Genomic DNA, 57173 nt, shown 5'->3' with positions numbered 1-57173 from the left:
TGCTTCTCCTCTTATACCGATCGACTACTCTCCGTAGCTATCGGGAGGTGATCTGCCCTATGCCTTCTTTCAACAAACTCCCACGATTTAGCTCTTGACCTGCAAAAATGCCTAACCTGGGGTAAGAGGTGCCGAAGATCACTCCCCTTGACGCACCGGTGTGCTCGGCCGGGGAATGTCCGGCAACTTTCATGACCTCCGGACGACCCGGATCGCTCAGGGCAGGGTCAAGATCACCGGACCGTCGTCGGTGACCGCCACCGTGTGCTCCACGTGCACGCTCCTGCTGCCGTCCGCGGAGCACACCGACCATCCGTCCTCGGCCATGACATAGTCGTCGCCGCCCCCCGCCATCAGGCTCGGCTCGATCGCGATCACCAGGCCGGGTCGCAGGCGCAGGCCGCGGCCCCGGCGGGCCTCGTTGGGGACGAACGGCGACTCGTGCATGGCCCGCCCGATGCCGTGGCCGGCGAAGTCGTTCTGGATGCCATAGCCGGCGCCGCGGCCGACCATGGACATGGCGTGGCCGATGTCGCCCATCCTGCCGCCCGGCACGGCCGCCTCGATCCCGGCCGCGAGCGTCTCCTCGGCCACCCTGATCAGTTTCAGGTCCTCCGCCCGCGGCTCGCCGACCGTGAAGCTCACCGTGCCGTCGGCGTGCCAGCCCTCGATGTACGCGGCACAGTCCACGCTGAGCAGGTCGCCGTCCCGCAGCCGGTACGGCGTCGGGAGGCCGTGCAGCATGACCCCGTTCACGGAGGTGCAGATCACGCCCGGGTACGGCGTGGCGCCGAACGACGGGTGGTAGCCCAGGAACGACGCCCCCGCCCGCGCCTCCGCGATGACGGTCCGCGCCACCTCGTCGAGCTGCTTGAGCGACACCCCGACGGCGGCCCGCTCCCGCACCGCGGCGTGGACGGCGGCGACCACCCTGCCCGCCTCCCGCATCGCGTCGATCTCCCCGGTGGTCTTCAGCTCGATCATGGCCCCTCCTCGCCCGGCTGCCGATAACTATACCGGTATTATTATCACGGATCATGGCGATCCGAGGAGGGGTGGCAGCGGTCAGCCCGGCGGCTCATGACCTGGCAGCCGCGGCGGGCCACGGCAGCGGAACGTCACGTCCGGACGGCGCGGTCCAGGAAGTCCCGGATGAGCGGGACGATCTCACCGAGGCTGGTCTCCAGCGCCCAGTGGCCGGCGTCGAGCAGGTGCAGCTCGGCGTCCGGCAGGTCGCGGAGGTAGGCCCGGGCGGATGCCGCGGGCATGTAGCCGTCGTGCGGCCCCCAGACGATCAACGTGGGCGGCCGGTGCTCGCGCAGGTACGCCTGCTCCTTCGGGAACCATTCGAGCGTCGTCGCCTGATCCTCGAACAGCCCTGCGACGTTCTCACGGTGCTGCGGGGTGTTCATCAAGGCCCAGTGCAGCTTCCACAGGTCCGGGCTCACCCGGGCGGCCAGATGGGCGGGCAGGTCACCGGCGAACTCGTCGCGGAAGCCCTCCTCGGTGACGTTCGCGGCGAGCTTCGCCCGGCCCTCGTCCGTCGGGTCCGCCCAGAACTCCTTGAGCCAGGCGTATTTGGGGCCGAGTTCGTCCTCGTAGATGTCACCGTTCTGGATGACGAGCGCGGTGACCCGTTCGGGGGCGCGCATGGCCAGCCGCAGGCCGAACTGGGAGCCGTAGTCGTGCAGGTAGACGGCGTACCGCGACAGCCCCAGCGTGTGTGTGAAACGTTCCAGGAAGCCGGCGTAGCCGTCGAAGGTGTAGGAGAAGGCGGTGCGGTCGGGCGTGCCGCTGTAGCCGAAGCCGGGCAGGTCGGGCGCGATCAGCCGCCATCGGTCGCCGAGGGCGGGCATGAGGTTGCGGAATTCGTACGAGGAGCAGGGGTAGCCGTGCGGCAGGAGGAAGACCGGCGCGTCCGCAGGCCCTGCTTCACGGTAGAAAGTCCGGATTCCGTCGACGTCGATCGTGCGGTGCGCCACAGGAGCGAGCGCTGTGGTTTCAGTCATGTGGAACGTACCTGCCCGCCGCGATGGAGTCACATGCGGCGGGCGCTGACTATCTAGCTCCAGATCCCCGGGACCTCGTCCGGCACGTACTTCTCGACCTGCTCCTTGTCGCTGACGTCCCCCTCCATGGGCGGGAGAACGGCGACCTGGCGGCCCCAGTCGGTGTAGCGGGTGTCCGACTCGACCTGGACCGAGCCCTTGCCGGAGGGCAGGGCGCCCTTGGCGGACAGCCGCTCGACCAGGCCGTCCGGACCGATCCAGAGCGTGTAGGAGATCTTGCCGGCGCGGCCCTTCTTGGCGCCGGAGCCGTAGCGCTCGGCGTACGAGGAGGACACCGCGGCGAGCTTGATGGTCTTGATCGTCCCCTTCACCACCCCGTCGCGCACGGAGGTGCGGTGGGCGAGGAGCGTCTCGAGCGTGGCGGGCTCCAGGACGTCGAGCAGCAGATTGCCGGACGGCACGTCCGTCCCACGGTAACGGACCCAGGTAGCGGCTCCGGGCGCCCCGAGGACCAGGGGCTGGGCCTCGGCGACCACCGGGCCGGAGACGTAGGAGACGTCCCCGGACGAGACCATCCTGATGGACGACCGCTGCAGGATCTCGGTCTCCGCAGGATCCGCCTGCATCATCCGGCTGAGCAGGTCCTTGCTGTAGCGCAGGTTGTGGGCCACGTCGGAGGCGGCCGCGCCACGGGCGTCGAACTCGATCGTCCCATCGAGGCTGGAGGTGGCGTACATGCCGCTTGAGTACGTCACCTTGGCCGTGGCCTGGACGTTGACGCCCTTGCCACGCTCCAGGCCGGCCGTGAGTGCCTTGACCGGGTCGATCTTGAATGTCGTGCGCGCGGGATTGGCGGCCTGCATCGAACTGGCGAGGATGAGGCTTCGTTCCACTAACTCGGCCCCGACCGCCTTGTCAGGGTCGTTGGGCGTCGCCTGCGCGGGGGAGGCGGCGAGCTGCGCCAGACCCGCGACCACGGCGAAGCCGACGATGGTTCGCTTCATAGGGTTCCTTGGGACGTTCCAGAGAGATGCGATCAATCTTGTGCATCTAAGATCGTCAGTCAAGGGATTCCGAGATGAACCGTCAGGAGATTCCAGGATCAATAGGTCCTTCCCATGCGACACTCCAGTCCCACTGGTGCTGCGGGCCCCCATCGCGGAACGAGGCCCGGAAGGTGCGGCTCGTCCCGGTCCGGATCTGACTCGACCCGTTGTGCGCGGCGGCGAGCGCCCCTCGATGGGAGGGGCGCTCGGAGAGCTCAGGACCCGCGCTTGGGGAGGACCCGCTTGACGGCCAGGCCCGCGGAGACGACAGTGAAGATCGCCAGCCCGATCCAGACCGCGTTGAAGCCGGCGAACGGAGCGGACACGAGACCGCCGAAGCCGGCCGCCACGCCCCCGATCGGCAAATTGTTGTACATAGTCACCATTTCCTTTCTCTGTGCCAGGCCGCCTCCCAGAAGGCCTTCGCCTGGACGATCTGCAGGAACACGTCGAAGACCATCTCCACGAGCAGCAGCCCGGCGAGGAGCATCTGCCGCGGACCGCGGGCGCGTACGGTCACGACGCGTTCGACCATGAAGATCGCGGTGATGGCGGCCCAGACGGGCTGGATCCGCATGTCTCCGATCACCGCGACGGACCAGACGAGGGTCCCCAGGTAGAGGAAGATGACGACGATGCCGACGAGCGAGAGCAGCTGCCGCCCCCAGTAGGCGCGGGTCACTTTCGTGAAGCCGTAGTCGGTCAGGTTCTCCAGCGCGCCGCGCTTCCAGCGCAGCCGCTGACGGAAGAGCTCGCGCCAGGTGGGCATGACCTCGGTGGTCAGCGTGCACTCCCGGGGCGCCAGGATGCGCAGGCCCAGGTGCAGGATGGCGAGGGTCAGCTCGTTGTCCTCGGTGAGGACGCGCACGTCGTACACGTGGCCGGCGCCTGGCAGGCGGCCGGCCCGGCGCGCGGTGACGACCTGCTGCAGCGTGAGCGCGCGGAAGAGGGTGGCGGTTCCGGTCAGCACCAGCGCCTTGCCGTTGAGCCGGCGGACGTCGCGGGCGTAGCGGACGTACTCGTTGCGCTGCAACATGCCGACGAACCCGCCGCCGTCCTTGCCGGTGAAGGTGCCGCCGACGGCGGCGTAGCGGCCGCTGCACAGGTATTCGACCGCGGCCTGGACGAAGCCCCGGTCCAGGGCCGAGTCGGCGTCCATGACGAGGATCGCGTCGTCGGCGCCGAGGAAGTACAGCAGCCGGTCGAGGACCTGGTTGAGCGCGCCAGCCTTCTTGTGCACGTTCCCCGCGGTCTCGTACACCTCGACGCCGAGGCCGCGGGCGATGCGGGCGGTGGCGTCGGAGCAGTTGTCGGCGATCACGATGACGCGATCCGGACGCCGGGTCTGGAAGCGCAGGGAGTCGATGCTCTCGGCGATCTGTCCGGCCTCGTTGTGGGCGGGGATCAGTGCGGTGACGCGCATCCGGTCGATCGGCGTCCAGGGCAAGCTTGTCTTGCCGTCGTAACGGTGCGACGTCGGTCGCGGTCGCGCGACGGCCCGCTGAGGGGAGGTCACGTGTTCGCTTTCAGGCGGCTTGTGGTGAAAAGGGAGCTATCGCCTGATGGAACAAACGCCCAGGTCAGCTAGCAATGAGAGCCTATCTCACTCTTTGCTCTATTTTTACCCCTCAAGCTATCCTATTTCACACAGACTCCCCTTTATTGATCTAGGTGCCCTTTTGTCCCAATTTGGCGTTCGCCGCGGCTTCGTACTCCCCGCACTCGCCGCCGCGCTCGGCGCCGCCGCACTGATCGCGATGTCGTGGCCCCGGCCCGCCGCACCCACCGTCCCCGCTCCCACCGGCCCCGCTCCCACCGGCGCCGCCCCCGTTCCGGCGGTCATGACTCCGCGGGTCCCGGCCTCGCCGCCGGTCCGGGTGGACATCCCGGAGATCGGCGTACGCGCGAAGGTCATGAGGCTGGGCCTCAACCCCGACGGCACGTTGGAGGTCCCGCCCCTGTCGAAGGCGGATCAGACGGGCTGGTACGAGCGGGGCGCGGCCCCCGGAACCGCCGGCCCCACCGTGATCGTCGGCCATGTGGACACCGCCGCCGGCCCGGCGGTGTTCTCCCGGCTGGGCGAGCTGCGCCCGGGCGACCGCGTACGGGTGACGCGCGCCGACGGCAAGATCGCCACCTACCGGCTCGACGCGCTCGAGTCGGTACGCAAGGACGCCTTCCCCACGCTGCGGGTCTACGGCGACGTCTCGTACCCGGCCATCCGCCTGATCACCTGCGGCGGCGACTTCGACCGATCGAGCGGCCACTACCTCGACAACACCATCGCCTACGGCCACCTCGTCTCGATCACCTGAGACCCGCCGCGGCGCGGCGCCAGGCGGCGTCGCGGAGCAGGCGCAGGCCGTTGAGCCCGACGATGACGGTGGAGCCCTCGTGCCCGGCCACGCCGAGCGGCAGCGGCAGCTCGCCGAACAGGTCCCAGGCCACCAGCACGGCGATGAAGGACCCGGCGATGACGAGGTTGGCCACGACCAGGCGGCGGGCGCGCCGGGCCAGGGAGATCACAGCCGGCACGGCGGCCGGCTCGTCCCGGGTGATGACCGCGTCGGCCGTGTCCAGGGCCAGATCGGAGCCGGCACGGCCCATCGCGATGCCCGTGTGGGCCGCCGCCAGCGCCGGGGCGTCGTTGATCCCGTCGCCGACCAGCGCCACCCGCGCGCCCCGCGCCTGCAGCTCGCGTACCGCCGCCACCTTGTGCTCAGGCAGCAGCCCGGCACGCACGTCGGCGATGCCGACCTCGGCGGCGACCCGGCCGGCCGCTCGCGGGTTGTCGCCGGTCAGCAGCACCGGCTGGGTCCCGGTCACGGCCTTCAGGCGGGCGACGGCGCCGGCGGTGCCCGGCCGGGTGCGATCGGCCAGGGCCAGCACGGCGACGGGCACGCCGTCCACTCGCATCACCACCGCGGTGTGCCCGCCACGCTCCAGCTCGGCCACCTTGTCGTCGTGCGTCGGGTACGCGGCGGGGCTGCCGATCTCGACCAGCCGCCCCCCGACCCGCGCCCGCACGCCGGCCCCGGGCACCGCCTCGAACCACTCCGCCCCGGACCAGGCCAGCCCCCGCTCGCGGGCGGCCCGGACGACGGCGCGGCCCAGCGGATGCTCCGACCCTTCCTCGGCCGCGGCGGCCAACCCCAGGAATCGGTCCACGCCCTCCTCCGAACCCGGGAGCCGGTCCGCGCCGTCCTCCCCTGCCGGCAGGACGTGGACCCCGGCCACGTTCGGCCGTCCCTCGGTCAGCGTGCCGGTCTTGTCGAAGGCGACCTGATCGACGGCGGCGAGCCGCTCCATCACCACGGCGGACTTGACCAGCACGCCGTTCCGCCCGGCGGTGGCGATGGCGGCCAGCAGCGGCGGCATGGTGGCCAGCACGATGGCGCACGGCGACGCCACGATCATGAACGTCATCGCCCGCAGCAGGCTGTCCTGCGCCGGCACACCCCACAACAGCGGCAGCGCGAACAGGGCGAGCGTCGCGGTCACCATGGCGACGGAGTAGCGCTGCTCGACCTTCTCGATGAACAGCTGGGTGCCCGCCTTCGTGGCGGCCGCCTGCTCCACCATGGCCACGATCCGCGCGATCACCGTCCCGGCCGCCGGACGGGTGACCCGCACGCGCAGGACGCCGACGCCATTGCCGGTGCCGGCGAACACCTCGTCACCCGGGCCCTTGTCCACGGGCAGGCTCTCGCCGGTGATGGTGGCCTGGTCGACGTCGCTGGTCCCGGCCACGACCTCGCCGTCGGCGCCGATCCGCTCCCCCGGCCGGACCAGGATGATCTCGCCGACCTCCAGGCCGGCGGTGTGGACGATCTCCTCATCGCCTGTCTCGGTCAGGCGGGTGGCCTGCTCGGGGGCCAGGTCCAGCAGGCCGCGTACGGAGTCCTCGGTGCGCTTGGTCGCGACGGCCTCCAGCGCGCCCGAGGTGGCGAAGATCACGATGAGCAGCGCGCCGTCGAAGACCTGCCCGATCGCGGCGGCCCCGATCGCCGCGACCACCATCAGCAGATCGACGTCCAGCGTCCTGTCCCGCAACGCCCGCAATCCGGCCAGCCCGGGCTCCCATCCGCCGGCGGCGTAGCAGGCCAGATAGAGGCCCCACCAGGACCATGACGGCGCCCCGGCCAGCTGCGCGACGCCACCGGCGGCGAACAGCGCGGTGGCGGCGGCGGCCCAGCGGACCTCGGGCAACGACCCGGCCCCGGTCCGCCACCACGCCGCGGTCCTGGACGGCGGCACGACGACGGCGCGCGGTTCTCTCAGCTCTGTAGTCACCGTAGCATCGTATATGCGCATAAATGCAGGCACGCAAGTAGCGAGGCTGGGCGCTATGCTGGCGGCATGCACACGTCGCTGCCCGACTTCGACATGCCGAACGAGGAACAGGTGCACCTGGCGGCAGAGTCGTTCCGGCTGCTGTCCGACCCCACGCGCATCAAGATCCTGTGGGCTCTGCTTCAGGGCGAGTCGTCCGTCGCGTGCCTCGCCGAGCTCGCCGACGCCGCCCCCACCGCCGTCAGCCAGCACCTGGCCAAACTGCGGCTGGCGGGGCTGGTCAAGGGTCGCCGCGAGGGCACGTTCGTGTACTACAGCGCGGCGGACGAGCACGTACGCCGCCTCCTGACCGAGGGCCTCTTCCACGCCGACCACATCGACCGCGACGACCAGCCCTCGCCCGCCGGCCGGCACGTCTCCTGACGCGCGGGCGAGGGCGGCGATCATCGACATCCGCACCCGCCTCGCACACGCACGACCGGGCGGCTGAACCCGCCGGGAAAGACAAGACTGCAATCTCCGGACGGCACGCCCTAGATTCCTCGCGACGATTGCGAGGGAGATGTCATGTCGGAATTCTGGGAAATGTCGGCCACGGAGCTGGCCCGGCGGGTCCGGGCTCGCGAAGTGTCGAGCCGCGAGGTGGTCGAGGCCTGCCTGCGGCGCATCGACGAGGTCAACCCACAGGTGAACGCGGTCACCGTCGTCCTGGCGGAGGAGGCGGTCCGCGCCGCCGACGCCGCGGACCGGGCCCTGCGGTCAGGAGCGGAGACAGGACCGCTCTGCGGTGTCCCCATGACCGTGAAGGAGAACGTCGACGTCGCCGGCTCGGCCACGACGTTCGGAATCGTCCCGCTCCGCGACGCGATCGCCGCCGGGGACGCGCCGCACATCGCCCAGTTACGCGCGGCCGGCGCCATTCCGATCGGCCGGACGAACATGCCGGAGTTCGGCATGCGCTGGCACACGGACAACGACCTGCGCGGCGCCACCCGCAATCCGTGGTCGGCCGCCCACACCCCCGGCGCCTCCAGCGGAGGAGACGCCGTGGCCGTGGCGACCGGCATGGCGCCGCTGGGCATCGGCAACGACGGGGGCGGCTCGCTGCGCTGGCCGGCCCAGTGCTGCGGCGTCACCGCGCTGAGGCCGTCCCTGGGCCGCGTGCCGCAGGTCGGCCGGGACAGGGCACGGCAGCCGACGCCGTTCGCGTTCCAGCTGATGGCCGTGCACGGGCCGATCGCGCGGAAGGTGGAGGATCTACGGCTCGCCCTCGCGTCCATGTGCGGGGACGCCGGCGGGGACCCGTGGTACGCGCCTGCGCCCCTCGAAGGCCCGCCGGTGGGTCATCCCGTCCGGGTCTGCCTCGCGACCGACCCGGACGGGCCGGACCTGCACCCCGGACTCGCGGAGGCGTTGCGCCAGGCGGCGGACCGGCTCACCGACGCCAGCTACGTCGTCGAAGAACGCCCCGCGCCTGCCCTGACCCGGGCCGGGGAGATTTACCACCAGATCATGTCCGCCTATGGCCGGGTTCACGATGAACAGCCCCCGGTCGAGCTGGTGGCCTCTGCCGGGTTCGTACGCTTCTGGGCGGAGTTCGAGCCGCACTGGACGCGGGCGGCGGGCAGATCCACGTTCGATCCCATGATGGAGCGCGCGGAGATAGCGCGAGCGTGGATCTTGTGGATGAGCGAGACACCGCTCGTTCTCGCGCCGATCTGCACCGGCCCGGCGTTCCCGGTCGGATCCGACCTCGACGCCGGCTGGCTGGCGAGCTGGCCGGCGGCCATCCGGATGGCCGTGGCCGTCAACCTGCTAGGGCTGCCCGCGGTGGCGGTGCCGATCGGCGAGGCGGACGGGCTGCCCCAGGGCGTACAGATCATCGGGCCGCGTTTCCGTGAGGACCTGTGCCTCGACGCGGCCGCCGCCATCGAGGCGAGGGTCACGCCGCTCACCCCGCTCGACCCGCGCTAGGAGGAGGCGGCGAGCGCGCACGCGTGGGAGCGCCGCCGGCGCTCCCACCCGTGCGAACCCCGGTGAGCCTAGGCCTTGAGCCAGCTCATCATCGGACGCAGCTTGGCGCCCGTCTTCTCGATCGCGTCCTCGGCCAGCTCCTCGCGGTATTGACCGAACTTCTTCTGGCCGCTGTCGAACTCCTTGACCAGCTCCCGCGCGAACGCCCCGTCCTGGATCTCGCCCAGGATGCGGCGCATCTCCTGACGGGTCTCCTCCGTGATGACGCGCGGGCCACGGGTGTAGCCGCCGTACTCGGCCGTGTCGGAGACCGACCAGTACATCTTGGAGATGCCGCCCTCGTACATCAGGTCGACGATGAGCTTCATCTCGTGCAGGCACTCGAAGTACGCGACCTCCGGCTGGTAGCCGGCCTCGATCAGCGTGTCGAAGCCGGCCTTGATGAGCTCGGACACGCCGCCGCACAGCACGGCCTGCTCACCGAACAGGTCGGTCTCCGTCTCCTCCTTGAACGTGGTGCGCAGCGCGCCGGCGCGGGTGCCGCCGATGCCCTTGGCGTACGACAGCGCCAGGTCCAGCGCCTTGCCGGAGGCGTCCTTCTCGACGGCCACGAGGCACGGCACGCCGCGCCCGGCCTCGAACTGGCGGCGGACGAGGTGGCCCGGGCCCTTGGGGGCCACCATGCACACGTCGACGCCCTCGGGCGCCTCGATGAGGCCGTAGCGGATGTTCAGGCCGTGGCCGAAGAACAGGGCGTCGCCCTCGACGAGGTTGGGGGCGACATGGTCGGCGTACAGGTGGCGCTGGATGTGGTCCGGCGCGAGGATCATCGTGAGGTTGGCCTCCTCGACGGCCTCCGACGGCGTGACGACCCGCAGCCCGTCGTTCTCCGCCTTCTCCCGGCTCTTGGAGCCCTCCGGCAGGCCGACGCGCACGTCCACGCCGGAGTCACGCAGAGAGAGCGCGTGGGCGTGGCCCTGGCTGCCGTACCCCAGCACGGCCACGTGGCGTCCCTGAATGATCGACAGGTCAGCCTGGTCGTCGTAGTAGATCTCGGTCACTTGCTTCAAACCTTTCAGGCGGTACGGTCCAGTGCCCTGAGGGACCGGTCAGTAATGGAACGGGCGCCGCGGCCGATGGCCACCATGCCCGATTGGACGAGTTCTTTGATACCGAACGGCTCGAGGACCTTGATGAACGCCTCGAGCTTGTCAGGAGTGCCGGTGACCTCGATGGTCACGGCGTCGGCCGCCACGTCGACGCAGCGGGCGCGGAAGAGCTGGACGAGCTCCAGCACGTGCGACCGGTTCTCGGCGTCGGCCTTGACCTTGATCAACATCAGCTCGCGCTGCACGGACTGCGACGGGTCGAGCTCGACGATCTTCAGGACGTTCACCAGCTTGTTGAGCTGCTTGGTGACCTGTTCGAGGGGCAGCTCCTCGACGTTCACCACGATCGTGATGCGGGAGATGTCGTCGTGTTCGGTCGGCCCGACGGCCAGCGAGTCGATGTTGAATCCCCGCCGGCTGAACAACGCGGACACGCGCGCCAGCACGCCCGGCTTGTTCTCGACAAGCACGGACAGCGTGTGCCTACTCATCTTCGTTCTCCCACTTCGGCGCCATGTCCCGGGCGATCTTGATGTCGTCGTTGCTGGTGCCCGCCGCGACCATGGGCCAGACCATCGCGTCCTGGTGGACGACGAAGTCGACCACGACGGGCACGTCGTTGATCTCCATGGCCTTCTTGATGACGGCGTCCACGTCCTCGGGACGCTCGCACCGCAGACCCACACAACCATAGGCCTCGGCCAGCTTCACGAAGTCGGGGATCCGGCGCGTCGTCTGCAGGTCCGTGTTGGAGTAGCGCTGGTCGTAGAAGAGCGTCTGCCATTGGCGGACCATGCCGAGGTTGCCGTTGTTGATGACGGCGATCTTGATCGGCACACCCTCCAGCGCGCAGGTGGCCAGCTCCTGGTTGGTCATCTGGAAGCAGCCGTCGCCGTCGATGGCCCACACCGTCGCGTCGGGGGCGCCCATCTTGGCGCCCATCGCGGCCGGGACGGCGAAGCCCATCGTGCCGAGGCCGCCGGAGTTGATGAACGTGCCGGGGTTCTCGTAGTCGATGAACTGCGAGGCCCACATCTGGTGCTGCCCGACGCCGGCCACGTAGTAGGTGTCCGGACCGGCGATCGCGCTCAGCCGCTCCATCACGTACTGCGGGGCCAGCGAGCCGTCCTCGAACTCCTCGTAACCCAGCGGGTACGTCTTCTTGTATCCGTTGAGCACCGTCCACCAGTCGGCGTAGTCGCCCTTCTGCCCGGACGCCTGGATCGCGGCGATGAGGTCCGTGATGACCTCCTTGCAGTCGCCGACGATGGGCACGTCGGCGTGGCGGTTCTTGGAGATCTCGGCCGGGTCGATGTCGGCGTGCACGATCTTCGCGAACGGCGCGAACGACTTCAGGTCGCCGGTCACCCGGTCGTCGAAGCGCACGCCCAGGCCGATGAGCAGGTCGGACTGCTGCAGCGCGCCGACGGCCGACACGCTGCCGTGCATGCCGGGCATGCCCATGTGCTGCGGATGGCTGTCGGGGAACGTGCCCCTCGCCATCAGGGTCGTGACGACCGGGATGTTGGTCAGCTCGGCAAGCTGCAGCAGCTCGGAAGAGGCGCGGGCCTTGTGCACGCCGCCGCCGACGTACAGGACCGGCCGCCGGGACTCGGCGATCAGCTTGGCCGCTTCCCGGATCTGCTTGGAGTGCGGCCGCGTCACCGGGCGGTAGCCCGGCAGCTGCATCGTCGGCGGCCACGAGAACGTGGTCTCGGCCTGCAACGCATCCTTGGAGATGTCCACCAGCACCGGACCGGGCCGCCCCGTGGAGGCGATGTGGAAGGCCTCCATGATCGTACGAGGGATGTCCGACGGATCCGTGACCAGGAAGTTGTGCTTCGTGATCGGCATGGTGATGCCCGAGATGTCCGCCTCCTGGAAGGCGTCCGTGCCTATCGCCTTGCTGGCCACCTGTCCCGTGATCGCCACGATCGGAACGGAGTCCATGTAGGCGTCGGCGATCGGCGTCACCAGGTTGGTGGCGCCGGGGCCGCTGGTCGCCATGCACACGCCCACCTTGCCCGTGGCCTGCGCGTAGCCCTCGGCCGCGTGACCGGCGCCCTGCTCGTGCCGTACGAGCACGTGCCTGACCTTGGTCGAGTCGTAGAGAGGATCGTAGGCGGGGAGAATCGCGCCGCCCGGGATCCCGAACACGGTGTCGACTCCCACATGCTCCAGCGCCCTCACCAGGGCCTGTGCACCTGTCATGCGTTCGGTCATCGGCTCGTTCCTTGCGTGGCTACTCGCTTAGGACATAAAAAATGCCCCTGCCCACCAGGCGGCGGGACTGGGGCGGCGCGCAGGTCGTCGTGCTTCGCTATCGGCCTGCGCGCCGGCGAAGTACTACGAGAATCTCACTGCGAAGCATGGCGTCCACGATAGCCGCTCCGAACGCCCTGGTGTCAACTTGGTGGACACAAGTCTCAAACAGTGAGACTTGTCCGCATCAGTGAGTCTACGCCACGCGCCGCCATGGGCCGTGCGACCAGGAAGCCCTGACCTCTGGTGCAGCCCATTTTCCGCAGCAGCTCCAGCTGCTCGGGACGCTCGATGCCCTCGGCCACCACGGTCAGCCCGAGGTCGTGCCCGAGCCGCACGATCGTCCGCGTGAGCAGGGTCAGCGTGTCGTCCCTGCCCAGCCCCGCCACGAACGACGGATCGATCTTGATCATGTCGACGGGCAGTTGTCTCAGGAACGCCAGCGACGCGTAGCCGGTGCCGAAGTCGTCGATGGCCAGGCGCACCCCGAGGGCCCGCAGCTCCGACAGCCGCCTGATCGTCTCCTCGGCGTCCTCGACGAGCATCTCCTCGATCACCTCGAGGGTGAGCGCGGAGGCGGGCAACCCGCTCTCGGCCAGCGCCTCCTCGACCGTCTCCACGAAGCGGGGCGCGGTGATCTGGCGAGCCGACAGGTTGAGCGACAGCCCGATCTCCCAGGAGGAGGCCCGCCAGGCGGCGACCTCGCGGCACGCCTCGCGCAGGATCCACTCGCTCAGCGGCACGATCAGGCCGGTGTCCTCGGCCGGGCCCAGGAACTGCTCGGGCGGCACGAACACCGACCCGCGCCACCACCGTACGAGCGCCTCCACCGCGGTCACCCGCGATGTGGCCAGGTCGACCACGGGTTGGTACTCGATCGCGAACTGCTGCTCGATCAGCGCCCGCTGCAGGTCCGCGGCCAGCTCCAGGCGGCGTACGACATCGGCGTGCATGTGCGCGGCGAACACCTCCACCCGCCGCCCGCCCAGCTCTTTGGAGCGCGCCATCGCCACATCCGCGTTACGGATGAGATCGCCCGCCGGCATGTCGTCCTCGGTGAACGCCACGCCCACGCTCGCGGTCAGCGCCACGTCACGGTCGGCCACCCGGAACGGCTCCTGCGAGACCGCCCGGACCAGCCGCTCGGCCAGGTCGACCGCGACCTGCGCCTCGCCGCCCGTCTCCACCAGCACCGCGAACTCGTCGCCGCCCCACCGGGCCAGCGTGTCGTCGGCGCGCACGGCGCCGCGCAGCCGCCGGGCCGCCTGCCCGAGCAGGTAGTCGCCGCTGGCGTGCCCGACCGAGTCGTTCACCGAGGTGAACCCGTCGAGGTCGAGGAAGATCACCGCGACGTTGCCGGACGTGCGCCCGGACAGCACCTCGCGGGTGCGCTCCTCGAAGTAGGCGCGGTTGGGCAGGCCGGTGACGCCGTCGTGGAAGGTCAGGTGGGCGACCTGGTTGCGCAGCGCCTCCTCGTCGCTGATGTCCCTGGTCGTGACCAGTATCAGCTCGTCGCCGCCGGCGTGGCGGGTGGCGACCGACTCGGTGGGCCGCCAGGTGCCGTCGGCCGCCCGCACCCGGCAGGCGATCAGGCAGGCGCCCGGGGAGGCGGTGTCCTCGTCGAGGTGCATGGCACGCAGCGCGACCTGGATGCCGGGCACGTCCTCGGGATGGAGGTAGTCGAAGATCGACCCGCCCACGAGGTCGCCGGGGCGGTAGCCGTACGTGACCTCGACCCCCGGGCCGATCTCGCGTACGACACCCTCGTAGTCGCACAGGAACACCACGTCGCCCGTGCTCTCGGCCAGCTCCCTGAGCTGGCGCTCGCCCAGCCGTACCAGGCCCCGCAGGCGCACGTTGGTCGCCGACGCCGCGAACAGGCGGACGAGCAGGAGCAGCACCACCGACACCGCGACCGCCACGACACCGGTCACGGGCGGCTCGGCCCTCCCGCCGGCCAGGTGGGCCAGCAGCGTGCAGGCCGCCACGGCGACCAGCGCCAGCGGGATCGTCGCCACGACGTTCCTCGTGGCGGGCAGGCTCGACTTCCCCGCGCGCAGTCCCCATGGGAGGGCGGCGAGCAGCAGGAGCGCCACCGGCGCCAGCAGGACGGTCCAGGTCGGCGGCACGCCGCCGTCCAGGCGCGCCGCGGCGGCCGCCAGTCCTGCGACGGTCATGGTGAGCAGCACCCCGACGCCCGCCAGGCCCAGCAGCCACGACGAGGACCTGCTGGTCAGCACGGACGGGATCACGGCGCACGTCATCAGCAGCGCGACCAGCGGCGGCAGCATGACCAGCGTGAAACCGGGCGGGTCGGCCGCGGCGTCGTAGACGTGGCGCAGCTGCACCACCCACCCGATCAGGAACAGCGACGCGGCACACAGGTAGGCGTCGGTGATATGCCGCAAAACCGCCCTGGCCGGGAGCCTGCGGTCGGCGGCGATCAGTGCCCCTCCCGCGGTGACCACGGTGCCGAGCAGCACGAACATGTCGGCGAAGCTCGCCACGAAGCTCTCGGCGAAGGGGCGCAGCGCCACTCCGGCGCCCCAGAGGACGACGCCACCCGCCATCCAGCGCGCCCCCAGCGCCGTCGGGCGGTGCCCGCCCGCCCTCATCGATGCGACCAGCAAGGAGGCGGCGGCGGCCAGCGCCGTGAGGCCTCCGGCGATCGCCCCGGCGATCAGGACCTGTCCGTCCTTGAGGAACGCGGCGGCGAACGCCACAACGCCCGCCGCGACCGCGGCGGTCAGCGGCGCACGTGGATCACGCCAGCGGATCACAGTCGTTGCCCATCCCGTCTCGTGCTCTACACCTGTGACCGCCGAAGTCCGGCGACCACGTCGCCAGTGTGAGCGGTCACGCGTGCCCGGGTGGTGACAACGCCGATGTCGTCACCGATCTGATAACCAGCCAGACCAATTTCCGCCAAGAGATCCTTGACAGTGAGTCAGGAACTCTCTGCAAAGGCCACCGTACGCACCGAAGGTCACGGCCCAGCCACGTTCCGGGATCCTCTCAGTATGAGTCAGTGATGACGTTGATCAACTGCTCGCCCGCGAGGTAACGCGAGAGCTGGGCCCGGATCAGTCGCAGCATCCTCCGCCCCGACGCGGGGGTGCTGCCCGCCACGTGCGGGGTGATCAGCACGCCCGGCACGCTCCACAGGGGGTGGCCCTCGGGCAGCGGCTCGGGCGCGGTCACATCCAGCGCGGCGCGTAGCCTACCGGTTTTCAGCTCCGCGATCAGCGCATCGGTGTCGACGATGCCGCCCCTGGCGGCGTTCACGAGCACGGCGCCGTCCTTCATCCGGGCCAGGAACGCCGCGTCGGCCATGCCCGCGGTGTCGGCCGTGGCGGGCACGAGCAGCACCACGACGTCCGCCTGCGGCAGCAGCCCGGCCAGCTCGTCCATGCCCCGCACGCCCTCGCGGGCGCTCCTCGCCACCCGTACGACCTCGACCTCGAAACCCTCCAGCCGCCGTTCGAGCGCGGCGCCGATGGAGCCGTACCCGACGATCAGCACGGTCGAGTCGGCCAGCACGTCCGTGTGGTGGTAAGTCCACTCACCCCTGCGCTGCGCGTCCACGAACCCGGGGAACTCCCTCAGCACCGCGATCATCGCACCGACCGCCCACTCGGCCGTCCCCGCGTCGTGCACACCGCGGGCGTTGCACAGCACCGCGCCCTGGGGCAGATGCGGACGGTACGGCTCCACCCCGGCCGTGACGGTCTGCACCAGCCGCAACGAGCTCATCCTGGCCAGCGTGCCGGGCACGTCGGGCACCGTGACGAGCGGCGGGATCCAGACCTCCACCTCCTCGACCCCCTCCGGCATAGGGGACGTGCCGTCATAGACAGCGCATTCAACCCCAGGCAGGTCGGACAGAACTTCAGCCACCGAATCGGACGGAACCCAGGTCTTCATGCGGAGAACTTTATGTGTCGGCGGTAAGTATGGAACATATGAGGAAGCTCTGGACGATCGTGCTCTTGGCCGCGCTCACCGCCTGTTCCAGCGGCGGCGGAGGAGGAGAGGTGCTCCCGACGGCCGCCGTCGGAGACGCCGCCGCCCCCGGACAGCCCAAGGACGTGGCGACCGGGCTGGCCGTGCCGTGGGCCATCGAGTTCCTGCCCGGCGGGGATGCTCTGGTGACCGAGCGTGACTCGGCCCGGCTCCTTCGGGTGAGCCAGTCCGGCCAGGTGACGGAACTCGGGACCATCGACGGGGTACGCCCGGACGGCGAGGGCGGTCTCATGGGCGTGGCCGTCAAGGATCAGCAAATATTCCTGTACTTCACCGCGGAAGAGGACAACCGGATCGTCCGCTACGCGTTCGACGGCAACCGCCTCGGCGAGCAGGAGGTGCTCGTCCAGGGGATCCCCAAGGGCGGCATCCACAACGGTGGGAGGCTCGAGTTCGGCCCCGACGGCTACCTGTACGCCACCACGGGCGAGGTCGGCGACGGCGAGCTGTCCCAGCAGCGCGACTCGCTCGGCGGCAAGATCCTGCGCATGACCGCGGACGGCAAGCCCGCTCCCGGCAACCCGTTCGGCACGCTCGTCTACAGCTACGGCCACCGCAACGTCCAGGGCCTGGCCTGGGACGAGCAGGGCCGTCTGTACGCCTCCGAGTTCGGCGCCAACACCTGGGACGAGGTCAACCTGGTCAAGCCGGGATCCAACTACGGGTGGCCCGAGGTCGAAGGGCGCGGCGACGACTCCCGGTTCGTGAACCCGATCGTCACCTGGTCCACGGACGAGGCCTCCCCGTCCGGCATGGCGTACGCGAACGGCTCCCTGTGGGTGGCCGCGCTGCGCGGAACCCGTCTCTGGCAGGTCCCCTTGGACGAGGACGGCTCGGCCGGCAAGCCGGTCGCCCACTTCACCGACCGGTACGGCAGGATCCGAGCGGTCACCGCCGCCCCCGGCGGCGCCCTGTGGGTCGGCACCAGCAACCAGGACGGCCGGGGTTCACCCCGCGACGGCGACGACCGCATCCTGTCGGTGAGCGCCTCCTCGTAACGCCCCGTCACGGCCTCAACCCATACCCGCCACCACAACCACCGCTCACAACCCGGCGACACTCCACCAGGAGCCCCTCAGCCCCGTCCAGGCGGGGCTGAGGGCCATCCGGCCGCGGGGAGCGGCCGGGGCCCATCGCCGACCAGCCCTCATCCGAAGGACCCCGGCCGCCGGGGGCCGGCCGGCTCCAGCCCAAAGGACCGGCCGTCAGAAGTCAGCCGGCTCCACCCCAAGAGACACCGGCTGTCAGGAGTCAGCCGGCTCCACCCCAAAGGACGCCGGCGTCGTCCGTGTCACCGCCGCGCATCCCACCCCAAAGGAACCTCCACCCGTCCGACCCGCAGAGGCGGTCGGACGGGCGCTGTCACGAACCGGTGCCGGCGCAGGTGATCTGGGCCTGGGGCCGGTACTTCGTGGTCAGCTTCTTGTCCTTCTTGACCACTTTCCCGTCCTTGTGGAACACCCGGGCCACATCGATGATGAACCCCTGCTCCCCGACCGTCGGCAGACAGTCAGGCTCAGAGCTGACCTCCCGCCGGAACGGCGTGAAGTTACGACGCTCCGACTCGACCGCTTCGACCTTGTCGTACCGCTTGGTGCTCCACAACGTGACCGACACCGACGTCTCCGTGGAGGACGTCTCGACGAACACGCCGAAGTCGGAGTCGTTGCGCCACTTCAGGTCCGTGTCCGGATAGAGCAGCGCCACGTCCCGCCCGGCGGGATAGCGCGTCGCGTAGTAGTCCATCGGCTGGTGCTCGACGTCATCGAACCCGCCGAAGAAGGCCGCGTTGTACATGGTCGTGGCGAACTGGGACACCCCGCCGCCCACGATGTTGACCATCCGCCCGCCGACGATCTGCCCCGCCTCGACATAACCGTCCTCGACGGTACGCTCGCCGATGACGTCGTTGATCGAGAACGTCTCCCCCGGCTTCACCAGATAACCGTCGAGCTGCTGCGCCATGCGCTGGATGTTCTTCACCCGCGGCTGGCAGCAGTCGAACGTCGTGGTGAACGAGCCCACGATCTCCTTGATCCCGAGGCCGCTCACCTGCTGGGTGGTGACGGTCGGCTCGACGGCGCCCAGCCGCACGGGGATGGTGCGCCCGCCGCCCGCGTCGAACACCTTCTCGGCGTCCCTGGCCAGCAGCTTGTCGTTCACGCCCCGCCCGGTGCGCGACGGCACCAGGACCGGCTTGTCGTCCACGATCTCGTATGTGGCGTCGCGCGGCTGCTGGGCGGCGTCGACCAGTTCGCTCTCCACGCCGGCCAGTGCCGCCTTGGCGTCGAACTCCGGCACCAGCGTGCCGTCGCCGTCCGGGATGAACCTCAGGTTCGCGGCGATCACCGCCGGGGGCAGCTGCGCCTGCTTGTCGCCGACGGTCAGCGTGATGGGCGCGGCGACGGCCCTGCGCGCCTTGGTCAGTGCGGCCCGCACGGACTCGGTCGTCGTGACGGGCTTGGCCGGGCGGAGCGTGAGCGCCACGGTGCCACCGCCGCGCAGGAAGGCGTCGCCGATCCTGCGTACGGCGTCGGCCCGGTCGAGCAACACGCCCTCGACGGGTTCCCGGGCCTTCGGCCGCAGCCCCGTGAACGTCACGCGGGCCTCGACCGCGGGCTTGTCGACGCTCTCCGCCAGCCCTTCGACGGTCCTGGCGAGTTGCGAGGAGTCGAGGCTGACCTTCGGCTGGAGCTCGGTGACGCCGGTCAGGCCCTGCCAGACCTCCTGCGGGCTGGGGAACCCGCTCGGCGCCTGACCGATCGTGCCCACCACGTCCAGTTCGAGTCCGGCCTCGTCGGCCTGCACGGTGTCCTGCCTGCCGGCGACGTCGACCGCGACCGGTTTGCTCAGCCTGGCGCCCAGCTCGGCACGGAGCTTGTCGGCCGCCTGCGTCACGGTCAGGCCTCCGATGTCCACGCCGGCCACGTGGGTGCCGCGCAGTACGGCGCCCGACATCAGGACGGCGGGCACCACGTACGCCAGCGCCGCGAGCACCACGACGAACAGCACCAGCCCCGGCAGGAGCCGGCGCCGCCGGTGCGGCTCGGAGTCGTCGTCGAAGGACGGCCTTGCCGACGGCCCGGCGACCCCGAACACGGGGGCGGGCGGCGCGGACGGCTCCTTGTCCTTCATCGGCCATGGCTGCGCAGGCGGCGCCACCGGCGGCAGCGCGCTTCCCGATGGACCGCCCTGCGCGCTCGGCCCCTGCGCCGGCCGGGGCTCCCGCCTGTCCGGCGGGCCGAAGATGTCCCGGGAGACGCCCGGGGGTAATCCTTCGATCCGCGGCTTCTTGGAGACGCCCGACGTGGGCAGTGGCACCGAGGCGAACGGGTCGGTCGGTGATTCGATCGGTCCGGCGTTTCGCACGCCTCAATCTCCTCCCGAGTCCGCAGCCAAGTCTCAGGCAACAGTAAGGCACGAGGATCCGCATATGTCACGGGAAATGGCTACGGAAATGTGTCAACCTAGCCACCGGTAGCGATGTTCCGGTCGCCCGGCCGTTCCGTAGCGCGGACGCAATTCGGCCTGCCCCGCCGCGCACAGGTATTCCAGATAGCGGCGGGCACTCACCCGCGACAGGCCCGTGAGCTCGGCGGCTTCGGTCGCCGACAGGTCGCGGCCCGCCTCTCGCAGAGTATCGGCCACCAGTGCGCAGGTGGCCGAGGACAACCCCTTCGGCATGGGAGCGGTCGATGTGGGCGTGCCGAAAAGGCGGTCCACGTCGTCCTGGCGCGCCTCGGGGCCGATGGCGGTCAGGCGCTTGCGGGTGTCGGCGTACTGCTGGAGGCGTTCGGTCAGGGCGGCGGCGGTGAATGGCTTGATCAGATAGTTGACCGCGCCGCCGCGCATGGCCTCCCTGACCGTGGGCACGTCGCGGGCGGCACTGATCATGAGGACGTCCACGCCGTGGAGCGCCTTGAGCACGTCCAGGCCGGACATGTCAGGCAGGTAGATGTCGAGGAGCACGAGGTCGGGCTGGAGCTCGGCCGCCGCCGCGAGCGCGTCGGCGCCGGTGTGCACCATGGAGAGGACCCGGAAACCGGGCACCCGGGACACGTAGCCGCTGTGGATGCGCGCGACCATGAAGTCGTCGTCCACGACGAGCACACGGATCATGGCCTCACCCCCTTCGGCGGCTCGGTCGCCTTGTGCCGCCGCCTGCTCATGAGCCCGCCTCTGCCGGAAGCAGGGCCGTGAAAACCGCTCCGTCCGAGTTCGCCACTCGTACCCATCCTCCTCGTCGCAGGCACGCCTGCCTGGTCAGGGCCAGTCCGAGGCCGCGCGGTCCCGAGTGGGCCGCCTTGGTGGTGAAGCCTTCTCTGAAGACCTCGTCCACCAGGTCCGGGGCGATGCCGGGTCCGGAATCACCGACCCGCACGCGCAACCCGCCCGCGTCGGCCTGCACCGAGACCTCGATCGTGCCGGCCGCGCCGTCGAGCGCGTCGATGGCGTTGGCGACCAGGTTGCCGACCACCAGGACCGCGTCCTGCGGGTCGCCGAGCATGCCCTCGGGCACGTTGGAGTCCTCCGACAGCACGAGTTTGGCGCCGCGCTCGGCCGCCTCGGCGGACTTGGCCAGCAGGAGGGCGGCCAGAGTGGGGTCCTGGACGCGTTCGCGCAGGTTGGTGACGTACGTGCCGCGGGTGGTCCGGGTGATGAAGCCGACCGCGGCTTCGTGCTCGCCCAGCTCCAGCAGGCCGACGACGGTGTGCATGCGGTTGGCGAACTCGTGCGCCTGCGCCCGCAGCGCCTCGGTGGCGCTGCTGGTGTCGTCGAGCTCGCGGGCCAGGCGGACCAGCTCGGTGCGGTCCCTGAGGGTGACCACCCAGCCGAGGTGCCGGCCGCGTACCCACACGGGGGTGCGGTTGAGCACCAGCACGCGCTCGCCGTGCAGCACGACACGGTCCTCGCCCGGGTCGTCGCCGCCGAGCACGTCCCGCATGCGGTCGGAGATCGGCATGTCGCTCAGATCCTCGCCGACCTCGCCGAGCAGCTCGCGGGCGGCGTCGTTGACCAGCGTCACACGGCCTTCGAGGTCGAGCGCGAGCACGCCCTCCTTGACGCCGTGCAGCACGCCCTCACGCTGCTCCAGCAGCGCGGCGATCTCGCGCGGCTCCAGGCCGAACGTCTGCCTGCGCACCCGCGCGGTGATCAGCGCGGCCAGCGCCAGGCCGGCCATCATGACCGCCAGCGCCGTCCAGACCAGCGGCGGCAGCGCGCCTGCGAGCTGACCCGTGACCGTGGTCTCCAGTACGCCCACGGAAACGAGACCGATCACGTTGCCGTACTCGTCGCGGATCGGGTATTTGCCCCTGACCGTGGTGCCGATCGTGCCGGTCTGGGTGCCCACCCAGCCCTTGCCGGTCGTGAGCACCTCCGTGCCGTCGGTGGACAGCTTCTTGCCGATCAACGCGGCGTTGGGGTGGGCATAGCGGGTCTGCTCGGCGTTGGCGATCACGACGTAGTCGGCGCCGGTCTCCTGCTGGACGCTCATGGCCAGCGGCTGCAGCACCGTCTGCGGGTCCTGCAGCTTGAATGCCTCGCGGACCTGCGGGAGCCCGGCCACCGACTGGGCGATCGCGAGCGTCCGCTGCTGGTGGAGCGCGTCGAGCTGGTTGCGGGTGTGCCCGGCCCACACGCCGGCCGTGCCCCCGACGGCGAGCAACACGATCACCATCTGGAGCACGAACAGCTGGGTCCCCAGGGAGGCGTAACGCACCCTGCGATGGATCCGCAGCGAAGCGAGGAGATCCATCACAGGCCGCCGAGCGGAGCCCGGCCATAGAGCACGCACGAGGCACATGGAAACAAACGCAGGTCACGGCCAGGTCGCGACCAATACGACCACTATGACGGCAAGGATGCAAAGCCTCGACTCAGGAGGGAACGGGACTCACTATCCCAGTTTTATATCCGTGAAAACCTCCCCTTGGAGCGATCATGCGCCTGCGCATATTCGCCGCACTCGCGGCGCTCTCCCTCGGCGCTCTGACCGGCTGCGGCGGGCAGAGCGGCACCACTGCCTCCGGCACGCTGCGCATCATGGCGCCGGCGTCGCCCGGCGGCGGCTGGGACCAGACCTCCCGTACGGCGGAGCAGGCGTTCAAGACCGCCACTCCCGACCGCAAGGTGGAGGTGTTCAACGTGCCCGGCGCGGGCGGCACCATCGGCCTCGCACAGCTGGCGGGTGAGAAGGGCAACGGCAACCTGCTGATGACCATGGGCCTGGTCATGGTGGGCGCCATCGAGCAGAACAAGTCGAAGGTCACGCTGGCGGAGACCACGCCCATCGCCAAGCTCACCGAGGAGTACGAGATCGTCGTGGTCCCGGCCGACTCCCCGTTCAAGACGCTGGCCGACATGGTGACGGCCTGGAAGGCCGACCCCAGCAAGGTGTCGATCTCGGGCGGATCCGCGGGCGGCACCGACCACATCGTGGCCGGGCTGATGGCCAAGGCCGCGGGCGTCGACCCCAAGCAGGTCAACTACATCGCCCACTCGGGCGGCGGTGAGGCGCTCAACGAGCTGCTCGGCAACAAGGTCAGCGCGGGCATCTCGGGCGTCGGCGAGTTCGCCGAGCACGTGAAGTCCGGCAAGCTGCGCGCGCTCGGCGTGACGTCGGGCGAGCGGATCTCCGGCCTCGACGCGCCGACGCTGAAGGAGGGCGGCCTGGACGTGGTGCTGGCCAACTGGCGCGGCTTCGTCGCTCCCGGCGGGCTCTCCGACGCCGACAAGACGGCGCTGACCGACCTGGTCACCAAGATGCACGATTCGCAGACGTGGAAGGACGCGGTGGCCAAGAACGGCTGGATCGACTCCTTCCAGACCGGCCAGCAGTTCACCGACTACCTGAACGCCGAGCAGACGCGGGTCAAGGCCGTCATCGCCGAGATGGGGCTCGTCTCCTGATGACTCGATGGTGGCGGCCCGAGCTCGGGCTCGCGGTCGTGGTGCTCGCGCTGGGGGTCCTCGTGATCGCCGGGACGCTGGACGTCTCGGCGGCGGCCTCCCAGCTCGGCATCGGGCCGCGCTTCTTTCCGATGCTGGTCGGCGGGGCCATGGTGGTCGTCGGCGTGTTCTACGTGATCGACGTGCTGCGCGGCGGGCACGGTGACCCCGAGGAGAGCGAGGACGTGGACCTGGACGCGCCCGCGGACTGGCGCAGCGTCGGGCTGGTCAGCGGGATCTTCCTGGCGTTCGCGGTGCTGCTCAACGTGCTCGGCTGGATCATCGGGGCGAGCCTGCTGTTCTTCGGGCTGTCGGTGGCGCTCGGCGCCGAGCACAAACTGCGCGCGGCCGTGGTCGCGGTTGTCATGGGCGTCGCCACGTACCTGCTGTTCGTCAAGGGCCTCGGCGTCACGCTGCCGGGCGGCCCGCTGCAGGGGGTGATCTAGGTGGAGTCGCTGCAGCTCCTGCTCGACGGCTTCGCCGCCGCGCTCACCGTGGAGAACCTGCTGTACGCGCTCGTCGGCGTCACGCTCGGCACCCTGGTCGGCGTGCTGCCCGGCATCGGTCCCGCGATGACCGTGGCGCTGCTGCTGCCGATCACGTTCACGGTGCCGCCGGCCAGCGCGTTCATCATGTTCGCCGGCATCTACTACGGCGGCATGTACGGCGGCTCGACCACGTCCATCCTGCTCAACACGCCCGGCGAGTCGTCCTCGATGATCACGGCGCTGGAGGGCAACAAGATGGCCAGGCGCGGGCGGGCCGCCCAGGCGCTGGCCACGGCGGCCATCGGCTCGTTCGTGGCGGGGACCATCGCGACGGCGCTGCTGGTGGTGGCGGCGCCCGCCGTGGTGGCGTTCGCGATCTCGTTCGGACCGGAGGACTACTTCGCGCTGGCGATCCTGGCCTTCACCGCCGTGTCGTCGGTGCTGTCCCGCTCGCTCGTGCGCGGCCTGGCCTCCCTGGGGCTCGGCCTGATGATCGGGCTGGTCGGCATCGATCAGCAGACCGGGCAGGCGCGGCTGACGATGGGCATCCCGCAGTTGCTCGACGGCATCGACGTGGTGATCGTCGCGGTCGGCCTGTTCGCGCTCGGCGAGGCTCTGTACGTGGCCTCGCGGCTGCGCCACGCGCCGCCCGAGATCGTGCCCGTGGGCCGGGCGTGGATGGGCCGCGCGGACTGGCGGCGCTCCTGGCGGCCCTGGCTGCGCGGCACCGCGCTGGGCTTCCCGTTCGGCGCGCTGCCCGGCGGCGGTGCGGAGATCCCGACGTTCCTGTCGTACGCGGCCGAGAAGCGCCTGGCGAAGGGCGTGGCCAAGGAGGAGTACGGCAAGGGCGCCATCGAGGGTGTGGCCGGCCCGGAGGCGGCCAACAACGCCTCGGCGGCCGGCACCCTGGTCCCGCTGCTCACGCTGGGCCTGCCCACGTCCGCGACGGCCGCGATCATGCTGGCCGCCTTCCAGCAGTACGGCCTGCAGCCCGGGCCGCAGCTCTTCGACCACAACCCGGCGCTGGTGTGGGGCATGATCGCCTCGCTGTTCATCGGCAACACGATGCTGCTGGTGCTGAACCTGCCGCTGGCGCCGCTGTGGGCCAAGGTGCTGCGGATCCAGCGGCCGTACCTGTACGCCGGGATCGTGCTCTTCGCCGCCCTTGGGGCCTACGCCCTGAACGGCACCGTGGTGGACCTGTTCGTGCTGTTCGTGATCGGCCTGCTCGGGTACGCCATGCGCCGCTTCGGCCTGCCGGTCGCCCCGGCAGTGATCGGCATGATCCTGGGCCCGATGGCGGAGATCCAGCTGCGTCGCGCCCTGGCCATCGGCGCCGGCGACGTGACCGTCCTGGTCCGCAGCCCGGTGTCGGTGGTGCTGCTGGCGCTGGCGCTTCTGGCCCTGCTCACGCCGCTGTTCAGGAAGCTCATGACCCGGCGGCGTTCCGTCACACCGCTCGGCTGAGCGGCTCTCGTCCCGCCGGCGCGTCGGCGCCGGCGGGACCGCTCGCGTCCACGGGCGCCCTGCCCTTGATGTCCACGGGCGTCCTGCCCTTGATGGCGCGGGGCGCGATGGCCAGCCCGGCCAGCGCCATGACCAGCGTGGCGGCGAACACCGCCCAGTAGCCCGACCCGGCGGCCGTGAACAGCGCGGCGGTGACGGCCACCGACACCACCGAGAACACCGACTCGCCCACCTGCAGCGCGGAGCTGTTCTCCCCCTGCTCGCCGGGCGCCGACAGCTCCAGCGTCAGCACGGACAGCGTCGGGTACACCAGCCCCATCCCGAACCCGGTGATGATCCACGACGGGTAGGCCACCGCGACCGGCACGGCGGTGAACGTCACCGCGCCCATGAGCAGGATGCCGAGCGCGATCATGGCCGAGCCGAGCCGCAGGTTCGTCATCTGGCCGAAGATCTCGCGGCCCTGCAGCCACGACGCGAACGACCAGGTCAGCGCGCCTCCGGTGAGCGCGAACCCGGCGGCCAGCGCCGACATGTCGCGCTCGTTGATCAGCATGAGCGGCACCATCATCTCGGCCGCGAAGAACGCCCCGGCGGCAAGGCCGCGCAGCCCCACCACGGCGGGCAGTCCCCTGACGGCCCTGAGCGTCCCGGCGGGGAGCAGCCTGGGCAGCGCCACGGCCAGCACCACCAGCCCGGCGATCAGCAGCGGGAGCTGCCCACTGCTGCCGTACTGCATGAGCCCGGCGCCCACGGCCGTCAGCGCCGCCCAGGCGATCTTCCCGAGCAGGCCGGGTGTGGGCTCGCTCTGCCCGCCGGTCACCGGCTGCCCGGCCAGCCCGCGCAGCAGCACCAGGCCGCCGGCCACGGTCAGGATCGGCACCAGCAGGAACACCCAGCGCCACCCGAGCGTGTCGGTGACCACGCCCACGATCGCCGGCCCCACCATCGAGGGCACCACCCACGCGGTCGCGAACAACGAGAAGATCTTGGGATGCAGGCTCTCGGGATAGACCCGGGCCACCACCACGTACAGCGCCACGCTCACCAGCGCCCCGCCGAACCCCTGCAGGAACCGGCCGGCGATCAGCACCTCCATGGTCGGCGCCAGGCCCGCGACCATCAGACCGGCGATGAAGCCTGCCACACCCGTCCAGAGCGGCGCCTTGGGGCCGCGCACGTCCGCCCATCGGCCGCCGAGCACGGTGCCGACCACGCCCGCGGCCATCGCCCCGCTGAACGCCAGCCCGTACAACTTCAGCCCGCCGAGCTCCTCGGCCACGATCGGCATGGCGATCGCGACCGCCATGTACTCGAAGGCCACCAGTGACACCATCGCCACCAGGCCTGCCGTCAGCGCTTTTCCAGTCATGTGGAGAACCTATGCCGACCTGCTCCGCCACACCTCCAGCGGGAGCCTTGCGACCTCTCGGCCATTGGACCTAGGACCGCGGCACCACACCGACGCGCCCTGCCGCGTGTCCCGGGGCCCGCCGCCCATCGGCCCTGCGGCGTGTCCCGCGGGCCTGTCGCCGCCCATCGGCGGGCGTCCTCCAGGGCCGGCGCCCGAACAACCCCTCCCTTCAGCCGAAAGGGCCCCGCCGCCGAAGCGGCGAGGCCCTCACGCAACCGGCGAATCTACTCCGAGACGCCCAGCTTCTCCAGGATCAGCTGACGGGCCCGGGCCGCGTCGGCCTTGCCCTTGCTGGCCCGCATCACGCCGCCGACCAGCGCCCCGGCCGCGGCGATCTTCCCGGCACGCACCTTGTCGGCCGCGTCGGCGTTGTCGGCCAGCACCTGGTCGATGATCGCCAGCAGCTCGCCCTCGTCGCTGACGATCTGCAACCCGCGCCGCTCGACCACCTCGTCCGGCGTGCCCTCACCGGCCATCACGCCCTCGAGCACCTCACGCGCCAGCTTGTCGTTGAGCGCCCCCGAGGCGACCAGCTCGGTCACGCGGGCGATCTGCGCCGGCGTGATCGGCAGGTCGGCCAGCGGGACGCCGCTCTCGTTGGCACGCCGCGCCAGCTCGCCCATCCACCACTTGCGCGCGTCCGCCGCCGCCGCGCCCGCCGCGACCGTGGCCTCGACCAGGTCGAACGCGTCGGCGTTGTGCATGGCCTGCATGTCGAGGTCGGACAGCCCCCACTCGGCCTGCAGCCGCTTGCGCCTGACCGACGGCAGCTCGGGCAGCGCCGCCTTCAGCCCGGCCACCCACGCCCGGTCCGGCGCGATCGGCACCAGGTCGGGCTCGGGGAAGTAGCGGTAGTCCTGCGCCTCCTCCTTGGACCGGCCGGACGTGGTGGTGCCGGTGTCCTCGTGGAAGTGCCGGGTCTCCTGAGTGATCTTCCCGCCGTCGGCGAGGACACCCGCCTGCCGCTCGATCTCGCTCCGCACGGCCCGCTCGACGCTGCGCAGCGAGTTGACGTTCTTGGTCTCCGTACGGGTGCCCCACTCGGACGAGCCGCGCGGCATGAGCGAGACGTTGACGTCGCAGCGCAGCGAGCCCTCCTCCATGCGCACGTCGGACACGCCGAGCGAGCGCATGATCTCGCGCAGCTCGGTGACGTACGCCTTGGCGACCTCGGGCGCGAGCCGGTCGGTGCCCGGGATGGGCTTGGTGACGATCTCGACCAGCGGGATGCCGGCCCGGTTGTAGTCGACGATCGAGTAGTCGGCCCCATGGATGCGCCCGGTCGCGCCGCCCACGTGGGTGGACTTGCCGGTGTCCTCCTCCAGATGGACCCGCTCGATCTCGATCCGGACCGTCTCGCCGCCCACCTCGACGTCGATGTAGCCGTCGAAGCAGAGCGGCTCGTCGTACTGCGAGATCTGGTAGTTCTTCGGCATGTCCGGATAGAAGTAGTTCTTCCGGGCGAAGCGGCACCACTCGGCGATCGAGCAGTTCAGCGCGAGACCGATGCGGATCGTCGACTCGATGGCCATGACGTTGGCCACCGGCAGCGCGCCGGGGAACGCCAGGCAGGTCGGGCAGACCTGGGTGTTGGGCGGGGCGCCGAAGGCGGTCTTGCAGCCGCAGAACATCTTCGACTTGGTGCCCAGCTCGACATGCGTCTCCAGGCCGAGCACCGGCTCGAACTTGTCGAGCGCTTCGTCATAGACCATGGTCATAGCGACGGGGCCTCCTTCAGCAGCGGGCCGCCCCAGCGGCTCTCCAGGGCCTTCTCCACGGCGGCGCCCACACGGTAGCAGCGGTCGTCGGCCAGCACCGGCGCCATGATCTGCAGGCCGACCGGCAGGCCGTCCTCGTCGGCCAGGCCGCACGGCACGGACATGGCCGCGTTGCCCGCCAGGTTGGACGGGATGGTGCACAGGTCGGCGAGGTACATCGCCATCGGGTCGTCGGCGCGCTCGCCGATCGGGAACGCCGTGGTCGGCGTGGTCGGCGACACCAGCACGTCGACCTGCTGGTACGCGGCCTCGAACTCCCGGGAGATGACCGTGCGCACCTTCTGCGCCTGGCCGTAGTAGGCGTCGTAGTAGCCGCTCGACAGCGCGTACGTGCCCAGCATGATGCGCCGCTTGACCTCGGGACCGAAGCCCGCGGCCCGGGTCAGCGCCATGACCTCCTCGGCGCTGCGGGTGCCGTCGTCGCCGACGCGCAGGCCGTAGCGCATGGCGTCGAAGCGCGCCAGGTTGGATGAGCACTCCGACGGCGCGATCAGGTAGTAGGCCGGCAGCGCGGTCGTGAACGACGGGCAGGACACCTCGACGACCGAGGCGCCGAGAGACTCCAGCAGCTTGACGACCTCGTTGTAGCGGGCCAGCACGCCGGCCTGGTAGCCCTCGCCGGAGAACTCCTTGACGACGCCGATCCGCAGGCCCGAGACGTCGGGGTTCTTGGCCGCCTCGACCACGCTGGGGACCGGGGCGTCGATGGAGGTGGAGTCCATCGGGTCGTGCCCGGAGAACGCCTCGTGCAGCAGCGCCGCGTCGAGCACGTTGCGGGCGAACGGCCCCGGCGTGTCGAGCGAGCTCGCGAACGCGATGATCCCGTAGCGGGACGAGCCGCCGTACGTCGGCTTCATGCCCACGATGCCGGTCACCGCGGCGGGCTGCCGGATCGAGCCGCCCGTGTCGGTGCCGGTGGACAGCGGCGCCTCGTACGCGGCCACGGCGGCGCTCGAACCACCGGACGAGCCGCCGGGCACCTTCGTCAGGTCCCACGGGTTGTGCGTCGGGTGGTAGGCGGAGTTTTCCGTCGAGGAGCCCATGGCGAACTCGTCGAGGTTGGTCTTGCCGAGGATGACCAGCCCTGCCTCGCGCAGCCGCGCGGTGACGGTCGCGTCGTACGGCGGCCGCCAGCCCTCGAGGATCTTGGACGCGGCCGTCGTCGGCATGTCGCGCGTGGTGAAGATGTCCTTGTGCGCGATCGGCACGCCGGCCAGCGGCCCGAGCTTCTCGCCCGCCTTGAGCCTGGCGTCGACGGCCCGCGCCTGCTCCAGCGTCACCTCGCGGTCGACGTGCAGGAATGCCCTGACCTTGGGCTCCACCTCGGCCATGCGGTCGAGATGCGCCTCGGCCACCTCGACGGCCGACACCTCGCCTGCGGCGATCATCGACCCCAGCTCGGCGGCGGTCTTTCGAATTAGACTCATGCCTCCTCCCCGAGGATGCGCGGCACCTGGAAGCGATCGTCCTGGACGGCGGGCGCGCCGGAGAGCGCCTGCTCCGGCGTCAGGGACTGTCGCACCTCGTCGGCACGGAAGACATTGGTCAGCGGAAGCGCGTGCGACGAAGGCGGCACATCCTCGGCGGCGACCTCGGCCACCTTCGCGACCGACTCGATGATGGCATCGAGTTGGGTGGCGTAGTGGTCTAGCTCGTCGTCCGTGAGCGCCAGCCTGGACAACCGGGCCAGGTGTGCGACCTCGTCGCGGGTTATGGCGGACATGAGTCGGTTAACCCGTTTCGTGGATGGAGTCTTTGGACACTGCCATCCTAGGGGGCTTGACGTAGCGCCCCCGAACCATTAACCGGACGGCAACACACTGCCCGAACTTTCCCCGCCGCCCGCTCGGCACTGACCGTCTGGAGCCGGACGCCTGGATCTTCGGGTGGTGCTCCGGCCGCGAAAGCGGCGCCGCCGGGTCAGGCCGAGCGGCTGACCTCCGGCTGGAAGCCGTATCCCGCCCCGGTCGCCGTCTCCGCATGGTCGCGGAGCCAGGCCGTGACGTCGGCGGCCGGCATGGGCCGGCCGAACAGCCACCCCTGCCCCACGTCACACCCCATCTGGGCCAGCCGCATGGCGACCTCGTCCGACTCCACGCCCTCGGCCACCGAGCGCAGCCCGAGGGAGCGCACCAGGTCCACGATGGACCGCACGATCCGGTCGTCGTCCTCGGAGTCGGCGATCCGGCGTACGAACGAGGCGTCGATCTTCACCTCGGACACCGCCAGCCGCTGGAGCCTGATCAGCGAGGAGTAGCCGGTGCCGAAGTCGTCCAGGGCCAGCGGCACGCCGAGCGTGGCCAGCGCCTTGATCGTCTCCTGCGTGTAGGCCTGGTCGCCGGTCAGGATGCGCTCGGTCACCTCCAGCTGGATGGCCGAGGGCGGCAGGCCGTACTTGGCCAGGCCCACCTCCAGCTGCTCGGGCAGGGCCGAGTCGAGCAGGTCGCGGGCCGAGATGTTGACCGAGACCTGCACCTGGACGCCGGTGTGCCACCAGCGGGCGGCCTGTTCGAGCGCCTCCTCGATGACGTACGCCGTGAGCTGCCGCATCAGATAGGACTGCTCGGCCAGGGGGACGAAGTCCGAGGGCGCGATCGGCCCATGCACCGGGTGGCACCAGCGCAGCAGCGCCTCCACCCCTTGGACGGCGCCGCCGCCGAGGTGGACCTTGGGCTGGTAGTGCAGCCGCAGATCCCGGTTGTCGATGGCGCGGCGCAGGTCCCCGAGTAAGGTGAGCCGCTCGGGTGAGTTGCGGTCCTTGTCCGGCTGGTAGAGCTCGACGCCGGTGCGTCCCTCCTTGGCCAGGTACATCGCCACGTCGGCCCGCTGGAGCAGCAGCTCGAAGTCGGGAGCGTGATCCGGATAGAGCGCGATCCCGACCGAGGCGTCCACGTCGAAGGCCATGCCCTCCAGCCGCACCGGCTCGGTCAGGGCCGCCCGCAGCCTGGCCGCCACCTCCCTGGCCGCGTGGGTGTCCCTGATCGAGGGCAGCAGCACGGCGAACTCGTCGCCGCCCAGCCTGGCCACGACGTCCCCGGGCCGTACGGAGTGGGTGAGCCGATGCGCGACCATCTGCAGCAACCGGTCGCCCACCGGGTGGCCCATCGTGTCGTTGACCTCTTTGAACCGGTCCAGGTCGAGCAGGAACAGGCCGACCCGCTCGTCCTGGCGGGCCTCGGCGAGCGCCTCCTCGGTGCTCACGATGAGCATCTTGCGGTTGGGCAGCCCGGTCAGCTCGTCGTGCAGGGCCTGGTGGTCGCGGCGCATGGACATGGTGGCGGTGAAGTAGACGGCGGCCAGGGGCGCGACGAAGAGCGGCACCAGCCCCGGAGAGTGGTTCATGACCACGACGACCAGGGGCGCCAGCCCCAGCAGCGCGGCGTAGACAAGGCTCTGCGGCCCCACGGTGACCTTCAGCACGCGGACGATCGAGCGCCGCTCGTGCAGCGCGACCGCTCCGGAGACGAGGGTGGCCCGGCTGACGAAGTACGCGATCCCGGCCAGCGCGATCGCCAGCAGGTCGGTCCCGCGTGGCTCCCAGGGCGCGGCCGGGCTCGGAACGATCCCGAACGCCCCCAGCACCACCGCCGCGGCGGTGAGCGCGAGCGTGGACTGGGCGATGTTGAACATGGCCCGATGCCAGGCCTTGCGCGTCACCACCCCGTTCATGGCGACGCCGACGGCCTGCATCAACACCGCGACCGGCAGCCCGAAGTGCAGCAGCACGGCGAAGGTGAACATGGTGGACGGATATGTGCCGCCCACCGAGCTGTGCGAGGACACCATCACGGGCCTGAGCTCGCCCAGGATCACGAGCACCGACAGCACCCAGAACAGGGGTGTGCGGGCCACCTCCACGAGCGCCGCCGCGTCCAGCCTGAGCATGGCCACGACGAGGGCGGTGAAGCCGATCACGGTGATGCCGGCGAGGAACGCCCACAGCGGCGTGCCGACGCGCGGTCCGGTGTCGCGGGTGTCGGTTGGGTCAGTCATCGGTAACAGAACCCCCATTAGGTCACTATGGGAGGGTACGACCTTCACCCCACTTCGCGAAACCAAGCGCGTACGGTCCGTAGTTCTCCTTTCCGACATATACCCAAAAACCACCGTGCGTAGCAAGTGTTCACCGATGCGTATGTGCGAGCCGGCCCGCAGACCCCGCCCTTTTCTCCGCCGGTGCGCGCAATCAAGCCGCCGATGCGCGCAACCGGCTTGCCCTCCCCGCTACGCCTCGGGCTTGACCGCGACCTCCGCCGCCGCCTCCGGCCCGTCCTTCAGCAGCACCTCGAACCCGGTCCCGTCCAGGATCGGCACCCCGAAACCCACCGCCTTGTCGTACTTCGACCCGGCGTTCTCCCCCGCCACCAGGAACGACGTCTTCTTCGACACCGAGGACGCCACCTTCCCGCCCCGGGCGGCGATCGCGTCCGAGGCCGAATCCCGCGTGTAGCCCTCCAGGGTCCCCGTCACCACGAACGTCAGCCCCTCGAGGATCTGCGGCCCCTTCTCCGGCGCCGGCTCGTCCTCCATCCGCACCCCGGCGGCCCGCCACCGTTCGATGATCTCCCGATGCCAGTCGACCTCGAACCACTCCTTGATCGTCGCCGCCACCCTGGGGCCGATGCCCTCGACCGCGGCGAGCTCCTCCTCCGAGGCGTTCATGATGGCGTCGATCGAGCGCATGGCATTGGCCAGGTCGCGGGCGGTGGGCGGGCCGACGTGCCGGATCGACAGGGCGACCAGCAACTGCGCGAGCGAGACCTGCTTGGCCCGCTCCAGCTCCTCGACGAGCAGCCGGGCGTTGGCGCTGGGCTCGCCGTTGAGGTTGGAGAAGAAGGAGACGATCTTCTGCTCGCCGGTCTTGGGATCGACCTTGGGCAGGCCGGTGTCCTGGTCGCGGACCACCGACTTGATCGGGAGCAGCTGCTCCAGCGTCAGGTCGAACAGGTCGGCCTCGGTGCGCACCACCGGCTGCTGCGGCGGCAGCGGCTGGGTGAGCGCGGTGGCCGCGACGTAACCCAGCCCGTCGATGTCGAGTGCGCGCCGCCCGGCCGCGAAGTAGATGCGCTCACGGATCTGCGCCGGGCAGCTGCGGGCGTTGGGGCAGCGCAGGTCGGCGTCGCCCTCCTTCTCGTACGCCAGCTTCGTCCCGCACTCCGGGCAGTGCGTGGGCATGACGAACTCCCGCTCCGACCCGTCGCGCAGCGCGGCCACGGGCCCGACGATCTCGGGGATGACGTCGCCCGCCTTGCGCAGCACGACGGTGTCGCCGATGAGCACGCCCTTCTTGACCACGATGGCGGCGTTGTGCAGCGTGGCCCGCTCGACGGTGGAGCCGGAGACCACGACGGGCTCCATCACCGCGTACGGCGTCACGCGCCCGGTCCGGCCTACGCCCACCTGGATGTCCAGGAGCTTGGTGTTGACCTCTTCGGGCGGATATTTGTACGCGATCGCCCACCGCGGCGCCCGCGAGGTCGAGCCCAGCTCCCGCTGCGTGCGGAAGTCGTCGATCTTCACGACGACCCCGTCGATCTCGTACGCGGGATCGTGCCGGTGCACCCGGTAATGCTCGATGAACTCGTTGACCTCGGTGAGCCCCGGCACCACCCGGTAGAGATCGCTGACCGGCAGCCCGAACTCCCGCAGCCGGTCGTAGACCTCCGACTGGGCCCGCGGCTCGGTCGCGCCCTCCCAGACGCCGATGCCGTGCACGAGCATCCGCAGCGGCCGCTGGGCCGTGATGCGCGGGTCCTTCTGCCGCAGCGTGCCCGCCGCCGAGTTGCGCGGGTTGGCGAACGGCGGCTTGCCCTGCTCGACGAGCTGCTCGTTGAGCTTCTTGAAGTCCTCGACCGGGATGTAGACCTCCCCCCGCACCTCGACCAGGCTCGGGACGTCGTCACCCGTGAGCCGGTGCGGGACGCCCTTGATCGTGCGGACGTTGGCCGTCACGTCGTCGCCGGTACGCCCGTCGCCGCGGGTGGCGCCGCGCTCCAGCCTGCCGTCCCGGTAGACCAGCGCCACCGCCAGCCCGTCGATCTTCAACTCGCACAGGAAGGGGCCGGGGTCGCCCTCGGCCAGCCGCTCCGCCCGCGCCGTCCAGGCGGTCATGTCCTCGGCGTCGAAGGCGTTGTCGAGGCTCTCCATCCTGGCCAGGTGCTGGACCTTGGCGAAGTCGCCAGAGACCGGCGCGCCCACCTTCTGCGTAGGCGAGTCCGGCGTCTGCAGCGACGGATGGGCCTCCTCCAGCGCGAGCAGCTCCTTGAACCACTCGTCGAACTGCGCGTCGCTGACCGTGGGCTGGTCGAGCACGTAGTAGCGCCAGCGAGCGTCCTCGACCTGCTCGCTCAGCTCGGCATGCCGCTTGAGCGCGGCCACGGGCACGCCCCCGACCTCAGTGCTTGACTCGCTGCTCAACGCAGGCTCTCCTCTCTCAACACCTTGAGGAAACGCTACCGCCGGGCACCGACAAGCACACGCCTCAGCCGCCCTGCGCCCAGACGCCTTCCCAAGCCGAGCACTTACCGGTGATCTTCTTGGCGGTGCCGCGGCACATCTTGCCCTCGATGGAGAGCATGTAGCCCGTTCCGAACGAGAACTTCAGAGGCGTCGTCCCCGAGCAGTTGCGATACGTCTTGTAACCCTTGCCGCCCTTGTCCTTGACCCACCGGAACGTGAGCCACGAGCACCCCTTGCGCCCGGGGAAGTCGTAGAGCTTGCCGTTCACGAAGAACCCCGGCCGGTCGAGCACGACCTTCCCCTTGGCCTTGCCCGCCCGGTCGGCGGAGTAGATCGAGCCCCAGCTCCACGTCTCCGGGTTGGCGGAGGCCATGGCGGGCGCGGCGATCGAAGCGGACGCGATCAGGAGCGTGGTCCCGACGGCCATACTGCGAAAAATCATGATGCGGAGGCTAGATCACCCAGCTTGCATCCCACTTGCGGGGTCATCCCGGAGCACCTGAGCGCCTTTCCTGCACGCCGCCAGCGCGGCCCGCGCGTACCGGGGGGACGCCCCGGCCAGCCCGCACGCCGGCGTCAGCACCACCTGCCCGGCCAGCCGCTCCGGGTCGAACCCGAGCCGCCGCCACAGCTCCAGGGCGGGCTTGGCGACCACGCCCGCATCCGGCAGCCGGGTGTCCGTGCCCGGCACAACCCCCAGGAACAGCGTCACCCCGGCCTCGACGGCCTCCCCGACCGCCTCCTCGTCCCTGCGCCGCAGCAGCGAGGCGTTCACGGAGACGCCGCGTACCCCCGCCCGGCGCAGCAGCGCGAAGGGCACGGCGGGCGCGCAGCAGTGCACCACCGGACGTTCGAACAGCCCCAGCGACTCCTCCGCCCGCCACTCCTCCACGGCGGCGAGCCGCCCGAACCCGGAGGCCGTCGGCACGGTTCCCGCCAGCACCCCGGGCAGCCCCGGCTCGTCGAGCTGGAGCACGATCTCCGTCACACCCGGCAGCCGCCGCCGCACCTCGGCGCAGTGGTCCGCGACCCCCTGGGCCAGCGAGGCGGTCAGGTCGCGCACGGCCCCGGCGTCGGACAGCACCTTGTCGCCGTGCTTGAGCTCGATCGCCGCGGCCAGCGTCCACGGCCCGCACACCTGCAGCTTCAGCGGCCCCGCGTAGTCGTGCCCGATCTCCTCCAGCCCGTCCAGGTCCCGTCGCCGATGATCGACGGCCCGCTGATGATCGCGCCCCGGCCGGTCGGTGAGCCGCCACCCGGACGGCTGCACCTCGACGGGCAGCTCGATCAGCAACGAGGCCGTCCTGCCGACCATGTCGGCGCCGACGCCCCTGGCCGGCAGCTCGGGCAGGTACGGCAGCCCGGGCAGCTCGCCGAACACCACCCGCAGCGCCTCGAAATGATCCTCTCCCGGATGCGAGCCCACCCCGGTGGCTTCCCACGTTGACATGGACACAAGCGTAGGCTGCGCGAATGGAGCTGACGAAACACGACCACGCGTGCGTACGCGTGGAGAAGAACGGCAAGGTCCTGGTCATCGACCCGGGTGTGTTCACCAAGACCCCGGTGCTCGACGGCGCCGACGCCGTCCTGATCACTCATGAGCACGCCGACCACGTGGACGTCGGCGAGCTGAAGGCCGCCTCACCCGATCTGGAGATCTGGACCTGCGAGGGCGTGGCCGCGGGGTTGTCCGAGGTGCCGGGCGAGGTCCAGGTGGTGCGGCACGGCGACGCCTTCGAGACGGCCGGTTTCCGGGTGAAGGCGTTCGGCGAGTGGCACGCGAAGAACCACCCCGACGTGCCCCCCGTCCAGAATGTCGGCTTCCTGGTGGACGATGAGGTCTTCTACCCCGGTGACGCCCTGACGGTGCCGGACGTGGAGGTGCCCACCCTGCTGGTGCCGACCGGCGCGCCGTGGCTGAAGCTCGGCGAGGTGGTCGAGTATCTCCGCACGGTGCGGCCGGCGCGGGCGTACTCCACGCACGACGCGTTGTACAGCGAGCTCGGCCTGGGCATCGTCGACACGTGGCTGCGGGGCGAGGCCGAGAAGCAGAAGGCCGACATCCGCCGCCTGGCGGTCGGCGAGTCGGTCAGCCTCGGCTAGCGGAGACGATCGTCGCCGAGCCGATCACGGTGGCGCCGGTGTAGAGGACGGCCGCCTGGCCCGCGGCCACGCCCGTGGCCGGGCGGTCGAGGTCGATGCGGAGCCCGCCGTCGATCTCCTCGTAGCGGCAGCCGTAGACCTCGCCGTGGGCGCGCAGCTGCACGGTGAGGTCGTCGCGGACGGCGGGGCCGTTCCACACCGGCGGGCCGCAGGTGATCGTGGTGACCTCCAGCGCCGCGCGGGGCCCGACCGTGACCGTGTTGGACACCGGCTCGATCGACAGCACGTAGCGCGGCCTGCCGTCCGGGGCGGGCCGGTCGATGTGCAGGCCCTTGCGCTGGCCGATCGTGAAGCCGTGCGCGCCCTGGTGGCTGCCGACGACCGCGCCGCTCTCGTCCACGATGGAACCCTCCGCCGCCCCGAGCCGCTTGGCCAGGAAACCACGTGTGTCGCCGTCGGCGATGAAGCAGATGTCGTGGCTGTCGGGCTTGTCGGCGACGGTCAGGCCGCGCCTGGCGGCCTCCTCGCGCACCTCGGCCTTGGTCGAGTCACCCAGCGGGAAGATCGCGTGGCCGAGCTGCTCGCGGGTGAGCACGCCCAGCACGTAGGACTGGTCCTTGCCCTGGTCGACGCTCCGGGACAGGACGCCGTCGGCGAGCTTGGCGTGGTGGCCGGTGGCGACCGCGTCGAAGCCCAGGGCGAGCGCCCGGTCCAGGACGGCGGCGAACTTGATCTTCTCGTTGCAGCGCAGGCACGGGTTGGGTGTACGGCCGGCCGCGTATTCGGCCACGAAGTCCTCGACCACGTCGCGCTGGAAACGCTCGGCCATGTCCCAGATGTAGAACGGGATGCCGATCACGTCGGCGGCGCGTCGCGCGTCGCGCGAGTCCTCGATCGTGCAGCACCCGCGGGCGCCCGTGCGGTGGGATTGGGGGTTGGCGGACAGGGCGAGGTGAACACCAGTGACGTCGTGACCGGCCTCGGCGATCCGAGCGGCGGCCACGGCGGAGTCGACGCCGCCCGACATGGCGGCAAGCACACGCAGTCCCATGACCGTTCCAGCGTACTGTCCGGCAGGGGGTGCGCGGCCATGGCCCGCGTCTGCGAGGATTCAGCCCATGCGACTGTTCGGGCGCAAGGACGCAGAGGAAGAGGGCGGCGAGTCCCGCGACGACGGGATCGCCGGGTTCTGGGAGTGGTGGCAGGAGGCCAGGCCGCGGCTCGACTCGCTCGTGGCCGCGGGCGCGGCCGAAGGGCTGGAGGACGTGCTCGCCCCGGCCGTGGCGGCCGTCCATCCCGACCTGGTGTGGGAGGTGGCGCCGGGCAGGAACGCCGCGCACGCCCTGGTGGTGACCTCGGCGGGCGACGCCGAGCTGCGCCCGCTCGCGCACCGCTGGGCCAAGGCCGCGCCGCCGGCCGACCTGCTGTGGGAGTTCCACCCGTCGCGGCAGGCCAATCCGCAGGCTCTGGAGCTCACCCTGGACGTGGGCGGGTTCGAGTTCGCGCTCGACAAGCTGATGCTGGGCCTGCGCGTGCCGAGGAACCAGCCGCGGGTCGACGTGGCGGCGTACCACCCGATCTTCGGCGAGCTCGACGAGGACACCAGGATGGACACCACGCTGCTGGCCCTGGACTGGCTGCTCGGCGAGGACGACGTGGCGAGGTGGGTGGGCGAGATCACGGCGGCGACGTTCGAGCCGATCGACGCCGTCGCGGCCGCGCACCTGTCCGCCGTGGTCGCCGACGTGGCCTCCGGCTACGCCGAGGAGCAGTGGGTCCTGCTCGAGGGCCAGACCGCGGGCGGGGCGCCGCTCGTCGCCACGGCCCGCTTTCCGCTGCGCCCGGTCGACCATCCGCTGTTCGACCAGCACATCGCGATCACGCTGCCGTACACGCACCGCGACGAGACCGGCCTGCCCATCGGCGAGTCGCTGACGGCGCTGCGCGACTTCGAGGAGCGGCTGGCCGCCCGCCTGCTCAAGCTGCGCGACGACGCGGTGCTCGCGGCGCATCTGAGCGCCGAGGGGCAGCGGGTCATCCACGTGTACGCCGACCCGACCGGCGACGCCGCGATCCACGCCAAGGAGCTGATCGTGAGCTGGGAGGAGGGCGAGCCCCGGGTGGACGTGGCGAGCGACCCCGCCTGGACCGCCGTGGTGCCCTTCATCAGCTGAGACCGGCGCGGCGGGCACGCTCGACGGCGGTCGGGAGCACCTCGATGAGGCGGTCGACGTCCTCGCGGGTCGAGGTGTGTCCCAGCGTGAACCTGAGCGAGCCCCGCGCCGCGGCCGCGTCGGCCCCCATGGCCAGCAGCACGTGGGACGGTTGGGCCACGCCCGCCGAGCAGGCCGAGCCCGTCGAGCACTCCACGCCCTTGGCGTCGAGCAGCATGAGCAGCGCGTCGCCCTCGCAGCCGGGGAAGGAGAAGTGGGCGTTGCCCGGCAGCCGGTTGACGGGGTCGCCGTTGAGTATCACGCCGGGCACGGCCTGGCGGACGCGTTCGATGAGCTCGTCGCGGAGCTCCGTCAGGCGGCGGCTCAGGGCCTCCTGGTGCCGGACCGCGGTGCTGACGGCGGCCGCCAGACCCGCGATGGCGGGCGCGTCCAGCGTGCCGGAGCGCACGTCGCGCTCCTGGCCTCCGCCGTGCTGCACGGAGACCGGCGTCAGGCCCCTGGCCAGCAGCAGCGCGCCGGCTCCGATCGGTCCGCCGACCTTGTGGCCGGTCAGCGTGAGCGCGTCGGCCCCCGACTCGGCGAACGACACCGGCAGCTGCCCGATCGCCTGAACCGCGTCGGTGTGGAACGGGATGCCGTGGTCGTGGGCGATGGCGGACAGCACGTGCACCGGCTGGACGGTGCCGACCTCGTTGTTGGCCCACATGACGCTGATCATGGCCACGCTCTCGGGGTCGCGCTCGATGGCGGACCGCAGCGTGTCGGGGTGCACCCGGCCGTGCTCGTCGACCTCCAGCAGCTCGACCTCCGCGTCCTGGCTGACGGCCAGCCACTGGGCCGGGTCGAGCGCGGCGTGGTGCTCCACGGAGCTGATCAGCACGCGCCGCCGTGGCCGCCGCGCCCAGTAGAGACCCTTGATCGCGAGGTTGTCGGCCTCGGTGCCGCCCGAGGTGAACACCACCTCGCTGGGCCGCGCCCCGAGCGCGTCGGCGATCGTCTCCCGCGACTCCTCGACCACCCTGCGCGCCTGGCGGCCCGCCGCGTGCAGTGAGGACGGGTTTCCGACGCGTTTGAACTGCTCCGTCATGGCCTCGATCGCCTCGGGCAGCATCGGGGTGGTCGCCGCATGATCAAGATAGGCCGACGGTCTGGTCACCCGCTCAGGGTATCTCGTTTGCGACTGTACCGTCCGGACGGTACAGTAGAGGCATGCGAAAGGACGAGCTTTTGGACGCGGCGGAGGAGCTCCTCTGCGACCAGGGCTCGGCCGCGCTCACGCTGTCCGCCGTCGCGGACCGGGCAGGTGTGAGCAAGGGCGGCCTCCTCTATCACTACGGCTCCAAGGAAGCCCTGATCAAGGGCATGGTGGAGCGTCTGATCGAGGACTTCGACCAGCTCATGGCGGCCCAGCCCGGCGGGACCTACACCGAGCGCTACGTGGGCGCGACGCTGGCCGCCGTGCGATCGGGGCGACTGCGACGATGGGCCGTCGTGACGGGGGCGTCGGGAAACCTCTTCCTGCTCGCGCCGCTACGCGAGGCGATGGCCCGATGGCACCGCGAGGGGTTGAGCGAGGAGCCGGATCCGCAGGCCTCCCAGATCGTCCGGCTCGCGTGTGAAGGGCTCTGGGACGTGGCCAGCCACGACCCGGAGCTGAACACCGAGGACGACCTGCGCTCCCTCGAGGACCGCCTGCGGGCCCTGCTGAAACCGGCCTGACCCAGGCCCGTCCCCCGAGGCCACGTGACCGTGGCCTTCTCACCCCACGGTGCGCGGCGCCGCCGAAGCCGACTCCGCCGACGACGCGCGGCACGGCTCCGCCACGCTCCCACTCACGCCGCGATCCTGCGCCGGGCCGCCGAGCCCCTGTGCGGCGTGAGCCCGGCGCAACACGCACACGCCCAGCCACCGGCATCCCGCCGGCACCGGGCCCGCGGGCGATGTGCCCCCTGCAGGAGCAGGAGCAGGACTGCGCCCGAACGATGCAGAAAACTACGACTCTACGGAAGGTGTTGCCGTATGACCCGCGACCTGAGGATTGCCCGCCACGGGGCGGTCCTCACCTTCGTCCTGGCCGGGCTGATGGTGGGCACGATGACCGTGCGCATCCCGGCGCTGACCGACAAGCTGGGCCTCTCCGAGTCCGCGGTCGGCGCCATCCTGCTGGTCTGGGGCCTGGGCGCCCTGGTGACCATGCAGTCCATGCGCCGGGTGATGGCCCGCGCGGGCAGCAGGGCGGTCCTGCGGGTCGGCGGCCCCCTCACCGCGATCGGCCTCCTGGCCGTCGGACTCGCCCCTGACCTCCCGTTGCTCATGGCGGCCGTGGCGTTGTTCGGCATGGCGTTCGGCACGGTGGACGTCGCCATGAACGCGCAGGGCTCCACGGTGGAGCAGGCGTACGGGCGTCCCTTGATGAACGGCATGCACGCGGGCTGGTGCGTGGGCGCGATCTCGGCGGGCGCCCTGGGCAGCGTGGCGATCGCGCTCGGCCTGTCGTTCACCGCCAACGTGGCGCTGATCGGCCTGGTCGCGCTGCCGGTCATGGTCGTGCTCGGCCGCACGTACCTGCCCGAGGCCCCGGTGGTGGAGACCGCCGCCACGGCCCGGCGCCGCCTGCCGCCGATCGTCTACCTGCTCGGCGCGATCATGTTCTTCGCCTTCATGGTGGAGGGCACGGTGGCCGACTGGAACGGCCTGTACCTGCGGGACGAGCTCGGCGCCCCCGAGGCCCTGGCGGTGCTCGGCTACCCGGTCTTCGAGGCCGGCATGCTGGTCGCCAGGCTCACCGGCGACCGGCTGCGGACCAGGTTCGGCGTGCGCGGCATGCTGACCGTGTCCGGGCTGGCCACGGGCGGGTTCTTCGCGATCGTGCTGCTCGCTCCGGCGGCGATGGTGGCGGTGTCCGCGATGTTCTTCGTCGGGCTCGGCGTGGCGACGATCTCCCCGCTGACCCTGTCGCTCGCCGGGACCGCGACCGACACCCCCGGCCCGGCGATCGCGCAGGCCGGCGCCATGGGGTACGCCGGTCTGCTGCTGGGTCCGGTGGCGATCGGCTTCCTGTCGGACGCCACCTCCCTGCGTACCGCGCTCGGCATCGGCGTGGTCCTGGGCCTGCTGATCGCCCTGGCCTCCCGGCTCCTCCCCCGTCACGAGCCGGCCGTGATCAGCGCGCTCCCGGTCAGGGAGCGCGAGCCCGCCGAGGCCGCCGCCTGATCCGGGTTCTGTGAGTTCCCTGTGGATCCCCGCACGCCCGTCCACACGGCGTCGGGACCTCACAGAGAACTCACAGAACCGCTCAGAACACCCTCAACCGGCCCCTCCACGCTGGAGTCATGATCCAGCTCACCGGATTGACCAAACGCCACGGCGCGGTGCTCGCCGTGGACGATCTCACCTTCACCGTACGGCCGGGCCTGGTCACCGGCTTCCTGGGCCCGAACGGCGCGGGCAAGAGCACGACCATGCGCATGATCCTCGGCCTGGACCTGCCCACCTCGGGCACCGCCACCGTCAACGGCCGCCTCCACCGGGACCTCCCGCACCCGCTGCGCGAGGTCGGCTCGCTCCTGGAGGCCCAGGCCGTGCACCCGCACCGCACCGCGCGCAAGCACCTGCTCTACCTCGCCCAGACCAACAAGCTCCCGCCCGCCCGCGTGGACGAGGTGCTCGACCTGGTCGGGCTCACGGACGCTGCGAACCGGCGGGCGGGCGCGTTCTCGCTGGGCATGGGCCAGCGACTGGGCATCGCCGCGGCCCTGCTGGGGGACCCGCCGGTGCTGCTGCTGGACGAGCCGGTCAACGGCCTGGACCCCGAGGGCGTCCTGTGGATCCGCACGCTGATCCGCCGCCTGGCCGCCGAGGGTCGTACAGTGCTGGTCTCCAGCCACCTGATGAGCGAGATGGCGCTGACCGCGGACCGCCTGGTGGTGATCGGCAAGGGACGGCTGATCGCCGAGGCGGACATCGGCGAGTTCACCGAGGACGGGTCGGCGGTGCTCGTACGCACGCCCGAGGCCGCCTCCTTCGCCCGGCGGCTGGAGTTGTCCGGCGCGCACGTGCAGGCGGGGCGGGACGGCGAGATCGTGGTGACCGGCATGACGGCGCCCGACGTAGGGCGGCTGGCGGCGGTGGAGGGGGTGCCGCTGTTCGAGCTCACCCCGCGGCGCACGTCGCTGGAGGAGGCGTTCATGGAGCTCACCCGGGACAGCGTCGAGTACGGAGGGACCCGATGATCGACACGGGGGTGCTGAGGGCGGAGTGGACCAAGTTCAGCAGCATCAGGGCCACGGTGGTGTTGCCACTGGCGACCGTCGCGGTCTCGGCGGCGTTCGGGTTCCTGTTCGGCAACGCCGCGGCCAAGGAGTACGCCACGGCCACGCCGCAGGAGCGGCTGGACTTCGCGCCGCTGGACCTGGGGATGCGCGGGCTGTTCGTCGCGCAGTTGCTGGTCGCGGCGCTGGGCGTGCTGATCGCCTCCTCCGAGTACGGCTCCGGGACGATGCGGGCCAGCGTCGCCGCCGTGGGCGGCCGGGGCCGCCTGCTGGCCGCCAAGGCGGGGATGACGGCGCTGACCGCGTTGCCGGTGAGCGTGGCCGGGGTGTGGCTCATGTACGTGGCGAGCCAGACGACGCTGGCCTCGGGCGGGGCCCCGTACGTCATGCCCGGCGACCCCGCCGCGCTGCGCCTGCTGCTGCTCGGACCGTTGGTGTTCACGCTGCTGGCGATGTTCGGGCTTGCCCTCGGCTTCCTGCTGCGCGGCACGGCCGCCGCTGTGAACGTCAGCACGGCCTTCCTCCTGCTCCCCATCCTCTCCACGGCCTCGCCCGACCCCGTGCGGGACTTCGTCTCGACCTTCTGGCCGAACATGGCGGCCTTCCAGGCCGTCTCCGGAACGTCCGAGCTGCCGTCATGGGCGGGACCGGGGATCCTCGTCGGTTTCGTGGCGGTCCTGCTGATCGCCGCGTTCGTCCAGTTCAACAATCGCGACGCCTGACTACGCTGGTTCGCAGGGAGGTGCGCCGCATGGGCGAACGGCTGCTCGTGGTCGACGACGAGCCCACCGTCAAGGAGTTGCTGTCGGCGACGCTGCGGTTCGCGGGCTTCACGGTGAGCTCGGCGGAGAGCGGCGCGCAGGCGCTGGAGGCGGCCAGGCGCGACCCGCCCGACCTGGTCCTGCTCGACGTCATGCTGCCAGATCTGAATGGGTTCGAGGTCATCCGCAGGCTGCGGAGCCTGCCCAGGGGCGGCGGGCGGCCGGGTCCCGTGCCCGTGTTGTTCCTGACAGCGCGGGACGCGACGGCCGACAAGATCAACGGCCTCCGGCTGGGCGGCGACGACTACGTGACCAAGCCGTTCGACCTGGAGGAGTTGCTGGCCAGGATCAGGGCCATCCTGCGGCGCACGGGCGGCGTCCCCGACGACCACACGATCGTCGTGGGCGATCTCGAGGTAGATCCCGACGGCCACCAGGTGACCAGGGCGGGACGGCCGGTACGCCTGTCGCCGACCGAGTTCCGGCTGCTCCACCACCTGGTGCTCAACGCCGGCCGGGTGCTGCCCAAGTCGCAGATCCTGGAGCACGTGTGGCGCTACGACTTCGCGGGCGACACGAGCATCGTGGACACGTACGTGAGCTACCTGCGGCGCAAGCTCGACACCGGCGAGCCCAAGCTGATCCACACCGTGCACGGTGTCGGCTACGTGCTGCGCAAGCCGAAGTGATGATCGCGCGCCAGGTGATCGGGCGGCTGTCGTTACGGGTCCGGCTGCTGGCCATCGTGGTGGGGCTGCTCGTGGTCGGCCTGGCAGTGATCAGCTCGGTCGTGCTGCGGCAGCTGGAGACCCAGCTCTTGGCCCGCGTCGACGCCCAGCTGACGCCGTTGAGCAGGGTCCTGTCCGCGATCCCGCCGGAGGCCCTGTCCAGGCTGCAGGGGCTGACCGGCCGGGTGCCGCTGGACGTGGGAGAGCTCGACCTGATCGAGACGGTCTACGCGGCGTACCTGTCCGCCGACGGCTCGGTGCTCCGCGAGCTGCGCGACGCGGCCGGGCCCGACCTGCCCCGGCTCGACGCCGCGGCCGTGGCCGCCCGCGCGGGCGAGCCGTTCACCGTGACCGGTTCTGACGGTCAGGAGTGGCGGGCGATGGCGCTCCCCCGAGCCGCCGTGGGCCGGTCGACGCCGCACTCCGGAATCGTCGCGGCCGTGTCGCTGGAGGGGATGCACTCGACGGTCAACCGGCTCCGGACGGCCTCGCTCATCGCGGGCTCCGTGCTGCTGGCGGTGCTCGCGCTGGTGGGCGGGGTCGCGATCAGGGCGGGCCTGGCGCCGCTGCGCCGGGTGGAGGAGACGGCCGCGGCCATCGCCGGCGGCGACCTGTCCAGGCGCGTGCCCGAGCCCCCCACGACCAGGACCGAGGTGGGCCGGCTGGCCCGCTCGCTCAACACGATGCTCGCCCAGATCGAGCAGGGCGTGGCCGCGAGCGCGGAGTCGGAGGCCCGCATGCGCAGGTTCGCCGCCGACGTCAGCCACGAGCTGCGTACCCCGCTCTTCGGCATCAAGGGCTTCTCCGAGCTGTACCGGATGGGCGGCACGGAGGCGGGACCCGCGCTGGCCCGCATCGAGAGCGAGTCCGGGCGGCTGGCGCGGCTGGTGGAGGACCTGCTGCTGCTCGCCGGCCTCGACGAGGCCGACGGCCCCGGCCTGGACCTCACCCCGATGGACCTGCGTACGCTGGCCGCCGACGCCCGCCACGACTTCGCCGCCCTCGACCCGTCCCGGCCCATCGCCTTCACCGGGCCTTCCGGCGGCCCGGCGGCGAGCGCGCCGGTGCTGGGCGACGAGGCCCGGCTGCGGCAGGTGGTCAGCAACCTGGCCGGCAACGCCGTCACGCACACGCCCGCCGGCACTCCGGTCAGGATCGGCGTGGGCATGTCGGGAGGCGAGTCGGTGCTGGTCATCGAGGACGAAGGGCCGGGGCTCACCGCCGAAGAGGCGGCCAGGGTGTTCGACCGGTTCTACCGCGCCGACGGCTCGCGCGCCCGTACGACGGGGGGCGCGGGACTCGGCCTGGCCATCGTCCGCTCCATCGTCACCGCCCACGGAGGCCGCGTGGAGGTCCGCTCGTCGCCCGGTGAAGGCGCGGCCTTCGAGGTCCGTCTTCCGGCCGCCGACCAACGTTGAGGCCGGAGAATCGACCGCATCATCCCTGCTCCAGAGCGGGCGTGGAATAGCGGTGCGCATGGGACCGTTGGGGACGGGGGTGGCGCGAACGCCACGACGGTGGCGGATGCCGCGGCACATGTCCTTGGGGAGGCGGCCGCCGACCGCCTGATTGAGGGAGCATGCGTTTGTCTCGCCACTCGACCGATTTAGTTGCCAGAACCGTGTCCGCGGTCTATCCCGCGGGCATGCTGGCGCCCCCGCCCCGCACCCTGCTGGACATCCTCGACGAGACCGCCCGCCTCCATCCGGAGGCGCCCGCGCTCGACGACGGCACGGTATGCCTCGACTATCGCTCGCTGCGCGCCGAGGTGGACCGGGTCGCCGCCGATCTCGGGGAGGCCGGGGTGGGCCGCGGCGCCAGGGTGGGCGTGCGCATCGCGTCGGGAACGGCCGAGCTGTACGTCTCCATCCTGGCCGTGCTCGCGGCGGGCGCCGCGTACGTGCCCGTCGACGCCGACGACCCGGACGAGCGGGCCGACCTGGTCTTCGGCGAAGCCGGGGTCGACGCGGTCATCACCGGTGAGCTGACGGTTCACGGCGGCGTGCGGACGGTTTCCGCGCCGCCCGCCCCTGACGACGACGCGTGGATCATCTTCACCTCCGGGTCCACCGGCAAGCCGAAGGGCGTCGCGGTGACGCACCGATCGGCGGCCGCGTTCGCCGACGCCGAAGCCGGGCTCTTCCTGCCGGAGCGTCCGCTGGGCCCCGGCGACCGGGTGCTGGCCGGGCTTTCCGTGGCCTTCGACGCCTCCTGCGAGGAGATGTGGCTGGCCTGGCGGAACGGCGCCTGCCTGGTTCCCGCACCCAGGGCCCTGGTGCGCACCGGGATGGACCTGGGACCCTGGCTGGCCGATCAGCGCATCACGGTCGTCTCGACCGTGCCGACGCTGGCCGCGCTCTGGCCCGTGGAGCACCTCGGCGGGATCCGGCTGCTCATCTTCGGCGGGGAGGCCTGCCCTCCTGAGCTGGCGGAGCGCCTGGCCGTGCCGGGGCGGGAAGTCTGGAACACGTACGGGCCCACCGAGGCGACGGTGGTGGCGTCCGCGGCGCGGCTCACGGGCGACGGCCCCGTACGCATCGGGCTGCCCCTCGACGGGTGGGACCTGGCGGTGGTCGGCGGCTCGGGCGAGCCGGTCGCCATGGGCGAGACCGGCGAGCTGGTCATCGGCGGCGTGGGCCTGGCCCGCTACCTGGACCCGGTGAAGGACGCCGAGAAGTACGCGCCGCTGCCGTCCCTGGGCTGGGAGCGCGCCTACCGCAGCGGCGACCTCGTACGGGCCGATCCCGAGGGCCTCGTCTTCGTCGGCCGGGCCGACGACCAGGTGAAACTGGGCGGGCGCCGGATCGAGCTCGGCGAGGTGGACGCCGCGCTGCAGGCGCTGCCCGGCGTCACCGGCGCGGCCGCCGCCGTCCGCACCGCGGGCGGCGGCCACCAGGTGCTCGTCGGCTACGTCGCCACCGAGCCCGGCTTCGACGCCGGTGAAGCGCGCGAGCTGCTCGCCGATTCACTGCCCGCCGCCCTGGTGCCGCGCCTGGCCCCCATCGACTCGCTGCCGACGAGGACGTCCGGCAAGATCGACCGTGACGCGCTGCCCTGGCCGCTGGCCGAGCCGGCCGCTGCTCCGGCCGAACTGAGCCCGGCCGAAGCCCTGCTGGCCGAGAAGTGGACCGGCATCCTGGGCATCGCACCGGATGGCCCCGGCGCGAACTTCTTCGCCGACGGCGGCACCAGCCTGGCCGCGGCGAGACTGGTGTCCGTGCTGCGCCCCGACTATCCGGACGTGGCGGTGGGCGACGTGTACGCGCAGCCGACGCTCGCCGGCCTGGCGCGCCTCCTGACCGGCCGCGGCGAGCCCGAGACCGCGCGACCTCCCGTGGTCCCCATGCCCCGGCGGGCCGCGGTGGCTCAGTCGGTGCTCATGATCCCGCTGCTCACCGCCGGTGCCATGCGCTGGGTCGTGCTGCTCGCCGCACTGAACAACCTCCTCGCGCCGGCGTGGGCGCCGGCGCTGTCGTGGTGGTGGGTGGCCCTGGGCGGGCTGGCGTTCGTCACTCCCATGGGGCGGATGGGCCTGTCCGCGGCGCTCGCCCGGCTGGTGCTGCGCGGCGTGCGGCCGGGCAGCCACCCGCGCGGCGGCGGCGTCCACCTGCGGCTGTGGTTCGCCGAGCAGTTCGCGGCCAGGCTCGGCGTCCACGACCTGGCCGGCGCGTCCTGGATGGTGTGGTACGCCCGGCTGCTCGGTGCCCAGGTGGGCGCGGACGCCGACCTGCACTCGCCCCCGCCCGTCACGGGACTGCTCAAACTGGGCAGGGGCGCGTCGGTCGAGCAGGAGGTCGACCTCACCGGCCACTGGTACGACGGCGACCACCTGCACATCGGCGAGATCCGGATCGGCGCGGGCACCACGGTCGGCTCACGGGCGACACTGCTGCCCGGCACCAAGGTCGGGAAGAACGCCCAGATAGCCCCCGGATCGGCCGTCACCGGCACCGTGCCCTCGGGCGAGCTCTGGGCGGGAGCGCCGGCGTTCAGGCAGGGCAAGTCACGCAGGACGCGGCCCGCCGAGCGGGCCTCCCGCTCCCGCTTCTGGGCATCGGTGTACGGCCTGACCGCCATCGCGCTCAGCCTGCACCCGGTGGTGGCGGCGGGGGCGGCGCTCGCCGTCCTGGCCGCGTACGCCGGGGACGCCCGCACGCTCGGCGCGGCGCTCGCCGCCGCCCTGCCCGGCGTGCCCCTCGCGACGATCGCCGGCCTCGCCGCGTTCGCCCTGATCACGCTGGTCAGCGTGCGGCTGCTCGGCCTGCGCCTGCGCCCGGGCCACCACCCGGTGCACAGCCGCCAGGCCTGGCAGGCGTGGGCGACGGGACGGCTGATGGCCTCGGCCCGCGTCTGGCTGTTCCCGCTGTACGCGAGCGTCCTGACCCCCGCGTGGTTGCGGGCGCTGGGTATGAAGGTGGGCCGCGGCGTCGAGCTGTCCACGGTCCTCGCGCTGCCCTCGATGACATCCGTCGGCGACGGCGCTTTCCTGGCCGACGACACGATGGTGGCTCCGTACGAGCTCGACGGCGGCTGGATGCGGATCGCGTCCGCGCGGATCGGCAAGCGCGCCTTCCTCGGCAACTCCGGGATGACCGCGCCCGGCCGCAAGGTGCCCAAGGACGGCCTGGTCGGGGTGCTGTCGGCGACGCCGAAGAAGGCCAAGTCCGGCTCGTCGTACGTGGGCATGCCGCCCATGGAGCTGCGCCGCACCGCGGAGGAGGGCGACAGGAACCGCACCTACGACCCGCCCGCCCGGTTCAAGGCGGCCCGGGCGCTGGTCGAGGCGTTCCGTGTGGTGCCCGCGATGTGCGCGGTCGCGCTCGCCGTCCTGGCTGCCGCCGCTCTCGAAGCACTGGCGGCACAGTACGGCTTCGCCGCGGCGGCCGCGCTGGGCGGCCTGGTCATGCTGTCCGCCGGGGTGCTCGCGGCCGCGGTCGCGACGGCCGCGAAATGGGCCCTGGTCGGCCGGATCAGGACGGGCAACCGGCCGCTGTGGAGCTCGTTCGTGTGGCGCAACGAGCTGGCGGACAACTTCGTCGAGGTACTGGCGGCGCCCTGGTTCGCGCGGCCGTGGCTGGGGACCGCGCCGCTGAACGTGTGGCTGCGCTCGCTCGGGGCACGCATTGGACATGGGGTCACGTGTGACACGTACTGGCTGCCCGAGGCGGATCTGGTGACCCTGGGCGACGGCGCGTGCGTCAACCGGGGTTGCGTCCTGCAGACGCATTTGTTCCATGATCGGGTCATGAGCATGGACGCGGTGACGCTGGAGCCGGGCGCGACGCTGGGCCCGCACGGCGTGGTGCTGCCCGCCGCGCGGGTGGGCGCCGACACCACGATCGGGCCCGCCTCGCTGGTCATGCGCGGCGAGGCCGTGCCCGGCCGTACCCGCTGGTTCGGCAATCCCATCTCGGCGTGGCGATGACGTCGTACTTCCCACAGCACGGCGATCGCCGCTACGGGGTCGCGCACTACGATCTGACGTTGAGATACCGGGTCCCGGCCAACCGGCTCGACGGCGTGGCCCGGCTGACGGTGTCGTCCGCCGGGCCTCTCACCACCCTCGACCTGGACTTCGGCCAGCTCCGGGTCTCGAGCGTCACCGTGGACGGAGCCACCGCGCGCTATTCGCACAGCCAGGGCAAGCTGCGCGTGACCGTGCCACGGCTGCTGCCCGTGGGATCGCGCGCCGCCGTCGAGGTCCGCTACTCGGGCAGCCCGGTGCCGGTGCGGAGCTTCTGGGGCGGCCTGGGCTGGGAGGAGCTGAGCGACGGCGCGCTCGTCGCCAGCCAGCCGATCGGCGCGCCCTCCTGGTTCCCGTGCAACGACCGGCCCGACGACAAGGCGTCCTACCGGATCTCCGTGAGCACCGCGTCGCCGTATCAGGTCATCGCCAACGGCGAGCTCGTCGCCAGGCGGCGGGCGGCCGGGACCACCACGTGGATCTACGACCAGGCCGAGCCCATGGCGAGCTACCTGGCGAGCGTGCAGATCGGGCGCTATCAGCTCTCCGACGTCGCCGGAACGCGGCTGGCCCACCCACCGCGCCTCGCCACCCGCGCGCGACATGACTTCGGCCGGCAGGGCGAGATGATGGCGTTGTTCACCGACCTGTTCGGGCCCTATCCGTTCACCGGCTACACCGTCGTGGTGACCGACGACGACCTGGACATCCCGGTCGAGGCGCAGGGCATGTCGATCTTCGGCAGGAACCACGTCGACGGCATACGCGGGTCCGAGCGGCTGGTCGCGCACGAGCTGGCGCACCAGTGGTTCGGCAACAGCCTCACCGTGGCCTGCTGGCGCGACATCTGGCTGCAGGAGGGCTTCGCCACCTACGCCGAATGGCTCTGGTCCGAGTCCTCGGGCGGCCCGCCCGCCGGCACCCACGCCCGGCGCTGGCACCAGAGGCTCGCGGGGCTCCCGCAGGACTTCGTGCTGGCCGACCCCGGCGCGGCCATGCTGTTCGACGACCGCGTCTACAAGCGGGGCGCGCTGACCCTGCACGCGTTGCGCCGCGCCCTGGGCGACCTGGTCTTCTTCCCTCTCCTGCGCGCCTGGACCGCCCGACACCGGCACGGCAATGTCACCACCCAGGAGTTCGCCTGGCACGTCCAGCGGCACGCCCCGAGCCCGGTCGGGCCGCTGCTGTCCGCCTGGCTGCACGACAAGCCGCTCCCTCCCTGTCCTTGAACGCACGCGGTCATGGACCCTGACGAAAGTCAGAGGCTGGGGTTGTCTTCGGAATCCTGTGCCGCGAATCCGCCGCCTGGCCGGGCAGCCGCCCCTGCGGGAGACACCGACCGGGGTCCCGGCGACGTAGTGCCATCCTGACCGCGCTCATCACGGAAGGTGGGGGCGGCAGCGTCGCAGTTCGGGCACGGTTCGCCGCTGGCGAGTTGGTGCGCGACCAGCCGTCCCACGGGGGGAGCGGGGGTCACGGCCGAGTGCATGACGGTCACGTAGACGGTTGACCGGACGAGCGACCGTAACTCATCGCCAGACGGGGGCATTGCCCACCGCGATCTGCATTGCGCTCAGCTGTGGCGGCCGAGGGCTTTCCGGGATATGGCGGCGCTGACGGTGGTGCCCTCTCCCGGCACACCGTTGACGGTCAGGACGCCCCCGAGGTCCGTGAACTCACCGCACCTGCCCCCTAAGTGTGCCCGCAGCGCCTCGGCCGACCTTCCGCCTCCGTCGTCACTCACCGTCAAGCGCAGCCCACTGGGGGCCACGGTGAGGGCGACAGAGACCGTACGGGCGCGCGCCTGCCTTTCCACCTCGTCCAAGACGTCGCAGATGGTCCCATGGACGGTCTCGCCGACGTGGCGGGGAAGCGGCTCCTTCGGCAGCGCCCACACCTCCACCGCGATCCCGGTCCGCTGAGACCATTCGGCCAGGATGTCATCCAGTTCGCCGGCCTCCGCAGACCGTACATCCAGCCGAAGTTCGTTACGTGGCACGCTTCCTCATCTCCCCGTGTTCCCTTGAGCTTGCCCATCTCCCCCATGCTCCCTAGAGCTTGTCCTCCCCGTGCTCCCTGGAGCTTGCCTTAGTTCACCACGGCGGTTGCCGACCGTGGTGAACTAAGGCACCTTGACGACATCATGGATATCTTGCGATCTTCTTGACATCAGCTAAAAGTCACCTCAAACACCCCCTGGAAGGCGCGTCCATCCTGCGTTTACGCACACAACAAAGATCAGCCCCATCGTCGTGGCTGGGGGACGCAGCGTCGGAACCAGGGGCGATCCAGCAGTCGTGTTCCACCTGGGACCTACTGCGTACCGCACTTGGCATCGGAATCGACCTGGATGTACTGATCACAGTGGCTTCGGGCCGGGTCCGACCGGGAAGCGCATCCGCCGGGGTCAGCAGGTTCTACAGGCGGACTTCACTGTGGAGAAGGCTCTGTGCGAGTTGGCCGAGCGCATCGATCAGGGTGAGGATGTGCAAGGTTCACAGCTTTATGACCTCGACACCTGGCATTTCGTCGTAGTCCGAATCCTGTGTGACGACAGGAACCTTGTGTGCGATGGCTGTGGCGGCGATCCAGCTATCGTTGATGGGCGCCTTGCGTCCGGCGGCGCGTAGCTGGGAAATCAGCAAGGCCCATGCGTCAGAGACGGCCTCGTCGATCTCAATGGGTTCGAAACGTTCCGCAAGCTGGTAGGTGGAGAGTCGTCGGGCGGATGTTTCGGGGTCACGAGACTGAAGAACACCGAGCCTGAGCTCACCGAGCGTCACCACAGACACGCCCCATTCATAATCAGCGAACAGGTCGGCATCAAAGCGCTTCGCTTCCAGTCCGATGAAGACCGACGTGTCCGCCAACGCGCGCTTGCGTTCTACCACGGAAGATCGTCCGTCGTCTCGGTGAGCGTCTCGCGCAGTTCGTCCGCAAGGCCGGTAGCGTCGGCGCCTAGACGAGTCAGTTCCATACCGACTTCGACTGCCGAGATCCATCGGCGGCGGCGCGAGAAGGGGATGATCTTCGCGACCGGTCGATTATCTCGGAGAACTTCGATCTCCTCGCCGGATTCAACGCGCCGCAGCACTTCAGCAGTGTTGTTGCGCAGTTCCCGCGCCGGAATAGCTGTCACACTACGATCGTAGGCCGTTCGCTACAGTCGTAGCAAGGCCTGCTAGCCGGGAAGGGCGCTTGCAGGGCGCTCACGGCGCTGAGGCCCTACGCATTCCCTACCCAGGTGCCGAGGTAATCGCTTGACGAAGCGGCGAAGCGGCTTTTGAGCCGGGGGTTTGGGGGGCCGCGCCCCCCAATGTCACAGCCTGAGCTTCTTGCGCGCGAAGCGCTGTTCGGCGAAGACCATGCTCGCCCCCCGGGCCCCCTACTTACGCTTCTTGACCTCCTCGGTCAGCTGCGGAACGATCTGGTGGAGGTCGCCCACCACGCCGTAGTCCGCCAGTTCGAAGATCGGCGCCTCCGGGTCCTTGTTGATGGCGACGATCGTCTTGGCGGTCTGCATGCCCGCCCGATGCTGGATGGCCCCCGAGATCCCGGCCGCGATGTACAGCTGCGGCGACACCGTCTTACCCGTCTGCCCCACCTGGAACTGGTGCGGGTACCAGCCGGCGTCCGTGGCGGCGCGCGAGGCGCCCACGGCCGCGCCGAGGGCGTCGGCCAGGCCCTCGATGATCGAGAAGTTCTCGGCCGAACCCACACCCCGACCACCGGAGACCACGATCGCGGCCTCGGTGAGCTCGGGACGCGCACCCTTCTCCTGCTTGACCCGCTCCACGATGCGCGCGGCCTTGGCGGCGTCGGACAGCGTGACCGACACCTCCTCCTCCGCCCCGGCCCCGGCCGCCGCCACAGGGGCGGTCGAGTTGGGCCGTACGGCGACGATGGGCGTGCCCTTGCTGACCTTGGACTGCACGTTGACGCCGCCGCCGAAGATGGACTGGTCGGCGACGAAGCCCTCGCCGAGGCCCACGGCGTCGGTGATGACGCCGGAGTCGGTCTTGACCGCGAGGCGGCCGGCGACCTCCTTGCCCTCGGCCGTGGCCGCCACGAGCACGGCGGCGGGCGACTGGGAACCCACGAGCTGAGCCAGCAGCTCGGCCTTGGGCGCGACCACGTAGTCGACGATGTCGCCGGAGCCGGCGACATAGATCTTCTCGGCGCCGTACTCGGCCAGCCTGGCCTTGGCCTCCGGCGTGATGCCGGGGCCGGCCCAGACGGCGGACGGCGTGCCGAGCGAGCGGGCCAGCGTGAGCAGCTCCAGCGTGACCTTCTTGACCGCGCCGTCGACCTGCTCGACGAGAACGAGAATCTCCGACATTTCAGTAAACCCCCGTTCTCAGATGAACTTCTTCGACGCGAGGAAGTCGGCGGCCTTCGCGCCACCGTCGCCCTCGTCCTTGACGATGGTCCCGGCCGCGCGCGGCGGGGCGGGGGCGAAGTCGACGACCTCGGACCAGGCTGCGGCCAGGCCGACCTGGGCAGCGTCGATGGAGGCGTCGCCGATGGCGAGCGTCTCGACCGGCTTCTTCTTGGCCGCCATGATGCCCTTGAACGACGGGTAGCGCGGCTCGTTGATCTTCTCCACCACGGACACGACGGCCGGCAGCGCGGCCTCGACCTTGTCGAAGCCGTAGTCGGTGATGCGCTGGATCCTGATGGCGGAGCCCTCGACCTCGACCTTGTTGGCCAGCGTGAGCTGCGGCGTGCCGAGGCGCTCGGCCAGCATCGCGGCCAGCACGCCGGTGCGCGCGTCGGTGGACTCCGAGCCCAGGATGACCAGGTCGAAGCCGATCTTCTTGAGGACCTGCGCCATCGCGTACGAGGTCGACAGCGCGTCGGAGCCGTGCAGGGCCTCGTCGCTCAGGTGCACGGCCTTGTCGGCGCCCATGGCGAGAGCCTTGCGGATGGTCTCGGTGGCCCTTCCGGGGCCCATGGTGAGCACGGTCACCTCGCCACCGTGGGCCTCCTTGAGCTTCAGCGCCTCTTCGACCGCGTACTCGTCAAGCTCGTTGACCACGCCATCGGCGGCGTCGCGGTCGAGCGTCTTGTCATCGGACCGCAGCTTGCGCTCGGTCGCCGTGTCGGGGACCTGCTTCACGCAGACGACGATGTTCATGGCCGGTGGCCGACCTCCCGTTTCGCGTGCGCCACCGCGTCGCTGCGGTGGGCGCCGGATGCAATGCTGTCCAGACTGCCAGGTGTCCTCCGGGCTCCCGGCAGAGGGTGGCTTGTCGCGTCATGTTACCCATGGGTAGCTTACGCGCAAACCGCCGGGTGCGCGGCCGACACGAATGCCACCATACCGAGCTTCATTCTGGTGGTGCTCATCAGGTCAGGCCGACAGCAGGAACACGATCCCGAGCACCAGCGCCGTGCCCGCGAACAGCGCGAGCGTCAACGTGCTGAACAGCGCGGCCAGCCCGAAGCAGAGACCGACGACCCCGGCCACGCTCGCCATGTCCGTGATCACGCGACTGCGGCGGTGAACGCTGCGCGAGAACAGCGCCACCCCCGCGTCCGACACCACGGCCAGCGCGTACGCCGCCAGCAGGAAGAGCGCGACCTCAGGCAGCGGCTCGCGCGCCGCGGCGGCCAGCAGCGACACGAACAGCCCCGAGCCGATCACCCAGCGCCTGCGTACCTTCTCGCGATGCCTGGCCCTCGACTCCTCCACCGACCGGCGATGCCGCTCCTTGCCGGGCCGCTCCTTGCCGGGCCGCCACTCGCGGGTGACCGTCTCGTCGGCCACCCGGGCGGACCGGCGGGGAGGAGCCGGCACGTGGGCGACTCCCAGCCGGTCGCAGAGCTGCGCGGCCGTCGGCCGTGCGGCCGGGTCGGCGGACAGGCATTCCCGTAACAGCGGCTCCAGCCACTCGGGCACGCCCTCCAGATCCGGCGGATGATGGACGACCCGGTAGGCGACCGCGGAGGCCGGACCCTGCCCGTACGGCTGCCGCCCGGTCGCCGCGTACGCCAGCGTCGCCCCTAAGGAGAACACGTCGGCCGGCATGCCCACCGGCCGGCCCTCCAGCACCTCGGGAGCCAGGTAGCCGGGCGTGCCGACCACCGCGCCGGAGGCGGTGACCGACAGCGTGTCGAGCGCGCTGGCGATGCCGAAGTCGATCACGACAGGATCGCCCTCGGCGATGATCACGTTGGCCGGCTTGAGATCGCGGTGGATCACCCCTGCCTCGTGCATGGCCAGCAGCGCGTCGGCGAGCCCGACCGCCAGCCTGCGCAGGTCCTCGACGGGGACCTTCACGGCGCTCAGGGGGCGGCCCTGGACGTAGCGGGTCACGAGGTAGGGTCTGGCGCCGTCCAGCGAGGCATCGAGCAACTCCGCCACGTGCGGCCCGCCGACCCTGCGCATGGTCT

Annotated in this window: 47 protein-coding genes (1 of these 47 cut by a window edge); 17 read left to right on the top strand and 30 right to left on the bottom strand. The window is 70.9% G+C overall.

Annotation, left to right across the window (positions count from 1 at the left end; translation table 11 throughout):
• Positions 1-216: 216 nt before the first annotated feature.
• The 5 genes from map to ACIBX3_RS30515 all read right to left on the bottom strand — a co-directional run bounded on the left by map (position 217) and on the right by ACIBX3_RS30515 (position 4478).
• A complete protein-coding gene (gene map / locus ACIBX3_RS30535; RefSeq protein ID WP_397122939.1) occupies positions 217-984 on the bottom strand; it encodes a type I methionyl aminopeptidase in 768 nt (255 codons plus the stop codon).
• A gap of 134 nt (positions 985-1118) precedes the next feature.
• The gene (locus tag ACIBX3_RS30530) at positions 1119-2009 is read right to left on the bottom strand and encodes an alpha/beta fold hydrolase (protein WP_397122937.1); all 891 of its coding nucleotides are present in this window, start codon (positions 2007-2009) and stop codon (positions 1119-1121) included.
• Between the two features lie 53 nt (positions 2010-2062).
• Positions 2063-3013 carry a hypothetical protein gene (locus ACIBX3_RS30525; protein ID WP_397122935.1) on the bottom strand — a complete coding sequence of 317 codons (951 nt, stop codon included), beginning with the start codon at positions 3011-3013 and terminating at the stop codon, positions 2063-2065.
• A gap of 257 nt (positions 3014-3270) precedes the next feature.
• Positions 3271-3432: a hypothetical protein gene (locus tag ACIBX3_RS30520; RefSeq protein WP_397122933.1), complete on the bottom strand. Its 162-nt coding sequence runs from the start codon at positions 3430-3432 to the stop codon at positions 3271-3273.
• A 2-nt stretch (positions 3433-3434) separates the two neighbouring features.
• Complete coding sequence (locus ACIBX3_RS30515) at positions 3435-4478, bottom strand: glycosyltransferase (RefSeq protein ID WP_397122931.1); 1044 nt, start codon at positions 4476-4478, stop codon at positions 3435-3437.
• 256 nt (positions 4479-4734) lie between these two features.
• On the opposite strand from ACIBX3_RS30515, the gene ACIBX3_RS30510 reads away from it, so the two are divergent.
• Entirely contained in the window at positions 4735-5370 is a 636-nt protein-coding gene (locus ACIBX3_RS30510; RefSeq protein ID WP_397122929.1) for a class F sortase, read from the top strand.
• Here the strand turns inward: ACIBX3_RS30510 and ACIBX3_RS30505 are convergent.
• Positions 5363-7369 carry a heavy metal translocating P-type ATPase gene (locus tag ACIBX3_RS30505; protein WP_397122927.1) on the bottom strand — a complete coding sequence of 669 codons (2007 nt, stop codon included), beginning with the start codon at positions 7367-7369 and terminating at the stop codon, positions 5363-5365. The genes ACIBX3_RS30510 and ACIBX3_RS30505 overlap by 8 nt on opposite strands.
• Positions 7370-7414: 45 nt before the next feature.
• On the opposite strand from ACIBX3_RS30505, the gene ACIBX3_RS30500 reads away from it, so the two are divergent.
• Complete coding sequence (locus tag ACIBX3_RS30500) at positions 7415-7771, top strand: ArsR/SmtB family transcription factor (RefSeq protein WP_397122925.1); 357 nt, start codon at positions 7415-7417, stop codon at positions 7769-7771.
• Positions 7772-7915: 144 nt separating this feature from the next.
• Positions 7916-9322, top strand: a complete 1407-nt coding sequence (locus ACIBX3_RS30495) for an amidase (protein WP_397122923.1) — start codon at positions 7916-7918, stop codon at positions 9320-9322.
• Positions 9323-9390: 68 nt separating this feature from the next.
• Here ACIBX3_RS30495 and ilvC read toward each other — a convergent pair whose 3' ends face one another.
• The 5 genes from ilvC to ACIBX3_RS30470 all read right to left on the bottom strand — a co-directional run bounded on the left by ilvC (position 9391) and on the right by ACIBX3_RS30470 (position 16617).
• The gene (gene ilvC, locus ACIBX3_RS30490; RefSeq protein ID WP_397123150.1) at positions 9391-10374 is read right to left on the bottom strand and encodes a ketol-acid reductoisomerase; all 984 of its coding nucleotides are present in this window, start codon (positions 10372-10374) and stop codon (positions 9391-9393) included.
• Positions 10375-10397: 23 nt separating this feature from the next.
• On the bottom strand, positions 10398-10922 hold the full coding sequence (gene ilvN / locus ACIBX3_RS30485) for an acetolactate synthase small subunit (protein ID WP_397122921.1): 525 nt from the start codon (positions 10920-10922) through the stop codon (positions 10398-10400).
• The gene (locus ACIBX3_RS30480; protein WP_397122919.1) at positions 10915-12654 is read right to left on the bottom strand and encodes an acetolactate synthase large subunit; all 1740 of its coding nucleotides are present in this window, start codon (positions 12652-12654) and stop codon (positions 10915-10917) included. The genes ilvN and ACIBX3_RS30480 overlap by 8 nt, the downstream gene beginning before the upstream one ends.
• Before the next feature lie 203 nt (positions 12655-12857).
• A complete protein-coding gene (locus ACIBX3_RS30475) occupies positions 12858-15473 on the bottom strand; it encodes a putative bifunctional diguanylate cyclase/phosphodiesterase (RefSeq protein WP_397122917.1) in 2616 nt (871 codons plus the stop codon).
• Between the two features lie 235 nt (positions 15474-15708).
• Entirely contained in the window at positions 15709-16617 is a 909-nt protein-coding gene (locus ACIBX3_RS30470; protein WP_397122915.1) for a 2-hydroxyacid dehydrogenase, read from the bottom strand.
• Positions 16618-16655: 38 nt separating this feature from the next.
• Here ACIBX3_RS30470 and ACIBX3_RS30465 point away from each other — a divergent pair, with 38 nt between their 5' ends.
• Positions 16656-17714, top strand: a complete 1059-nt coding sequence (locus ACIBX3_RS30465; protein ID WP_397122913.1) for a PQQ-dependent sugar dehydrogenase — start codon at positions 16656-16658, stop codon at positions 17712-17714.
• 364 nt (positions 17715-18078) lie between these two features.
• Here the strand turns inward: ACIBX3_RS30465 and ACIBX3_RS30460 are convergent, their stop codons facing one another.
• From ACIBX3_RS30460 to ACIBX3_RS30450, 3 genes are all read right to left on the bottom strand, one after another.
• A complete protein-coding gene (locus ACIBX3_RS30460) occupies positions 18079-20085 on the bottom strand; it encodes a VanW family protein (protein WP_397122911.1) in 2007 nt (668 codons plus the stop codon).
• Positions 20086-20178: 93 nt separating this feature from the next.
• Positions 20179-20835 carry a response regulator gene (locus ACIBX3_RS30455; protein ID WP_397122909.1) on the bottom strand — a complete coding sequence of 219 codons (657 nt, stop codon included), beginning with the start codon at positions 20833-20835 and terminating at the stop codon, positions 20179-20181.
• Between the two features lie 46 nt (positions 20836-20881).
• The gene (locus ACIBX3_RS30450) at positions 20882-22474 is read right to left on the bottom strand and encodes an ATP-binding protein (protein WP_397122907.1); all 1593 of its coding nucleotides are present in this window, start codon (positions 22472-22474) and stop codon (positions 20882-20884) included.
• Positions 22475-22659: 185 nt separating this feature from the next.
• Here ACIBX3_RS30450 and ACIBX3_RS30445 point away from each other — a divergent pair, with 185 nt between their 5' ends.
• The 3 genes from ACIBX3_RS30445 to ACIBX3_RS30435 are packed head-to-tail and all read left to right on the top strand — an operon-like array spanning position 22660 to position 25622.
• Complete coding sequence (locus ACIBX3_RS30445) at positions 22660-23628, top strand: Bug family tripartite tricarboxylate transporter substrate binding protein (RefSeq protein WP_397122905.1); 969 nt, start codon at positions 22660-22662, stop codon at positions 23626-23628.
• On the top strand, positions 23628-24113 hold the full coding sequence (locus ACIBX3_RS30440) for a tripartite tricarboxylate transporter TctB family protein (protein WP_397122903.1): 486 nt from the start codon (positions 23628-23630) through the stop codon (positions 24111-24113). The genes ACIBX3_RS30445 and ACIBX3_RS30440 overlap by 1 nt, the downstream gene beginning before the upstream one ends.
• The gene (locus tag ACIBX3_RS30435; protein WP_397122901.1) at positions 24114-25622 is read left to right on the top strand and encodes a tripartite tricarboxylate transporter permease; all 1509 of its coding nucleotides are present in this window, start codon (positions 24114-24116) and stop codon (positions 25620-25622) included.
• On the opposite strand, the gene ACIBX3_RS30430 is transcribed toward ACIBX3_RS30435, so the two are convergent.
• From ACIBX3_RS30430 to ACIBX3_RS30395, 8 genes are all read right to left on the bottom strand, one after another.
• On the bottom strand, positions 25606-26994 hold the full coding sequence (locus ACIBX3_RS30430; protein ID WP_397122899.1) for an MFS transporter: 1389 nt from the start codon (positions 26992-26994) through the stop codon (positions 25606-25608). The two genes, ACIBX3_RS30435 and ACIBX3_RS30430, sit on opposite strands and share 17 nt — an antisense overlap.
• A gap of 266 nt (positions 26995-27260) precedes the next feature.
• Positions 27261-28748, bottom strand: a complete 1488-nt coding sequence (gene gatB, locus ACIBX3_RS30425) for an Asp-tRNA(Asn)/Glu-tRNA(Gln) amidotransferase subunit GatB (RefSeq protein ID WP_397123148.1) — start codon at positions 28746-28748, stop codon at positions 27261-27263.
• Between the two features lie 2 nt (positions 28749-28750).
• On the bottom strand, positions 28751-30241 hold the full coding sequence (gene gatA / locus ACIBX3_RS30420) for an Asp-tRNA(Asn)/Glu-tRNA(Gln) amidotransferase subunit GatA (RefSeq protein WP_397122897.1): 1491 nt from the start codon (positions 30239-30241) through the stop codon (positions 28751-28753).
• Positions 30238-30537, bottom strand: coding sequence for an Asp-tRNA(Asn)/Glu-tRNA(Gln) amidotransferase subunit GatC (gatC, locus tag ACIBX3_RS30415; RefSeq protein ID WP_397122895.1), 300 nt, complete (start codon positions 30535-30537; stop codon positions 30238-30240). Before gatC ends, gatA begins: the two co-directional genes overlap by 4 nt.
• 197 nt (positions 30538-30734) lie before the next feature.
• On the bottom strand, positions 30735-32807 hold the full coding sequence (locus tag ACIBX3_RS30410; protein ID WP_397122893.1) for a putative bifunctional diguanylate cyclase/phosphodiesterase: 2073 nt from the start codon (positions 32805-32807) through the stop codon (positions 30735-30737).
• Between the two features lie 231 nt (positions 32808-33038).
• Positions 33039-35231, bottom strand: a complete 2193-nt coding sequence (gene ligA, locus ACIBX3_RS30405) for an NAD-dependent DNA ligase LigA (protein ID WP_397122891.1) — start codon at positions 35229-35231, stop codon at positions 33039-33041.
• 64 nt (positions 35232-35295) lie between these two features.
• Positions 35296-35715, bottom strand: a complete 420-nt coding sequence (locus tag ACIBX3_RS30400) for a hypothetical protein (protein WP_397122889.1) — start codon at positions 35713-35715, stop codon at positions 35296-35298.
• 15 nt (positions 35716-35730) lie between these two features.
• Positions 35731-36723 carry a methionine synthase gene (locus ACIBX3_RS30395; protein WP_397122887.1) on the bottom strand — a complete coding sequence of 331 codons (993 nt, stop codon included), beginning with the start codon at positions 36721-36723 and terminating at the stop codon, positions 35731-35733.
• Between the two features lie 23 nt (positions 36724-36746).
• On the opposite strand from ACIBX3_RS30395, the gene ACIBX3_RS30390 reads away from it, so the two are divergent.
• The gene (locus tag ACIBX3_RS30390; protein ID WP_397122885.1) at positions 36747-37379 is read left to right on the top strand and encodes an MBL fold metallo-hydrolase; all 633 of its coding nucleotides are present in this window, start codon (positions 36747-36749) and stop codon (positions 37377-37379) included.
• On the opposite strand, the gene mnmA is transcribed toward ACIBX3_RS30390, so the two are convergent.
• Positions 37366-38430, bottom strand: a complete 1065-nt coding sequence (mnmA, locus tag ACIBX3_RS30385; RefSeq protein ID WP_397122883.1) for a tRNA 2-thiouridine(34) synthase MnmA — start codon at positions 38428-38430, stop codon at positions 37366-37368. The two genes, ACIBX3_RS30390 and mnmA, sit on opposite strands and share 14 nt — an antisense overlap.
• A 67-nt stretch (positions 38431-38497) precedes the next feature.
• Between mnmA and ACIBX3_RS30380 the strand changes: the two genes are divergently transcribed.
• The gene (locus ACIBX3_RS30380) at positions 38498-39553 is read left to right on the top strand and encodes a DUF695 domain-containing protein (RefSeq protein WP_397122881.1); all 1056 of its coding nucleotides are present in this window, start codon (positions 38498-38500) and stop codon (positions 39551-39553) included.
• On the opposite strand, the gene ACIBX3_RS30375 is transcribed toward ACIBX3_RS30380, so the two are convergent.
• Positions 39546-40709 carry a cysteine desulfurase family protein gene (locus ACIBX3_RS30375; protein ID WP_397122879.1) on the bottom strand — a complete coding sequence of 388 codons (1164 nt, stop codon included), beginning with the start codon at positions 40707-40709 and terminating at the stop codon, positions 39546-39548. The two genes, ACIBX3_RS30380 and ACIBX3_RS30375, sit on opposite strands and share 8 nt — an antisense overlap.
• A 53-nt stretch (positions 40710-40762) precedes the next feature.
• On the opposite strand from ACIBX3_RS30375, the gene ACIBX3_RS30370 reads away from it, so the two are divergent.
• The 8 genes from ACIBX3_RS30370 to ACIBX3_RS30335 all read left to right on the top strand — a co-directional run bounded on the left by ACIBX3_RS30370 (position 40763) and on the right by ACIBX3_RS30335 (position 52006).
• Positions 40763-41272 carry a TetR/AcrR family transcriptional regulator gene (locus ACIBX3_RS30370; RefSeq protein ID WP_397122877.1) on the top strand — a complete coding sequence of 170 codons (510 nt, stop codon included), beginning with the start codon at positions 40763-40765 and terminating at the stop codon, positions 41270-41272.
• A gap of 300 nt (positions 41273-41572) precedes the next feature.
• Positions 41573-42766 carry an MFS transporter gene (locus tag ACIBX3_RS30365; protein ID WP_397122875.1) on the top strand — a complete coding sequence of 398 codons (1194 nt, stop codon included), beginning with the start codon at positions 41573-41575 and terminating at the stop codon, positions 42764-42766.
• A 119-nt stretch (positions 42767-42885) separates the two neighbouring features.
• The gene (locus ACIBX3_RS30360) at positions 42886-43785 is read left to right on the top strand and encodes an ABC transporter ATP-binding protein (RefSeq protein WP_397122873.1); all 900 of its coding nucleotides are present in this window, start codon (positions 42886-42888) and stop codon (positions 43783-43785) included.
• The gene (locus tag ACIBX3_RS30355) at positions 43782-44546 is read left to right on the top strand and encodes a hypothetical protein (RefSeq protein WP_397122871.1); all 765 of its coding nucleotides are present in this window, start codon (positions 43782-43784) and stop codon (positions 44544-44546) included. Before ACIBX3_RS30360 ends, ACIBX3_RS30355 begins: the two co-directional genes overlap by 4 nt.
• A 29-nt stretch (positions 44547-44575) precedes the next feature.
• Positions 44576-45274, top strand: a complete 699-nt coding sequence (locus tag ACIBX3_RS30350) for a response regulator transcription factor (RefSeq protein ID WP_397122869.1) — start codon at positions 44576-44578, stop codon at positions 45272-45274.
• On the top strand, positions 45274-46731 hold the full coding sequence (locus ACIBX3_RS30345; protein WP_397122867.1) for an ATP-binding protein: 1458 nt from the start codon (positions 45274-45276) through the stop codon (positions 46729-46731). The genes ACIBX3_RS30350 and ACIBX3_RS30345 overlap by 1 nt, the downstream gene beginning before the upstream one ends.
• A gap of 203 nt (positions 46732-46934) precedes the next feature.
• The gene (locus ACIBX3_RS30340) at positions 46935-50738 is read left to right on the top strand and encodes a Pls/PosA family non-ribosomal peptide synthetase (RefSeq protein ID WP_397122865.1); all 3804 of its coding nucleotides are present in this window, start codon (positions 46935-46937) and stop codon (positions 50736-50738) included.
• Positions 50735-52006 (top strand): M1 family metallopeptidase, encoded by a 1272-nt coding sequence (locus tag ACIBX3_RS30335; protein ID WP_397123146.1) that lies wholly within the window; start codon positions 50735-50737, stop codon positions 52004-52006. Before ACIBX3_RS30340 ends, ACIBX3_RS30335 begins: the two co-directional genes overlap by 4 nt.
• A gap of 344 nt (positions 52007-52350) precedes the next feature.
• Here ACIBX3_RS30335 and ACIBX3_RS30330 read toward each other — a convergent pair whose 3' ends face one another.
• The 6 genes from ACIBX3_RS30330 to ACIBX3_RS30305 all read right to left on the bottom strand — a co-directional run.
• Entirely contained in the window at positions 52351-52776 is a 426-nt protein-coding gene (locus ACIBX3_RS30330) for a hypothetical protein (protein WP_397122863.1), read from the bottom strand.
• A gap of 496 nt (positions 52777-53272) precedes the next feature.
• A complete protein-coding gene (locus ACIBX3_RS30325; protein ID WP_397122861.1) occupies positions 53273-53668 on the bottom strand; it encodes a type II toxin-antitoxin system VapC family toxin in 396 nt (131 codons plus the stop codon).
• Entirely contained in the window at positions 53662-53916 is a 255-nt protein-coding gene (locus ACIBX3_RS30320) for a type II toxin-antitoxin system Phd/YefM family antitoxin (protein ID WP_397122859.1), read from the bottom strand. The genes ACIBX3_RS30325 and ACIBX3_RS30320 overlap by 7 nt, the downstream gene beginning before the upstream one ends.
• Positions 53917-54162: 246 nt before the next feature.
• Entirely contained in the window at positions 54163-55116 is a 954-nt protein-coding gene (locus ACIBX3_RS30315; protein WP_397122857.1) for an electron transfer flavoprotein subunit alpha/FixB family protein, read from the bottom strand.
• A gap of 18 nt (positions 55117-55134) precedes the next feature.
• A complete protein-coding gene (locus ACIBX3_RS30310) occupies positions 55135-55914 on the bottom strand; it encodes an electron transfer flavoprotein subunit beta/FixA family protein (protein ID WP_397122855.1) in 780 nt (259 codons plus the stop codon).
• A 216-nt stretch (positions 55915-56130) separates the two neighbouring features.
• Positions 56131-57173: the 3' portion of a serine/threonine-protein kinase gene (locus ACIBX3_RS30305; protein WP_397122853.1), read on the bottom strand. 169 nt of this gene lie beyond the right edge of the window; only the last 1043 of its 1212 coding nucleotides appear in the window; its start codon lies off the right edge, out of view — the gene reads right to left on this strand; the stop codon is at positions 56131-56133.

The organism is Nonomuraea sp. NPDC049480, from assembly GCF_044465905.1.
Taxonomy (GTDB): Bacteria; Actinomycetota; Actinomycetes; order Streptosporangiales; family Streptosporangiaceae; genus Nonomuraea.
This window is presented reverse-complemented; position numbering and strand designations above follow the sequence as displayed.

Bases quoted from the DNA above. Each gene is read 5' to 3' on its own strand.
- map (WP_397122939.1), bottom strand. From the start codon at position 984: ATGATCGAGCTGAAGACCACCGGGGAGATCGACGCGATGCGGGAGGCG.
- ACIBX3_RS30530 (WP_397122937.1), bottom strand. From the start codon at position 2,009: ATGACTGAAACCACAGCGCTCGCTCCTGTGGCGCACCGCACGATCGAC.
- ACIBX3_RS30525 (WP_397122935.1), bottom strand. From the start codon at position 3,013: ATGAAGCGAACCATCGTCGGCTTCGCCGTGGTCGCGGGTCTGGCGCAG.
- ACIBX3_RS30520 (WP_397122933.1), bottom strand. From the start codon at position 3,432: ATGTACAACAATTTGCCGATCGGGGGCGTGGCGGCCGGCTTCGGCGGT.
- ACIBX3_RS30515 (WP_397122931.1), bottom strand. From the start codon at position 4,478: ATGCGCGTCACCGCACTGATCCCCGCCCACAACGAGGCCGGACAGATC.
- ACIBX3_RS30505 (WP_397122927.1), bottom strand. From the start codon at position 7,369: ATGCGCATATACGATGCTACGGTGACTACAGAGCTGAGAGAACCGCGC.
- ACIBX3_RS30500 (WP_397122925.1), top strand. From the start codon at position 7,415: ATGCACACGTCGCTGCCCGACTTCGACATGCCGAACGAGGAACAGGTG.
- ACIBX3_RS30495 (WP_397122923.1), top strand. From the start codon at position 7,916: ATGTCGGAATTCTGGGAAATGTCGGCCACGGAGCTGGCCCGGCGGGTC.
- ilvN (WP_397122921.1), bottom strand. From the start codon at position 10,922: ATGAGTAGGCACACGCTGTCCGTGCTTGTCGAGAACAAGCCGGGCGTG.
- ACIBX3_RS30480 (WP_397122919.1), bottom strand. From the start codon at position 12,654: ATGACCGAACGCATGACAGGTGCACAGGCCCTGGTGAGGGCGCTGGAG.
- ACIBX3_RS30470 (WP_397122915.1), bottom strand. From the start codon at position 16,617: ATGAAGACCTGGGTTCCGTCCGATTCGGTGGCTGAAGTTCTGTCCGAC.
- ACIBX3_RS30465 (WP_397122913.1), top strand. From the start codon at position 16,656: ATGAGGAAGCTCTGGACGATCGTGCTCTTGGCCGCGCTCACCGCCTGT.
- ACIBX3_RS30455 (WP_397122909.1), bottom strand. From the start codon at position 20,835: ATGATCCGTGTGCTCGTCGTGGACGACGACTTCATGGTCGCGCGCATC.
- ACIBX3_RS30450 (WP_397122907.1), bottom strand. From the start codon at position 22,474: ATGGATCTCCTCGCTTCGCTGCGGATCCATCGCAGGGTGCGTTACGCC.
- ACIBX3_RS30445 (WP_397122905.1), top strand. From the start codon at position 22,660: ATGCGCCTGCGCATATTCGCCGCACTCGCGGCGCTCTCCCTCGGCGCT.
- ACIBX3_RS30440 (WP_397122903.1), top strand. From the start codon at position 23,628: ATGACTCGATGGTGGCGGCCCGAGCTCGGGCTCGCGGTCGTGGTGCTC.
- ACIBX3_RS30430 (WP_397122899.1), bottom strand. From the start codon at position 26,994: ATGACTGGAAAAGCGCTGACGGCAGGCCTGGTGGCGATGGTGTCACTG.
- gatB (WP_397123148.1), bottom strand. From the start codon at position 28,748: ATGGTCTATGACGAAGCGCTCGACAAGTTCGAGCCGGTGCTCGGCCTG.
- gatA (WP_397122897.1), bottom strand. From the start codon at position 30,241: ATGAGTCTAATTCGAAAGACCGCCGCCGAGCTGGGGTCGATGATCGCC.
- gatC (WP_397122895.1), bottom strand. From the start codon at position 30,537: ATGTCCGCCATAACCCGCGACGAGGTCGCACACCTGGCCCGGTTGTCC.
- ACIBX3_RS30410 (WP_397122893.1), bottom strand. From the start codon at position 32,807: ATGACTGACCCAACCGACACCCGCGACACCGGACCGCGCGTCGGCACG.
- ACIBX3_RS30400 (WP_397122889.1), bottom strand. From the start codon at position 35,715: ATGATTTTTCGCAGTATGGCCGTCGGGACCACGCTCCTGATCGCGTCC.
- ACIBX3_RS30395 (WP_397122887.1), bottom strand. From the start codon at position 36,723: ATGTCAACGTGGGAAGCCACCGGGGTGGGCTCGCATCCGGGAGAGGAT.
- ACIBX3_RS30390 (WP_397122885.1), top strand. From the start codon at position 36,747: ATGGAGCTGACGAAACACGACCACGCGTGCGTACGCGTGGAGAAGAAC.
- mnmA (WP_397122883.1), bottom strand. From the start codon at position 38,430: ATGGGACTGCGTGTGCTTGCCGCCATGTCGGGCGGCGTCGACTCCGCC.
- ACIBX3_RS30380 (WP_397122881.1), top strand. From the start codon at position 38,498: ATGCGACTGTTCGGGCGCAAGGACGCAGAGGAAGAGGGCGGCGAGTCC.
- ACIBX3_RS30370 (WP_397122877.1), top strand. From the start codon at position 40,763: ATGCGAAAGGACGAGCTTTTGGACGCGGCGGAGGAGCTCCTCTGCGAC.
- ACIBX3_RS30365 (WP_397122875.1), top strand. From the start codon at position 41,573: ATGACCCGCGACCTGAGGATTGCCCGCCACGGGGCGGTCCTCACCTTC.
- ACIBX3_RS30360 (WP_397122873.1), top strand. From the start codon at position 42,886: ATGATCCAGCTCACCGGATTGACCAAACGCCACGGCGCGGTGCTCGCC.
- ACIBX3_RS30355 (WP_397122871.1), top strand. From the start codon at position 43,782: ATGATCGACACGGGGGTGCTGAGGGCGGAGTGGACCAAGTTCAGCAGC.
- ACIBX3_RS30350 (WP_397122869.1), top strand. From the start codon at position 44,576: ATGGGCGAACGGCTGCTCGTGGTCGACGACGAGCCCACCGTCAAGGAG.
- ACIBX3_RS30345 (WP_397122867.1), top strand. From the start codon at position 45,274: ATGATCGCGCGCCAGGTGATCGGGCGGCTGTCGTTACGGGTCCGGCTG.
- ACIBX3_RS30335 (WP_397123146.1), top strand. From the start codon at position 50,735: ATGACGTCGTACTTCCCACAGCACGGCGATCGCCGCTACGGGGTCGCG.
- ACIBX3_RS30315 (WP_397122857.1), bottom strand. From the start codon at position 55,116: ATGTCGGAGATTCTCGTTCTCGTCGAGCAGGTCGACGGCGCGGTCAAG.
- ACIBX3_RS30310 (WP_397122855.1), bottom strand. From the start codon at position 55,914: ATGAACATCGTCGTCTGCGTGAAGCAGGTCCCCGACACGGCGACCGAG.